Raw genomic sequence first — 57150 nt, 5'->3', positions numbered from 1 at the left:
CACGCCGAGCGCTCCGGCCAGGTTGGCGCCGGTATTGCTGATCGTCACCACCGCGTCGAGCGCCGCAATTTGGGCGGCAAAGCGGTCCATGTCCGTCAACTGGTCGACGGTAGCGTCATGGATGATGCGCCCCGGCGCGTGGCGCTCGAACTCGGAGAGGGCCGGCCCGACATCGCCATATTGCAAGCTGACGAGGCGCCCCGGCAGGCTGCTGAACAGCGTCCGCCAATCGTCCAGGGCCGGCAGATCCTTGCTCTTGTTGAGGCTTCCCCAGGCAAATCCGATCAGGGGACCTGGGCCGCCATCGAGATAGGTGCCGCGCAGCTCGGCAACCAGTCGGCGGTCCGGCTCCAGCGGAACGAAGGGCGCGCGTGCCGCCGGGTCGTCCGGCCAGAAATGCTTTGCGAGTGTCTCGAAACCGGCAACGACATCGGCGTCCACCGCCGCCATGTCCTCTTCCCCTTCAATCCTGACATCGAGCGCAGGATATGTTCTGCGATAAAGCGGTGCCAGTCGCGGCTCGACGAAGACGATGCATCGACCCGCAGCCGCAGCTGCTGGACCAAGCAAAGACGCGAACTGGAAAAAGATCGCCAGGTCGCCTTCGCGACGATCGACGAGAAGCGTGCGACCCGCAAGATCACTGCCATCCCAATCGGGCCTGCCGCGCAGCTGCTTGCTCGCCGCCATCAACTGCCAGATGCGATTTCCTCCGTCGAGACGCCTCAGTCCACGCCCCGCTTTCTTGATCAGGCCGAGATCGCCAAGCTGCTCGCCAAGCACGCCAAGCGCCAGTGCATGGTCGCGAGCAGTTTGCCAATCACCACGCTGCACGCTTTCCTCCATCAGCCTCATATGCCGTTCGGCGCTTTCGTCGGCGTGGCGCGAGGGACGTCTAAGAAGTTCCTTTGCCCGCTCGAGGACCTTCTGCAGCCGCTTGCCGACGGCGCCTTGCGGGCGCAGATCGGCGGTTTTTGCCTTCTGAAGGATGGTTCGTCTGTTCTGCACGGCGATGTTCTATCGTCCTCGGGGAGCGTCGGAAAGCGTCGTCAGGATCGACGAGAGCCGCCGGCCGGCCTCGTCGAGCACCAGCGACCAAGGGCGCCCCTCCTTGCGAATGACAATGCCCTTCGGATACCAAGGTGTCCGGTCGCCGGTCACCGGCCATGCCGTCTGAAAATTATCGTCGATGAGGAAAACAGTCGGCACGCCAATGGCTCCGGCAAGATGGGCCGCCGTATTGCTGATCGTCACGACAGCATCGAGTGCGGCGACCTGTGCGGCGAAACGATCCATGTCGACCATCTGGTCGACGCTGTCGTCAAAGATCAGACGCGCGTCGTTGCCGTTGCGAAGGCGCCGCAACGCCGGCTTGATCTGCCCGTACTGGAGCGAAACGAATGTCGCTGGCGTCTGGGCGATGAACCGTGCCCATTCAGGAAAATCAGGCACGTCCTTGGTATGGGACTTGCTGCCCCAGGAGAGGCCGACCAGCGGCAGATCCGTCATCGAGCGATAGCGCTTGCGGAATGTCTCGACGAGTTCAGGATCTGCCCGCAGCGGTACGAAGTCGGCAGCAAGCTTTTCGGCGTCGCGTCCGAACACCCAGGCGAGATCTTCGAAAGTCGCGTGTTTGTCGCCGACCACATCCCGCTGCGCCGGGACCACGGTCGCCTTCGGGAACGTTCGCTGCAGAATTGATACCAGGCGCGGCTCGACCCGAATTGTTGCGCTTTGGGCATAGGCAGCGGCAGCGCCGGCCAGTCGCGCGTGGCGGATAACCCGGCCAAGGCTGCGCGGGTCATCCTCCACAAGATCGATCAGCAGTGTATCCGATCCGAGATTCTCGCCGGTCCACTCGTTGGCGCTTTTCCCTTTCCGCAGCCGGCGAGCGGAAAGCCGAAGCTCAGCTGCCCGCGCAAAGTTGCCAAGGCGTTCGAACGCCTGGCCCGCCTTCTGCATCAGCTCCGGGTCGCGATTATGATCGGCCGTGACAGCCATCTCGTTGGTACCGGCTTCAAGGCCTTTCCAGTCCCTGCGCACGATCAGGGCCTCAACCTTGGCCTGCAGCTCAAGAATGGAACGAGGCTGCTTGGGACTGAAAAACAACCTGCGCACCGCCTTTTTGTACCGGCGCACCTGAAGGCCCAGTCCACCAATCACATACCGGACATAGGAACCGTGATAAAAGCTGGTCATCGGCCTTCAGCGCAATACGCTCTGCCGCAGCTTTTTGCCGCTTTCGACCATCGGATCGGGCGTCTCCAGGTGGAATATCGAACGATATATCTCGCTGTGCTTGGCAAGCTGGTCATGCGTTCCAGCATCGACAAGCTGTCCGGCGTCAAACACGAGAATACGATCGGCCGCCTTGATTGTAGACAGCCTGTGCGCAATGCAGATCACCGTGCGCTGAAATGTGTTGTCGAAGGCTGCCTCCATAACCGCCCGTTCGTTTTCACCGTCAAGCGCCGATGTCGCTTCGTCATAGACGATTACCGCAGCATTCTTGAGCAGGGCGCGCGCGATGGCAACGCGTTGTTTCTGGCCGCCGGACAGGTTGGTGCCGCTTGGCCCGACAAGCGTGTCGAGCCCGTTTTCGAGCGCCGAAGCAAAGCTGGTGACCCGGGCGAGGTTCGCAGCGGACTCGATTTCCTGATCCGTGGCATTCGGGCGGCCGTCGCGAATGTTGTCGCGGATCGAGCCTTCGAACAGGAAGACGTCCTGGGATACCAGTGCGATGTTATCGCGAACGTCGGCCAGGCTGATCTTCGAAATGTCCTTTCCGTCGATCAGGATCCTGCCCTTGTCCGGCTCCATCAGGCGCAGGATCAGATTAACGATGGTGGTCTTGCCGGCGCCGGAGCGGCCGACGATCGCCAGCTTCTCACGAGGTCGCACGTCGAAGGAAACACCCTCGAGCGCGGGGCTGTTGCCGTCATAGGAAAAGGCCACATCTTCAAAGCGGATACCACCATCGACGTCGGTCAGACGCTCGCCCGCGATCGCGAGTCGCCGCTGCTCGGGCGTGTCGATCAAATCATACATCTGCTCGACGGCGACCATTTGCTTCTGGATGTCGACATTGACCCGGGCCAACCTCTTGGCAGGCTCATAGGCAAGCAGGAACGCGGTAATGAAGGCCATGAATTCGCCGGGCGTCTTGCCGTTGCCGAGCGTCTGCCAGCTGGCGTACATAACGAAAAGCCCGATGATCACGCCGCCGCCGGTCTCCATCAATGGGCTCATCAATGCTGACGTCCGATTGATCTGGATGCCACGTCTTTCCATCTTGCGGACGGCCTTTGCAAAGCTGGCGACGGCCTTGTCCTCGAGCTGGAAGGACTTGATGGTGCGGATGCCTTCGACGGCTTCCGTGCCGATCGACTGGACTTGTGCGGCCAATTCCGTCTCGCCCCTCGCCAGCGCCTTGAGCTTCCTTGTTATCGCGCCGACTGACAGGAACAGCATCGGCAGAACCGCCACGGATATCAGCGACATCACCGGGTCCTGCTTGACCATGACGCTGGCCAAGGCAATCAGGGTCAGCAGATCAGAGACGGCGCTGCTCGTGAGGGTGAGAATAACGGTCGCCCCGGCGCGCGCGTTGAACATGATTTTGGAGATGAATTTTGCCGGATGCTGGTTCGCGAAACGGCTGATGTCGAAATACACCATTCGGGAAAATTGCCGGTTTTGCAGGTCCGAAACGATAGCCCGGCGAATCTTTCCCGTCGTGATGGTCTGGCAGTAGGCAGCTATGCCCTTGACCAGGAAAATGCCGATGATGACGGCGCTGATACCCGATACAGCGGCAGCGTCTCGCTCGACATAGATGGTGTTGATCATGACTTTCATGATCCAGGCCGCCGCGCCGGTCGCCGCAGCAGCGGCGATCGAGCACAGCAAACCTGTCACATACAGCATCTTGTGCGGCGGCAGATTTTCGCCAATCAGACGCTTGATCAGCGGATATGCTGGGGCCGTTGACACTCGTTTCTTTGTAATCATCTCGTCGCCGCCCGTTGCGATCCCGTCCGGTCTTCGCGTTATCTTGAAGCGCGAGACGGTTTCGATCACCTGTCTGTGGCTTCGTTCCCGAGCGCAGTCAATGCCGAACCGGATCCTTGCACGTCATCGGCTTATGACCGTCGGTTCCTCGCATGCGAGCATAGCGGACCCCAGCCACGCGGCTCTTGCGCCATTCGTCGTCGGCCGCGCTATGCCTGGTCAGTGTTTCGCGAGGACCATGAGATGGCTTCCAAGAGGCGATGTGTGATTGCTTTTGATTGAAAAGCCCACATCCGAAAGCACCGCGATCATCTCGTTATCCTTGCCAGGAGGGACGCGGGCAACGATCGTTTGAGCACGCCCGGCGATGTCGCACAGCACGCGTCGCGCCTTGTCCGCGCCGAGGCTCCACTGCATGTGATGGTAGACCGCCAGCAGCATGACAATGTCGTACTGCGGTTGGAGAACATTTTGCAGCTTCCGGCTGCCAAGATCGAGACAATCGAACCGGCTTTGGACCGGACAACCCAGGAAGATCATCCTGGCCGTCTCGATATGCGGCTTGAGAATGTCGATCCCATGGATCGCACTCGGTCCTAGCTTGGATATCTCATAGGCGACAACACCCATGTTGCAGCCAACATCGAGAATGGATTTCCCGGCGTAGTCGACCTCTGCTGAGAATAGGCCGTCCAGTCTGTCGTCCCACGTTCCCTTGAATCTCTTTTGCTTATTTGACCACCACAAATCATTGTTCTCCAAAAACGGCGCCGAACTAGTTTTCCTTGACGGAGGGGGACCGTGCGCCCGGCCTAACTCGGTCCAGTTGCTGGCGCGCAAACGACACTGTCCTGAGCGTCCTGTAAACGCAACCGCGGGAGAAAGGAACTCCTGATCACAGCATCCTGCGAAGACGTTTCGGTAAGTTGACGAACACCCGGCCCCGACAAATCGACATACTGGTTGGAAATGGCAACGTCGCTTGGCGCCCCCTACCCGTGCCTGCCCTCGAGTTCCTGAAACGCACGATAGCCCGGGCCGGCACACGCAGGGACATAAGTAATGGCCCGTCGGCAAGGCAAGCCATATTTGTTCTTGCTTTGTGCCGGCAGCTATGCTACTAATTTGCCTATGGTGCTGATTTGCACCAACGACCGTCTTGCCACGACATGCGGTTTTTCAGCCAGGCTCGATCAAAGCCCGCATCGCCGGGCTTTTTGGCCAATCAAGGTCGAGCGCCGGCCTTTTCGGCAGCTTCCGAGAATGGAAATCGGAAAAGCAGCTTCCGGTTCTCGTCGCAGATTTCGAAGGAAAGGCCTGTCAGGACTGGGCCGCCGCTGAGCAGACCCTCGGCCAGGATTTCCTTGGCCGAAGCCATTGCGTTATCCTGAGCCGCGGACAAACCGTCCAACTCCTGACCTTCGAAATCTTCCGTCAAGCGGCCCTCATTGTTTCGGAAATGGAAAAAATATCTCGGCATGGCTGCTCCGGTCGGTCGGTTTCTCTAATGCATGTCGCGCAAAACTGTGCAGCGGTTTAGCGGCAACGACATGCACAAAAACAAGCACTTAAAGCGCGTCGCATGAGGCCGATCGACGCGATGCGCATTAGTGGCGAGCGCCTCAGGAACAGCGTCGGATTTGTGCACGACAGCACCGTGCGATTTTGGCGTTCGGATTCATGGCGTTTAGGCCTTCATGCGTCAGGTTGATCGAACAGCACCCCCAGCCCGTGTTCGAACGCACATGCCGCAATCATGTCGTCCAGGGCTTTTCCGGAGACCGGGCAATTCGGCATGACAGCCCTGATCGCGATCTCAGCCGCTGCGGTGGAAACCGCATCGTGGCGCCTCTTCCTGGTCTCCATGTATTGCTCGAGCAGAATTTTCAGGCGCCGCGCGGCAATCTCGTCAACGACCATCGTTCTCCCTCGATTCGGCACAATGTCCGTCTTCCGGGTCTGTCCTCCGGATGAAGGTCCGCTGCCATTGGGTAGCAGCGGACCACTCGGCTGGGTGAGCCAATGACCCGAGGCGGGGTGTCTCGGACCGCCACCACAATAGCTTCGGCAGGCCACTCATTCCACAGAACGCTGTCGTTGGTAATTTTCGTACACTGAGCATTGGCACAGACAGTCTGCGACCGTGGGATTTTTGCGCTATGCCCGTACCTGATAACCGGATCAGCTTCGGCTTCGATCGACATAGCTGTAGATGCCCGCGCCGATCGCGACCGCTCCTAGAGTGATCAGAATCGATGGCACACCCATCGACGTGGCGATGATTCCCCAGACAATGGCGACGGCAATTGCGCCGGCCGTTCCCAGCACCAGTCTAAGCCGTTTCGACATTTTCCATTCCCCCAAAAGTGCATCTTTGGCCTTTTCCGGTCGAAATACCGCAATGCGGCACCATTGTCTGCGCTTCGTCCAACTTTTTATGCCGCCCCTGAGCCCCGACCGCTGAGGCGTAAGCGATCCGTATGCGGGCTTGTCGCAAACACCCACTCGACAACGAGGACGCTTGGGCGTGAGCCCGAGAAGCGAGGCGTCAGAAAGCGAGGTATCTATGCAAATTTTCGGAATTTACTCCGGTTCACAATCATGGCCATGGCAGCCACGACAACCGCACTAGTCATCACGGGCCTTACCCCCGTGACAACCGAAGCGACTTTGATTTGCCATGGGTCGGTCTGCCAGAAGGCGAGCAATGAAGGCAGTGCCTTCGGCACCAAATATCAGCGCAAGTGCACCTGCGAAAATGTAAACGAGGGCGCTAACAACCATCCCTCCCCACGCAACGTCAACAAGAGGCCCATCGGCGGCTCAAGCAGCGGCGGATCGAGCGGCGCCAGCAGCTCAAGCGGCACTACTGGATAGTGCCGGAATACCGGTGTGAGTTTTACGCCCCCTACTGGGCAGCGCTCTACGACACCTTGCCGGCGTTGCTCGTCGGTCGCCGATCGGGTGCTCCGGCTGAATGCCATCCTTGCTCGGACGATCTGCGGCAGTCGGTGCTATCGCCTCAAGGCGTGATCGCGATGCCGATCCTCGCCGCTCATCGGTAACGGCCGATCGCCCTCGAGCAGGCGGGTGATCCGGGCGAAGCCGGCAAAAGCCTTTCGCGCTTCCTCGGCCGACATCCGGCCGGCCATGGCCGCAGCGCAGCAATTCACGGCGCACTGGTAAACCGGCCCGCGCCGCCCGGCCGGCCATTTTCGCAAGAATGCCATTGCTTCGGCAACGCTGTCGATCTCCTCCACGGGCTGTCCCTGTCCGCGCAAAATCCGCACGGGCGAAAAGAATTGCAAGCGGTCCATCATTTCCTCCCCGTCGACCGGATGCGTGCGATCGAACCCCACTAAACTCGCGAACCCGACTTTGGTTCCCGGCAAAAGAGGGCTTGGCCTGAAAAATGTTGGCTGGACGAGACGAGCAGCGGTGGAAGCGCCCGGCAGCTTCAATTGGGTGACATCTTGCCCCAATTGGGTGACATCTTGCCATTGTACGGGAACGTTAGCGCGGCTGATGCATTTCGATGCCACGAGCAGTCTTTTTGAGGGAAATGCCAAAACATGAGAATAGCCCATGTGGCGCCGCTCCATGAATCCGTGCCACCCCGGTTCTATGGAGGGACGGAGCGCATCGTCTCCTATCTGACCGAAGGATTGCTCGAGCTTGGCCATGACGTGACCCTGTTCGCCAGCGGCGATACCAAGACGTCGGCGAAATTGGTGGCGTGTCGCGAGCGCGCGCTCCGTCTCGATCCACGCCCGCACAAATCCGAAACCGCGGCGCATCTCTCGATGCTCGCCGAGGTGAGGAGCCGTGCGCAACAGTTCGACATCATCCATTTCCATCTCAGCCACTTCCTGCATTTTCCTTTCTTCGAACACATGCCCGACCGGACGGTGACGACACCGCATGGCAGGCTCGACTATGTCGACCTGGCCCCGGCCTACGAACATTTTCCGCGCTTTCCGATGATCTCGATTTCGCGCAGCCAGAGAACCGGGCTACCCAGGGCCAATTGGCTGGCGACCATCCATCACGGGCTACCGATCAATATGTACAAGCCGACTTTCGAGACGGAGGTGGACGAGCCGTATCTGGCCTTTCTCGGCCGGCTGTCGCGCGACAAGCGCCCAGAGCGTGCCATTGAGATCGCCTTGCGCTCCGGGCTGAAACTGAAGCTTGCGGCAAAGATCGGCGACGACGACCGCGCTTTTTTCCACGACACGGTCGAGCCGCTGATCGACGGCGACCGTGTCGACTATATCGGCGAGATCGAAGAGGACAGAAAAGCGGAATTCCTCGGCAAGGCGGCCGGCCTGCTGTTTCCGATCGATTGGCCGGAGCCGTTCGGTCTTGCCGCGATAGAGGCTATGGCCTGTGGCACGCCGGTAATCGCCTGGAAATGCGGTGCCCTGCCGGAGATCATCGACCACGGCGTGACCGGTTTCCTTGTCGATACGGTCGATGCCGCGGTCACCTCGATACCGGAATTGCTGCGCCTCGACAGGCGACAGGTGAGAGCCGTGTTCGAAAACCGTTTTTCTGCCACGAGAATGGCCCACGACTATGTGGCTGCCTATGCGCGCCTGATCGGTACTCCCGGTGAAGCGAGAGCGTCCTGATCGGCGTCATTGTGGACGTTGGAACGAAACGACAGAGCTTGTGACGTATGAATCAACTCGACGAGCGTAAGCTTGATCCCGCCGTAGCCCTTGCCTCCCTCGACGAGGTTGCGCCCCGGGAGCCGCACCGGCTGTTCGCCCTCAAGCAAGCCGACTGCTTCGCGGTGGCCGACGCCTATGGCGACATCCGCGGCGCCGGCGATGGCTTTTTCCGAGACGACACGCGTGTGCTTTCGGAATTCCGGCTGACGGTCGGTGGCCGGCAAATGTCGTTGCTCGGCGCCTCGCTCAGCCAGGATAATGTGCTTTTCACCTCGAACCTGACCAATCTGCCGATCCAGAGTGTCGGTGGTCGCGACATTCCGCAGGGCGCGATCCACATAGAACGCGTCAGGCTGCTTTGGCAGGACCGGCTGTTCGAGCGCATCACCCTTTCCAACTACAGCCAGGAATCGTCGGCCATTCGGGTTTCCTTGCATTTCGCAGCAGATTTCCGCGACATGTTCGAGGTGCGCGGTTCGACCCGGCTCAAGCGCGGAATAGCCCACGCCGCCGAGACCAGTCCGACATCCGTGGTGCTTCGATATGACGGGCTGGACCAGCTCGTGCGCCTGTCAGCGATCTCGTTCTCGCAGGCGCCGGACAATTTGACCGCCAGCCGCGCGGATTTCCTGGTTGCGGTGACGAAGCGCAGCAGCGAGGTCCTCTATATCGAGGTCGGCCCGGAAGTGGCGGAGACACCCGACCGCGACCGTTTTCGGGCTGCCGCCGCCCGCGCTCGCTTCGGCATGCGCGCCAAACGCCGCCACGGCGCGACGGTGCACAGCTCCGGCCGCGTCTTCAACGACTGGATCGAACGCGCGCGCGCGGACGTGGCGTTGCTGACCACCGAGCTTTCAACCGGACCCTACCCCTATGCCGGCATACCCTGGTTCTCGACGGCATTTGGCCGCGACGGGGTGATTTCCGCATTGCAGATGCTGTGGTTGAATCCAGGGCTGGCGCGCGGCGTACTCGCCTTTCTCGCCCAGCATCAGGCGACCGAAACGTCGCCGTTCAGCGATTCGCAGCCGGGCAAGATCATGCACGAGACCCGCAAGGGCGAGATGGCGGCACTGCGGGAGCTCCCGTTCGGCCGCTATTACGGCGGCGTCGATACCACGCCGCTCTACATTCATCTCGCTTGCGCCTATGCGGATCGTACCGGCGACATGGCGTTCGTCGACAGCCTGTGGCCATCGCTCTGTGCAGCGGCCGAATGGACGGAGGAGACAAGCCGCGCGACCGGCTTCGTTACCTACCAGCGCGGCGCCGAGACCGGCCTTGCCAACCAGGGCTGGAAGGACAGTTTCGATTCCGTCTTCCATGCCGATGGCCGCATGCCCAAGGGGCCGATCGCCCTGGTCGAGGTGCAAGGCTACGTCTTTGCCGCGTTCCGTGGGCTGGCGGCGCTCGCCCGCCGCCGCGGCGAGGACGACAAGGCCGATCATTGGGAGGAACGCGCCGAAACCATGCGCGCCGCGGTGGAACGCCATTTCTGGATGGACGATCTCAATTTCTATGCACTGGCGATCGATGGTGCAGGCGAGCTCTGCAAGGTACGGACGTCGAATGCCGGCCATCTTCTCTTTGTCGGGCTGCCCGAGCCGGAACGGGCGCAGATGGTCGCCGATCAGCTGCTCTCTGCGTCGTTCCACTCTGGTTGGGGAGTGAGGACGCTGGCCGACGATGCGATATTCTTCAATCCGATGTCCTACCACAATGGTTCGATCTGGCCGCACGACACCGCCATGTGCGGTGCCGGCCTGGCACGTTATGGCGTGCGCGACAGTGTGGTCCGGCTGATGAGCGGCACGTTCGAATCGGCTGTCCATTTCAACATGCGGCTGCCGGAACTGTTCTGCGGCTTTACCCGGTCGCCGGGCGAAGCGCCCATCGCCTATCCCGTCGCGTGCCTGCCGCAGGCCTGGTCGGCGGGATCGGCCTTCATGCTGATGCAGGCCTGCCTTGGGCTCGAAATCGACGGCTGGAACAGCGAAATCCGGGTCACCCGCCCAAGGCTGCCGATCGGCATCGACACGCTGACATTGCGGCATCTAGGTGTCGGCTCGACAGTGGTCGACCTCACATTCCAGCGTGTCGGCGACCGGGTCGTTGCCTTTCTCGCCGATCGGTATGAGGGGATGGTGCCGCTCATCGTGCGCACTTGATGCCGCCGCGCTGCGGCGCATTGAAAATGACGTGCGGCATTGCAATCGTCCCGGAACCGATAGCCTCTTTGTGCGTTGCAAAAATGGGCGGGGCGGGGATGGTGTTGCTGTCATATGGCGGCGAACCAGAAAACAAATAAAAAACGGCTATCGGCCGGCCGGAGGCGAGATCACATTCCATGTCAGATTATACTGTAAACCTGCTCTGGGTTTTGCTGATTGCAAGTTTTGGCTTTTCTGCTTTTGCCATTCTCCTGTCGATATCCCGCCAGCGTCGCGGCCGCGCAACGGCGGCCGCATACACGCCGAGCGAGGATGTCGCGTCGGAAGCGGCACGCAAGGTGCTGCGCGAGTTCGAAAAGAACGGCCAGTCGGCCGATGCGGCACTGGTCACATGGTCGCCCGACACGTTGCGCAAGATCCTGGCCGACGACCTGCCGGACGCACAGGTCATCGTGGTGTCCAACCGCGAACCCTACATCCACAACATCAAGGACGACGGGGTCCAACTTTTGGTGCCGGCCAGCGGGCTGGTTTCGGCACTCGAGCCCATCACCCGCGCCTGTGCCGGCACCTGGATCGCCTATGGCGGCGGCACGGCAGACCGCCTCACCGTCGACAAGGACGACCGGGTGCAGGTGCCGCCAGGCAATCCGTCCTACACGCTGCGCAGGGTCTGGCTGACGGAGGAGGAATATCAGGGCTATTATCTGGGCTTCGCTAATGAGGGCCTATGGCCGCTTTGCCATATCGCCTTCACCCGCCCCGTGTTTCGCGCCTCGGACTGGGACGCCTACGAGGCCGTCAACCGCAAATTCGCCGATACGGTGGTTGCCGAAGCCCGCAACGAACGGCCGATCGTGCTGGTGCAGGACTACCATTTCGCGCTGCTGCCGCGCATGATCCGCCAGCGCCTGCCGGACGCGATAGTCATCACCTTCTGGCATATCCCTTGGCCCAATTCGGAAGTATTCAGCATCTGTCCGTGGCGTGAGCGGATCCTGGAAGGACTGCTCGGCAGTTCGATCATCGGCTTTCATACCCAATTCCATGCCAACAACTTCACCGAAAGTGTCGACCGCTTTCTGGAGAGCCGGATCGAACGGGCAGACGCGGCAATCTCCTATGGTGGGCAGACCACATTGGTCCACGCCTATCCCATTTCCATAGAATGGCCGGCCCAATTGCTGGCAAAACTGCCGTCTGTGGAGGAGTGCCGCGCCAGCGTGCGCGACAGATTCGGCCTGTCTGCGGATACCAAACTATGCGTTGGCGTCGAGCGCCTCGACTACACGAAAGGCATTCTCGATCGCTTCCATGCCTTGGACGAATTGTTCACGAGATATCCCGAATGGATAGGCAAGGTGGTTTTCCTGCAGATCGCCGCGCCGAGCCGGGGGACATTGCCCGCCTACCAGCAACTCCACGACGAATGCCGCCGCTGTGCCGAGGAGCTCAACCGGCGCTATGGCAGCGAGACATACAGCCCTATCCTGATGGTCGCCGAACATCATCGGCAGGAGCAGGTCTACGAGGTCTATCGCGCCGCCGACATCTGTATGGTCACCAGTCTGCATGACGGCATGAACCTTGTCGCCAAGGAATTCGTCGCAGCGCGCGACGACGAACAGGGCGTGCTTTTGCTCAGCACCTTCGCCGGTGCCTCGCGCGAACTGCTGGAAGCACTGATCGTCAACCCCTACGATGCGGCCATGATGAGCGAGGCGCTGTTGCAGGCGCTGACGATGACGCCGGAAGAGCAGCGCGAACGTTTGCGGCCGATGCGCGAGATGGTCCGCGACAACAATGTCTACCGCTGGGCCGGCAGTATGCTGCTGGACGCCGCGCGCCTGCGAAAACGCGGCGATCTCGACAGGGTGACCGGAACCGGCGAGCGCCCGCCATCGAACACCAACAACGTCATCTCGATGTTCGAGCGGGCTCGGAAGGCAGCGTCGTGAAAAGCTTTGAACAACCGCCGGCGTTGAACCTGTCGGAAGGGCAATGGGCGCTGTTCCTCGATATCGACGGAACCCTGCTGGAACACGCTGCCCATCCCGACGCGGTGTTCGTCGGCGAGGAATTGCGCAATCTGCTCGAACGCATCGAGCGGCGGCTGGATGGTGCGGTCGCCTTCATCACCGGCCGATCGATTCCCGCCGTGGACAAACTGTTCCATCCGCTGAAGCTGCGGATCGCCGGACTGTATGGGCTGGAGCACCGGCTGACGCCGAGCGGTCCGATCGATGCCGCCGACGCGCCGGCCGACATCGCCGCCCTTGCGGACGAGATCGAGGCCGAACTGGGCAGCGGCAAGGTCTATGTCGAGCGCAAGGGGCCGGTCCTTGCCGTTCATACAAGAGCAGCACCGCAACTGCTTGCACCCGCAATCCAGCTCGTCGAACAGGCATTGGCCCGGCTTCCGAAGGGTTATCGGGTGCTTCCGGGAAACGCCGGCGTCGAGCTCATGCCTTTGGAAGCCGTCAAAGGTGCTGCCATCCGGCGTTTCATGGACATTCCGCCCTTTGTCGGCGGGCGGCCGATATTCCTCGGAGACGATACATCGGACGAACACGGTTTCGAGGCGATCAATAAAATTGGCGGCATCTCCATCCGCGTGAAGCCGAACGGACCGACGACCGCAAACTATGCCCTCGACGACGTGACCGGCGCAATAGCCTGGCTCGAGGCCAATTTCGAGGCCTTGCCGGTCTCTTGATCATCTGAATATCAACACGCCTTATTCGATCTTGCCGTCCACGATGTGAATGCGGCGATCCATGCGCGCCGCCATGTCGAGATCGTGCGTAACCGCCACGACGGTCTTGCCGCGCTCGCGCACCAGATTCTGCAGGATCGTGAAGACCTGCTCGGAGCTCTTGCTGTCGAGGCTCCCCGTCGGCTCATCGGCGAGGATAAGCGGCGGGTCGTTGGCGAGCGAACGTGCCACCGCGACGCGCTGACGCTGGCCGCCGGAGAGCTGGTCAGGCCGCTTGTCGAGATGCTCGCCGAGTCCAAGGGATGACAGCAACTCGCCCGCCCGTTCGCGCATCACGGGTCGGGCCAGCCGACCAAGCTTGCGCATCGGGATTTCGACATTTTCGCGCGCCGTGAATTCCGGCAGAAGGAAATGAAACTGGAAGACGAAGCCCAGCGTCGAAAGCCGTGTCTGCGCGCGCTCCCTTTCATTCATAGGCTCGCTATCGCGTCCGCCTATCCTCAAGGTCCCGCCTGTCGGCCGGTCGAGCAACCCAAGCAGATAGAGCAGCGAGGACTTACCGGAGCCGGAGGGACCGGTCACGGTGACGAATTCGTTGTCGTTGATCGTGAGCGTGATGTCCTTGACCAGCGTAACGGGGACCGTCTCGGGCAAGATGCGGGTCAGTCTCTCGGTCTCGATGAGTGCGCTCATGACGCGCCTCGGATAATCTCGACGGGGTTCAGGCGCGCCGCACGGCGCGCCGGCAGGTAGCCGGCCACTGCCGCCGAGCCCAGCGCGAAAGCCGACGCGATGACGTAGTGCATCAAGCTCCAAGCGATCGGCAGCCGGGTCATCTCCTGGCCAGTCGCGGCGATCTCGAAACGCACCAGCGACAGTGCATAGGTCATGGAGAAGCCAAGCACCCCGCCGAGCACAGAGCCGGCAGCGCCGATCGCCACGCCTTCCAGCAAAAAGAGCCGGCGCATGTCGGACTCCGGGAAGCCAAGCGACTTCATGATGGCGATGTCGCGCGCCTTCTCGTGCGTGATGGTGGAGATGATGTTGTAGATGCCGAAGCCAGCAACCAGCATGATCGCGCCGACGACGGTGTACATGATGACGTTGCGCACGACGAGTGCTTCGAGGATCGATTCATTGGCCTCCTGCCACGCCACGGCCTTGTAGCCCAGTTCGGCCTCTGCACGATGCGCCACCGCCGGAGCGCGGTTGGGGTCGTCGAGCTTGATGCGGATCTCGTTGATGGCGTTTGGCCGCGCTGAGAGAATCTGCGCGTTCTTCAAAAGCACATAAGCTTCGCCTTCGTCGCGCGCGGTGGTGCCGGTGTGGAAAAGGCCGGCGATCTTGAAATTGCGCGTGAGCCCTTCCGAGGAGACCGCCGTTATCGTATCGCCGAACCCGGCACCGAGCCGGCTCGCCATCGTGTTGCCGATCAGCACGTTGTTGCCGCCCGCGGCAAGTTCCGAAAAGCTGCCTTCGACGAACTCTCCGACGATCGGTGAAACGCCGGTCTCGCGCTGCGGATCGACCCCGATGATAGCTGCGCCCACTTCGCGGCTGGAATAGCGGATCACGCCCTGCGTCTTGAGGCTTGCTGCGAACCGGCCGGGAATCCAGCTCTCCAGCCAAGAGGTCGCGGCGGTCGGGTTGATAATGCCGCGTCGATCGTCGCGTGGCCGGAGCCCCGAGATGGCGGCGGTCTCGAAGTAGTCCTCGGCCGGCTGCCGGCGGGCGGTGCGCTGCTCGTCGGTGATGTCGACATGCGGCATCGTGTCGACGAGCTGCCTGACGAAATCGTCCTGCCCGCCCTGCATCAGCGCCGCCATCGCAATTGAGAAGCCGACACCCACCGCGACGCCGACTATGGCGACCAGCGTCTGGCGGCCGCGGCCGGCGATATGCGTTACGGCAATGTCGACGATCAGCGCCATCGTTGCCTATCTCTCCTGCGCGGCGGCGATGCTCACGCGCGCACCGTCGCCGAGGTCAGCGGGATAGGGCGAGACGATGCTGGCCTTCTCGTCGATGCCTGACCGTACCTCGACGCCATTGGTGCCACGAATGCCCGTGCGGATTTCACGGCGCCCGGCCTTGCCGCCCTCGACCATGAACACATTGTTCCCTTCGATCGCGACGGACGGGATCAGCAGCGCGTTTTTCGAGACGCGGATGACGATGTTCACGTCGGTCGACATGCCTATGCGAAGCAGCGTATTGTCCGGCAGGCGGAAGCGGACGCGATAGGTCTTCGTCACCGGATCGCCCTTGGGCGTGATGCTGTCGACCACCGCTTCCAGATTCTGCCGAGGGAACGCGTCGGATTTAAGCAGCGCGCGCTGGCCGATCTCGACCCGTGGAATGTCCTCCTCGTTGACCTCGGCGACCACCAGGAGCGGCTTCGGCTCGCCGACCCAGAACAACACCGTGCCGAGTTCGGCGACCTCACCCACCTCCCCGTCCTGCCTGAGCACGACGCCGGCGCTCGGCGCTCGTAAGACGTAGGTGTCGAGCCGCGCTTTCTGTCCGGCAACCAGCGCTTCGATCTGGCCAAGCTCGCTTTGCGCGCGATCGAGCGCCTGCTGGCTTGCCGCACGCCTTTCGGCAAGCACGGTCAGCCTCCGGAGCTCTTCCTGGGCAAGTGCTTGACGCGCCTCGAGTTCGCCAAGCGCCGCCCGCGCTTCACTGTCGTCGAGCCTGGCGAGTACGTCGCCCTGCCTAACTCGCGACCCCTCGCAATTGCATTGCTCGACGATCCGCTCGCGAACCACGGGAGCCACCTTGGCCCAGGTTCGCGGCTCGACGGAGCCGCTCGCATAGACAATTTCCGCCGCGTCGCCGCGTTGTGGCGTCACGACCGAAACCTTGGCCGGCTGCAACACATACCAAGCGCCGAAAGCAGCAGTCGCCGCGACAAGAACGATGCCGACAGTCCAACGTATCCGTCGCAAGAAGCTCTCCCTCCACCATCGAATGCGAACGTCGGAGCGGTGGCAGACATAGCATTAGACCGACCGTCGGTCTATAAAAGTTGCATAAAGAAACGGTTCGTGCTCCTCTTGCCCCCTGTACTTTTTGAGGTTGATTTTGCCCCGAGTAATAAAGCCGCCGGAGATACGATCCGCCGAGCTCCTCGACTGTGCCCAGCGGCTTTTCTTCGAGCATGGCTACGACAACACGACGGTGAACGACATCATCCGCGAGGCCGGCTTGTCGAAGGGTGCGTTCTATCACTATTTCGCGTCGAAGGAGGCCCTGCTGGAGGCGCTCGCCAGACGTCTCGCACGTGACAGCCTTGCCGAGCTGCAACCCCTCCTCGACGACCCGTCACTCGATGGGATTGGCCGGCTCAATGCGCTCTTTGCCGGCTCGCGACGGCTGAACATCGAGCTTGCCCCGCAATTGCGAAAAACGTTCTTCGTCGTGTTCCGGCCCGAGAACCTTGCCCTCTTCCATCGGGTCGACCAGGCGGCCAGGGAACTGGCCGAGCCGATAATCACAAATCTGCTCAGGAAGGGAAGCGAGGAAGGCATTCTCGACGTGCCCGACCCGCAAGCTTTTGCCGAGATGTTCCTGCAACTCCGGCTGACCTTTCGGGACGTGATGCACCGCGCCCTGCTACAGGCCGAACAGGGTAATATCGACGAAGCAGCGCGGCTGCTCGAGGGCCGATTGCGGTTCTACGGCATCGCAATCGACCGGCTTTTGAAGTTGCCCGATGGAACGATAGAAGCCGTGCAGCCCGGTTTTGCCCGGGCTTTTCTCGAAGCCGGACCGTAAGCCGCTGACAGCGATGGAGGAGAGTTGATGAGTAGGAAATCGCGCGCTTCGACCGATGCCGTTCTCAAGGAACTGCGCGCCTTCGGCCTCACCTATCCGGGCGCCGAGACAAAGAGTCCGTGGCCTGGTCACGACGATCTCGCGGTGAAAGGCAAGACCTTTGCTTATTTGAGCCTGGAAGGCGAACCGTTCAGCATCTCCCTCAAACTCCCCTACAGCGGCGACGAGGCGAGAAAGCTCCACTATGCGTCGCCGGCGGAGTACGGCCTTGGCAAGAGCGGATGGGTGACATTCGAACCAGCACCGGACGAACTGCCACCGATCGGACAACTGAAGTCATGGCTCGATGAGAGTTATCGCGCACAAGCGCCCAAAAAGCTTGCCGCCCTGATCACGTACAAGGTGGACTCGGGAGCTTAGGTCGAGCGATCGGTGTCACCCCCCGAATCGTCGGCGCTAGAAGCTCAACGACGCCACGCCGATAAGCGCGTTTCTCATTGAATGACTTTAAGCCCAACGCCGGCAAATCGTCTGCTTGCCGGTTCCCCTGCGTCAGGCTTAACCTGCGTGCCATGCGTGGAGGCGCGTGCGGTAACAAGGGGAGGACATAGCAATGACCATACAAGACGCATCACCGGACCTGTACAATGAGGATCTCGCACCGGCGAAGGTTCGAAACTGGGGACCGTTCTCGATCTTCAACGTCTGGACGTCGGACGTCCACAGCCTGTGGGGCTACTATCTCGCTGCCAGCCTGTTCCTGTTCTGCGGCGGCTTCGTCAACTTCATCATCGCCATCGGTATCGGCTCGCTGATCATCTATGCGTTAATGAACATGGTCGGCTATGCCGGCGTGAAGACCGGGGTGCCCTACCCTGTCCTGGCGCGTGCCTCCTTCGGCATCTGGGGCGCCAACATACCGGCGCTGGTGCGCGCCATCGTCGCCTGCTTCTGGTACGGCGCGCAGACGGCGGCCGCCTCCGGGGCGATCGTAGCCCTGCTGATCCGCTCGCAATGGTTCGCCGACTTCAACCAGAGCACCCATTTCCTCGGCCACTCCGGGCTCGAGGTGATCTGCTTCGCCGTCATCTGGGCGCTGCAGCTCCTGATCATCCAGAGAGGCATGGAAACGGTGCGCCGCTTCCAGGATTGGGCCGGACCGGCGGTGTGGGTGATGATGCTGATCCTGGCGATCTATCTTTGCATCAAGGCAGGCACTTTCGCTTTCACCAGCGACATCCCGATGGATGTGCTGCTGGAAAAGACAAAGGACGCGGGCGTGCCGGGCACGCCGGGCTCCTGGACCTCGCTGTTTGCGGTGGCCGCAATCTGGGTGACCTATTTCTCCGCGCTCTATCTCAACTTCTGCGATTTCGCGCGCTACGCCCCGGACAAGGCATCGCTGCGCAAGGGCAACATCTGGGGCCTGCCGGTCAATCTTATCCTGTTCTCGCTGGTCGCAGGCGTTACCACGATCACCGCCTTCGACGTCTATGGCGAGGTGCTGCTGCATCCCGACCAGATTTCGGCGAAATTCGACAGCTGGTTCCTGGCGGCGCTCGCAGCCCTGACCTTTGCGGTGGCGACGCTCGGCATCAATGTGGTGGCGAACTTCGTGTCGCCGGCCTTCGACTTTTCCAATGTCTTTCCACGCCAGATCGACTTCAAGAAGGGCGGCTACATCGCGGCGCTGATCGCGCTGGTGCTCTATCCATTCGCGCCCTGGGAAGGCAGTGCCGCCTCCTTCGTCAACATCATTGGCGCGACGATGGGGCCGATCTTCGGCGTGATGATGGTCGACTATTACCTGATCCGGAAGGGCGAGGTCGACGTCGAGGCGCTCTACAGGGAGAATGGCGAATTCCGCTTTCAGGGCGGCTGGCATGTCAATGCCTTCATCGCCGCCGGTATCGGCGCGGTCTTCTCCTCGATCCTGCCCAACTTCACCAGCCTGCTGCCGTCCTGGTGGGGCGTCTATGGCTGGTTCTTCGGCGTGGCAATTGCCGGCGTCATCTATTACGTGCTGCGCACGATGGCACTCGGTGCCAGAGCCAGGATAGCCAAGGCCTGACCGGTGTCGGGGCGGCGCGAGCCGCCCCGTTCATTCTGCGATCATTTCGGCCAGGCGGCGCACGGTATTCCAGTTGCGCGAGGTGCCGATGCCGAGACGTTTGTGGCTCACCGCCGCAAGCAGCCGCGAACTCGGCATCTCGCGGGAAAAGACGATCCAGATGTCGCCGCCGACAATCCGCAGCTTCTCGTCCTTGCCGGCATATGCCTCAAGCGCCACGGCGGTCTCGGCGGGAACGGGCGCTCGCATCACGCGCACCGCCACCTGGTCCGCGGTCTCAGCCGATTCAGCTGGGAACGGATTGCCGGCCGCCAGCCTTAGCCAGCCGTCGGCGCGGCGCACGATGATGTCGACGTGGCGGCCGAAAGTCTTTGCGAACGCCGCCTCCAGCCGCTGCTCCAACGTCGCAAGTTCTGTTTCTTGCGCCTCGAAGACCAGATTGCCGGTCGCTACCAGCGTGCGCGGGTTATTCAGACCCAGGCCTTCGGCCATCGCCTTCAGATCGGACATGACGACCCGCTGCCCCTCGCCCAGGACAATGCTGTAGAGCAGCGCGACGTAAGTTTGCATGGGCGGCTAGTCTAGACCAGCCGCGACTGCTCTACCGCCGCCTCGATGAAGCTGGCAAACAGCGGGTGCGGATCGAGCGGCCGGCTTTTCAACTCGGGATGGTACTGCACGCCGATGAACCAGGGGTGGTCGGGATATTCGACCGTTTCCGGTAGCACGCCGTCCGGCGACATGCCGGCAAACACCAAGCCGCAATCCTCGAGCCGCTCCTTGTAGTCGACATTGACCTCGTAGCGGTGGCGATGGCGTTCGGAAATCTGCGTATCGCCATAGATCTCGGCGATCTTCGATCCCTTGGCGAGGTCGGCCTGGTAGGCACCGAGCCGCATGGTACCACCAAGGTCGCCGGTTTCCCTGCGCTTTTCCAGCATGTTGCCCTTCAGCCATTCGGTCATCAAGCCGACGACCGGCTCCTCGGTTGGACCGAACTCGGTCGATGATGCGCGCTCGACGCCAGCCAGCGAACGCGCCGCCTCGATGCAGGCCATCTGCATGCCGAAGCAGATGCCGAAATACGGCACCTTGCGCTCGCGCGCGAACTTCGCCGCCAGGATCTTGCCCTCCGAGCCGCGCTCGCCAAAACCGCCGGGGACGAGAATGCCATGGACCTTCTCCAGCCACGGCGCCGGGTCTTCCTTCTCGAATATCTCGCTTTCGATCCAGTCGAGCTTGACCTTGACCCGGTTGGCGAGGCCGCCATGCGACAGCGCCTCGATCAGCGATTTGTAGGCGTCCTTGAGGCCGGTATATTTGCCGACGACGGCAATGGTCACTTCGCCTTCCGGATTGTGGATGCGGTTGGACACCGCTTGCCACCGTTCCATGCGCGGCTTCGGCGCGGGATCGATGCCGAAGGCCGCCAGCACTTCCGAATCCAGCCCTTCATTGTGATAGGCCATCGGCACGTCGTAGATATGCGGGACGTCGAGCGCCTGGATGACGGCGCTTTCGCGGACATTGCAGAACAGCGACAGCTTTCTGCGCTCTTCCTTGGGGATCGGCCGGTCGGCGCGGACCAGCAGTATGTCGGGTGCAATGCCGATGCCGCGCAACTCCTTGACCGAATGCTGCGTCGGCTTGGTCTTCAGTTCGCCCGCCGTCGGAATGTAAGGCATCAAGGTCAGGTGGACGTAGACGGCGTTGTTGCGCGGCAGGTCGTTGCCGAGCTGGCGGATCGCCTCCAGGAACGGCATCGCTTCGATGTCGCCGACGGTGCCGCCGATCTCGCACAGCACGAAATCGTAGTCGTCATTGCCGTTGAGGACGAAATTCTTGATCTCGTCGGTGACGTGCGGAATGACCTGCACGGTAGCGCCGAGATAGTCGCCGCGCCGCTCGCGCTCGATGATGTTCTTATAGATCCGGCCGGTGGTGATGTTGTCTTGCTGGTTGGCCGAGCGGCCGGTGAAGCGCTCATAATGGCCAAGATCGAGATCGGTCTCGGCCCCGTCATCGGTCACGAAGACTTCGCCGTGCTGATAGGGCGACATCGTGCCGGGATCGACATTGAGATAGGGATCGAGCTTTTTGATGCGTGCGCGATAGCCCCGCGCCTGCAAGAGAGCCCCAAGGGCCGCTGCAGCAATGCCTTTTCCAAGTGAGGAAACCACGCCGCCTGTGATGAATACATATCGCGCCATGGGAGTCATCGCTTAACGCGGCCGAATTGATTCCGCCAGAGAAAAAACCGCCGCGAAGGCTTTTTCCCAAGAAGGCGCTCTGGTCGTTGGCGTATCAAAACAAAAGGGCCGGCGAGGCCGGCCCTTTTGGCACGATCTGTCAAAGCGTCAGATAATGACGACTTTGGTGCCTACTTTCACCCGGCGGTAAAGGTCCATGACGTGCTCGTTGATCATGCGGAAGCAGCCATTGGAGGCGCTGGTTCCGATCGACTGCGGCGCGATGGTGCCGTGAATGCGCAGGTGGGTATCTTTCTTGCCGTCGTAAAGATAGATGGCGCGCGCACCGAGCGGATTGTCGCCGCCGCCGGGCATGCCGTCCTTGTACTGGCCATAGTGCTTGGGTTCGCGCTTTTGCATATCCAGCGTCGGAATCCAGCGCGGCCATTCCTGCTTGTCGCCGACGGCAACCGTACCCTTGAACTGCAGGCCTTCCCGGCCGACCGCGATGGCATAACGGCGGGCGGTTGACGATGATTCGACGAGGTAGAGACGACGGGCGCTGGTGTCGATGACGATGGTGCCGGGGTTGTAGCCGGTGAATTCGACCTCCTGCGGCACGAATTCCGCCTTGACCTTGAACTGCCGCTTGGCCTGCTTCCTTTCGAGCGCGGCGTCGAGCGCGCGTGTTTCCGGAAGCAGCGACATCGACGAAGAGGATGTGCCGCCGAACAGTCCCGCGAAAAGCCCGACGCTCTGAGGCTTCTGCCCGACCGGTTCGCTGCGCAACTCGCCATTGTTGCCGGTCAGCGCAACGTTCATGGCCTCGGCCGGGATCGGCTCGGCCGACTGGATCGGCGCAATGGGCGTAATCGGTTCGATGATGTTGACGGTCTTCTTCTTGGCCGGCGTGGCGTCAGCCACCTTGGCCGTTGCGAGCGGCTGGCTCTTCTTGGCAAGGAACGCCTGCCGTTCCGCATCGGCTTTGGCTTTCGCCGCCTCACGCATCGCCAGCTTCCTGGCTTCGAGTGCCTTGGCGCGAGCGGCTTCCTTGTCGGCTGCGATCTTGGCTTCGATCTTGCGGATCTGCGCAAGGTCGTCCGGCGTCGGATCTTTCTTCTTCTTGAGAAGCTTCAATTGCGCTGCATCGCTTTTGGCAGCGACCTTGACGACGTCGGTTGTTGTCGCGGCTTTGTGGGCCGAGTTTGCCGTCGGCATGGCCGCGTAAGCGGGCGCACCTAGGCTGAGCACGGCACAAAGGCCGGCAAAAATGAAGCTGCGAAGCTGCATGGGGAAGATCCGATCGTTCAATGCTTGTTGCCCACGGCGTCGCCCGGCGCCCCCCAAGGACGCCGAGAATGCCGCGTGCAACGTATAATCGATTAGCCGGAAGCGCCTCAAGCGTGAGGCGCAGTCGAATCTTCGTGATCATGCGGCATTTGCCGCGACTGTGTTCAAACGACAACAGATCGCGGCATAAGTTGCCCTATTACTGGTTGGGGACCTGCGGCGTGGCCGGCGCGGTGGCGCCGTTTGTCGCTGGCGGCGTCGCCGGAGCGGTTGCCGGCGGCGTCGTTGCCGCGCCATTGCCGGACGGCGGGGTCGGCGCCGTGGTGCCCGAAGGCGGCGTCGGCGTCGTGGTTCCAGGCAATTGGTTGAGTACGCCCTTGCCTGCTCCGTCCGAGGTCGCCGGCACGCGATCGAGAATGTCGATCGGCTTCTCGCCATAGCGCGCAACGATCGACAGTGTCAGCGAAGTGACGAAGAAAGCGGCAGCCAGGATCGCCGTCGCCCGCGTCAGCGCATTGGCGGCGCCACGCGCGGTCATGAAGCCCGATCCGCCGCCGATGCCGAGGCCGCCGCCTTCGGAGCGCTGCAGCAGCACCACGCCGACAAGCGCGAGCACGACCATGAGGTGGACGACGATCAGTACGGTTTCCATAATTTACCCTGGCAAGGCCTTGTGCGGCCGCTGATTTGGAGGCGGCTCAATACAATGCTTTGACGGCATTTCCAAGCCCGTGGCCGGAATATGGGAAGCAATGCGTCCTTTGCAACGATTTCGGCGCCGGCCGTCCGCTCAAATGCAGCAAGCAGTCCTTGTATCAAGCGATGTTTCGATAGGCTTCCGCGATGCCGAGGAAGTCCGCCGCCTTCAGGCTGGCGCCGCCGACCAGCGCGCCATCGACATTCCTGACGCCGAGCAACTCGACGGCGTTGGACGGCTTGACCGAGCCGCCGTAGAGAATGCGCATCTTGGCCGCCGTATTGCCGAGCTTCCGTGCCAGTTCTTCGCGGATATGCGCATGTGCCTCAGCGACGTCGGCGGCGGTCGGGGTCAAGCCGGTCCCAATCGCCCATATTGGCTCATAGGCAATGACGGTGTTGGAAACCGTGGCGTTTGGCGGGACCGAGCCAGCGACCTGGCGCGACAGCACGTCGAGCGTGGCTCCTGCTTCTCGTTCGGCTCTTGTCTCACCAATGCAGATGATGGCCACCAGCCCGGCGCGCCATGCGGCGGAGGCCTTGGCCTGGACCAAGGCATCGTCCTCCTTGCGATCGGCGCGGCATTCGGAATGGCCGACGATGACATGGCTGGCACCTGCATCCTTCAGCATCTCGGCCGAAATGCAGCCGGTGTAGGCGCCGCTTTCCTCGGTGTGGCAATCCTCTCCGCCGGCCCGCACCGGCGTGCGCGACAGAATCTCGGCGGCGTGCGCAAGCAAGGTCGCCGGCACGCAGACCACCGCTTCGGTCTCGGCGTCGAGCCCACTCATGAAGCCGTTGCCGATCATCCTGAGCTCGTTGAGCGAGGCGCTGGTGCCGTTCATTTTCCAGTTGCCGGCGACGAGCGGGCGGATTCCAGGCGTCATGGGATTTGTTTCTCCGGGCAATTTCCAGCTGGCCCTCACTATCAAAATCAGGCCACAAAGCAATCGACAGTGGGCAGGAAGGGCGCTATTGCGCTTGTTTCAGACTCGGCGCATGCGAAATGCGCAAAAATCGGAAGTACTCATGCTTGGTATGTTGAGAAGCGCGGCGGGGACCTGGGTCGCTAAACTGCTGCTGTCATTGTTGGTGTTGAGCTTCGCCGTCTGGGGCATCTCGGGCCGCCTGATGGGCGGTCTTGCCGGCCATGATGCCGTGATCACGGCCGGAGGCACCAAGGTCTCGATCAACGAATACCGCCTCGCCTACGATCGCCAGCTCAGCGTCATGTCGCAGCAATTCGGCCAGCGCATCAGCCGTGAGCAAGCGACGGCGCTCGGCATCGACAACCAGGTGCTGGCGCAACTCGTGTCGGGCGCCGTCCTCGACGAGCAGGCCCGCAAGCTCGGACTCGGCCTGTCAAAGGACCGGCTCGCCGAACTGACGCGTGAAGACCCGGCGTTCAAAGGGCCTGCCGGAAGCTTCGACAGGAGAACCTTCGAGTACCTGCTTCGGCAGATCGGAATGCGGCCGGAAGACTATTTGAAGAACCGCGCCCAGGTCGCGGTCCGCCAGCAGATCGTCGAGGCGGTTTCGGACGGCCTCAAGGCCCCGGATACTTTCTTCAAGGCGGTCGCGCTCTATCGCGGCGAAGATCGCACCATCGACTACCTGACCTTGCCGAAATCGCTGGTCGAACCGATAGAAGCGCCGTCCGACAGCGCGCTTTCGGCCTATTTCGAGGAAAACAAGAAAACCTACGCCGCGCCCGAATACCGTAAGTTCTCCTATGTCAGGCTCGAACCGGAAGACATCATGGATTTGAGCGCGGTGACCGACCAACAGGTCAGCGACGACTACAATAAGAACAAGGCGCGCTACACCACACCGGAGATGCGCACCATCGAGCAGCTTGTGTTCAAGACACCTGATGCCGCAAAGGCGGCGCTCGATTCGCTCAGGACCGGCGCGACCTTCGACAAGATCGTCGCTGCCGAAGGCAAGACGCCGGCCGACACGCTGCTCGGCACGCTGGCCAAGGACAAGATCGCCGACAAGGCGGTCGCCGACGCTGCCTTCAAACTAAACGTCAATGAGGTCAGCCCGGTCGTACAAGGCGCATTTGGTCCCGTTCTGCTGCGCGTCACCGAGATCAAGCCGGAAGTGGTGAAGCCGCTGGCTGAAGTATCCGAGCAGATCCGCAAGGACCTGGCACTGGGCGAGGCAAGCCGCATCTTGCTGGACGTGCACGACAATTACGAGGATACGCGCGCCTCGGGCAGTTCGCTCGCCGAGGCAGCCGCCAAATTGAAGCTGAAGGTCGTCACCATCGATGCCATCGATCGCACCGGCCAACGGCCGGATGGAAGCATCGTCAAAGACCTGCCGGAATCGCCGGCACTCATCAAGGCGGTGTTCGAATCCGAACCCGGAACCGACAATGAAGGCCTCACCACCGCCGATAACGGCTTCGTCTTCTACGACGTGAGCGCGATCACGCCTGCCCGCGACCGCACATTGGACGAAGTCCGCCAGAAGGTCGTGGCCGACTGGACCGCGGCGGACACCACCAAACGGCTCACCGCAAAAGCACAGGAGCTCGAGAAGCGTCTCAAGGCTGGCGCCACGCTCGAGGTGATCGCCGGTGAGCTCAAGCTCGAAAAGCAGACCAAGCGCGGCGTCAAGCGCGATGCTGACGACGTCGATTTCGGCAAGGAAGGCGCCGCCGCGATGTTCGGCGTCGGCGAAGGCGGCACCGGGCTGATCCCCTCGCCCACGGGCGACGGACAGATCCTGTTCAAGGTTGCCGAGGTATTCGAGCCCGCCGGGGCCGACGCCAGCTCAGTACCCGAGGACGCACAGAAGTCCTTCACATCCGGCATGTCCGACGACCTGCTCGACCAGTTGGTAGCGCAGTTGCAGACGCAATATGACGTCCGCATCGATCAGACGGCCGTAACCCAAGCCCTGGCCAGATGAGCGCGCTGAAGATCCACATCGCCAAGGTCGCCGCCGGCAGCGCTCTTTCCTTCGAGGAGGCGCGCGAGGCCTTCGACATTATCATGTCGGGCGATGCTACCCCCGGCCAGATCGGCGGCTTCTTGATGGCATTGCGCGTGCGCGGTGAGACCGTCAGCGAGATCGCCGGCGCCGTCGCCACCATGCGCGCCAAGATGCTGCGTGTCGAAGCCCCCGAGGGCGCCATCGACATTGTCGGCACCGGCGGCGACAATTCGCACAGCGTCAACATTTCGACCGCATCCGCTTTCGTCATCGCCGGCAGCGGCGTGCCCGTCGCCAAGCACGGCAATCGCGGACTGTCCTCGCTGACCGGCGCCGCCGATGTGCTGATCGCATTGGGCGTCAAGATCGACATCCCTCCGGAGACGATCGGCCGCTGCATTCACGAGGCCGGCGTTGGCTTCATGTTCGCGCCGGCGCATCACCCGGCGATGAAGCATGTCGGCCCGACCCGGGTCGAGCTCGGAACCCGCACCATCTTCAACCTGCTGGGCCCGCTTTCCAATCCGGCGAGTGTCAGACGGCAGATGGTCGGCGTGTTCCTGCCCGAATGGATCATGCCGGTGGCAGAAACGTTGAAGGAACTTGGTGCCGACCATGCCTGGATCGTCCATGGCGACGGCTATGACGAGATCACCACCACCGGCGAGACACTTGTCGCCGAACTGGCCGGCGGCGAGATCCGCAGCTTTACGCTGACCCCGGAAGCCGTCGGACTGAAGCGGCACACCAAGGACGAGTTGCGCGGCGGCGACGCCGCCCACAACGCCCAGGCACTGCGCGACATGCTGGCCGGCGCAGCCGGCGCCTTTCGCGATACGGTGCTGATGAATGCCGGCGCCGGGCTGGTGGTGGCCGGCAAAGCGACGACGCTTGCCGACGGCATGGTAACGGCGGCGCAGGCCATCGACAGCGGCCGCGCGCTGAAAGTGCTCGACAGGCTGATCGAGATTTCGAACGGTTAAAACCATGTCCGACATCCTGCGCAAGATCGAGGCTTACAAGCGCGACGAGATCACGGCGGCCAAGGCACGCGTGTCATTGGCCGAGATCAAGGCACGGGCGACGGATGCCGACGCGCCGCGCGGCTTTCTTTCCGCCCTTGAAGCAACGCGCAAATCCGGCAGGTTCGCGCTGATTGCCGAAATCAAGAAGGCTAGTCCATCCAAAGGCCTGATCCGCGCCGATTTCGATCCGCCGACGCTGGCCTGGGCCTATGCGAAGGGCGGTGCCGCCTGCCTTTCGGTGCTGACCGACGCACCCTCCTTCCAAGGCGCGCCCGAATTCCTCACCACTGCGCGCGCTGCCGTCGAGCTGCCTGCATTGCGCAAGGATTTCCTGTTCGACCCCTATCAGGTCTACGAGGCCAGGGCATGGGGCGCCGATGCCATCCTGATCATCATGGCCAGCGTCGACGACGCGTTGGCAAGAGAACTCGAAGCGACAGCGTTCGGGCTCGGCATGGACGCGCTGGTCGAAGTGCATGACGAGGCTGAAATGGAACGCGCGCTGCAGCTGTCGTCGCGGCTGATCGGAATCAACAACCGCAATCTCCGGACCTTCGAAACCAGCCTACAGACCTCGGAGCGGCTGGTAGCGATGGTGCCGGCCGACCGCCATCTGGTCAGCGAGAGCGGTATCTTTTCGCACGACGATTGCCGCCGGCTGGAGCAGAGCGGCATTGCGACTTTCCTGGTCGGCGAGAGCCTGATGCGCCAGCAGGACGTGGCCGCGGCAACGCGCCTGCTGTTGACGGGCAAGGCGCCGGCAGAGGTCGTTTGAGGATGGCGGCCGCCCTCACCCATCTTGGCGCGCAGGGCGAAGCCAACATGGTCGATGTCGGCGACAAGGCTGAGACGGTGCGCACGGCAGTCGCAGAAGGTTTTGTCGCGATGCGGCCCGAGACGCTGGACATGATCCTCGCCGGCGACGCCAAGAAGGGCGACGTGCTGGGCACCGCGCGCATTGCCGGCATCATGGCGGCCAAGAAGACGCATGAACTGATCCCGCTTTGCCATCCGCTGCTGCTGACCAGGATATCTGTCGATATCGAGGCGGACGCCGCGCTGCCCGGCCTGAAGGTGACAGCATTGACCCGCGTCACCGGCAAGACCGGCGTTGAGATGGAGGCTCTGAGTGCCGTCTCGGTCGCTTGCCTGACCATCTACGACATGGCCAAGGCGGTCGACCGCGCCATGGTCATCTCCGGCATCAGGCTGGTTGAAAAGACCGGCGGCAAATCCGGCGACTACAAGATCACCGGAGACGAGGCCACCGAGGCAGGCGGATAATGGCGCTGGTCCCAGTTGCCGAGGCGCTCGAGCGCCTGCTGGACGGCGCAGCAGCGCTACCGGGTGAACGCGTCGCACTGCTGGATGCCGCAGACCGCGTGTTGGCGGAGCCGGTCGTGGCGCTCCGAACCCAGCCGCCGTTCAATGCCTCCGCCATGGACGGCTATGCCGTGCGGGCGGCCGATATCGCGTCCGTACCGGCAAGGCTTTCGGTGGTCGGCATGGCGCCGGCCGGACGCGGCTTTGCCGGAACGGTGCAGCAGCGGCAGGCCGTGCGCATCTTTACCGGCGCGCCGCTTCCCGAAGGCGCCGACACCATCGTCATCCAGGAGAACGTCCGCGATCTCGGCGGCGGCAGCGTCGAAGTGACGGAACCGACGGTGCAGGGGCGCAACATCCGCCGCCTCGGGCTCGATTTCGCCAAGAGCGATGTCCTGCTGCCCAAAGGCCGCCTGCTCGACCCGGCGGCCTTGTCGCTGGCGGCATCGGCCAATCACCCCGAGGTGCGCGTGGTCAAACGGCCGCTGGTCGCCATCATCGCCACCGGCGACGAATTGCTGCCGCCGGGCAGCGATCTTGGCCCCGACCAGATCATCTCCTCCAACGCCTATGGTGTCGCCGCTGCCGCACAGTCGGTCGGTGCGCGCGCGCTCGACCTTGGCATCGCGCCGGACCGCAGGGAGGCGATCGCTGCGCTGGTTGAAAAGGCCGTGAAGGCTGGCGCGAACGTCATCGTCACGCTGGGCGGTGCCTCGGTCGGTGACCACGACTTCGTCCATGACGTGCTGACCGGGCAAGGCATGACGCTCGATTTCTGGAAGATCGCCATGCGGCCGGGCAAGCCGCTGATGTTCGGGCGGCTGGGAGACATTCGCTGCATCGGCCTGCCCGGCAATCCGGTGGCAAGCCTGGTCTGCACTCAGCTCTTCCTGAAGCCGCTGCTGGCGCGGCTCGGCGGCCGCGCCTTTCAGCAGGATATACGTCGGGCACGGCTCGGTGCTGCCATGCCGGCCAACGATCTCAGGCAAGATTATGTGCGGGCTGTTGTCATAGATGACGCCGGTACGCTCGTGGCGACGCCGTTCGGCATCCAGGACTCCTCGATGCTGAAAATGCTGGCCGATGCCGACGGGCTGATCGTTCGCGCGCCGTTCGCTCCTGCCGCGGCGGCGGGCTCCCCCTGCGACGTACTGATGCTACGCTGAACCCTGCCTCACTCCGAAATCAAGGTCCGGGTCAGCGGGTGATCTGGATCGGCCAAACCGTCGATGATGTTGAAATGATGCCGGTCAGGCTCGACCACCAAGCTGGTCGCGGTACCCAGGCCGATCCAGATGTTGGCCAGCAACGCGCTCTGACGCAGGAATTCGGCGCGCTCGCCGCCGCCGGCCCAGCAGGTCAGGCGGGCCTTGTCCATCGGGCGCAGCAGCACTGGGCTTTCGGCCTGCGCCTCGGCCTCATCGATCGCCAGCGTCTCGTTCATGCCGGTGCGCATGATCGGGCGCAAATCGTGCACCCCCGAGATCGACACCACATGACGAACGCGCCGGACCACTTCGGGCGCCAGCGGCGTCGTCGCCGTAACCATCCGGCTAACAAGATGGCCGCCGGCCGAGTGCCCGGTCAGCATTAGCGGCCCTGCGACCATCGCCGCCGCCTTGCCGATCGCCGCGCCGACTTCCTTGACGATGCCGCCAATGCGTATCTGCGGACAGAGCGTGTAGGACGGCATCGCCACCGCATAGCCGCGATCAACAGAGCCAGTGGCAAGATGCGACCAGAAATTCTTGTTGAATTCCATCCAGTAGCCGCCATGAACGAACACCACGAGTCCCTTGGGCTTGATGGCCGGCAGGAAAAGATCGAGCCGGTTGCGTGGGTTGTCGCCATAGGCCATGTCGAGCCGCGCCCTGCCCTCGGTCGAAAGCACGTCGCGGAAAACCCGCGCGGGCTCGATCCAGGCCGCCGGCCACCGATCGCTGCCGGCTATGTTGGCGCTGTTGGCATAGGCGTTGTCCCAATCGGCAATGTGACGTTCGAACACCCTGCGCCTCCCTGGCAATATGGCCTTGCAACGTAGCCGTGAGCATCGCGCGGCGCGTCGTCGCCAGCCTCACGATTCCAGCTCTCGCATCAATCTCAAGTGACAGCTGCTTTGATGGCGAAGCGCGTATCCTTCCACGCACCGGTGCGCAGGATGTCCTCAAGCACTTTGACGGCCTGCCAGACATCGGCATAGCCGACATAGAGCGGGGTGAAGCCGAAGCGCATGGTCAATGGCGCGCGAAAATCGCCAATCACGCCACGTTCGATCAGCGCGCGCATGACCTGGTAGCCATACTCATGCATGAATGAAATCTGGCTGCCGCGTTTTCCCCATCGCGCGTGCTTTCGAGCGTGAGCCCGTAAGTGCCGCACTTTGCCTCGACAAGCTCGATGAACAGATCCGCCAGCGCGATGCTCTTCTTGCGCACCGCCGTCATGTCGACATCGTTCCAGATGTCGAGCGCGCCCTTCAGCGTGCGCATCGACAGGACCGGCTGCGTGCCGCACAGAAACCGGCGGATGCCGGTGCCGGCCGCATAGCCTGGCTCGAAGGCGAAGGGCCGTGCATGGCCCCACCAGCCGGTGAGCGGCTGCTGGATGTAGGAAAGATGCCGCTCAGCCGCATAGATGAAGGCAGGCGCGCCCGGGCCGCCATTCAGATATTTGTAGGTGCAGCCAACGGCAAAATCGGCGTTTGCCTTGTCGAGCTCGACTGGCATCGCGCCGGGGGTGTGGCAGAGATCCCAGACGATCATCGCCCCGGCTTCCTGAGCCCTGCGCGTCAGCGCCGGCATGTCGCGCAGTTCGCCCGACTTATAGTTGACGTGGTTGACCAGCACCACGGCGGTGCGTTCGTCGATCAGCTCTTCGATGGTCGGCGCGTCGACCCCCGAGAGGCGCAGCAGCGTATCTTTTCGCGTCGAAACCACACCCTCGGCCATGTAGAGGTCCGTCGGAAAACTATCGCCCTCGGCGACGATGACCTGCCGCTCCGGTCGCATGGCCATGGCGGCGTGCAGCAGCTTGTAGATGTTAGCCGATGTCGTGTCGCAGACCACCGTCTGGCCGGCCGCGGCACCGATCAGGCGCCCGAGCTGGTCGCCAAGTTCAAGCGGCATGTTGAACCAGCCGGCCGTGTTCCATGCGCGGATGAGATCATGTGACCATTCTTCGGTCGCGGCCTTGTGCAGTTCATCGAAAGCGGCACGTGAAGCAGCTCCTAGCGAATTGCCGTCGAGATAGATCACTCCTTGCGGCAACACAAAGCGGTCGCGCATCGCGCGCAGCGGATCCGCGGCATCCATCGCCTTTATGGCCACGAGATCGGGAATTCCTGTCATGATTTGTCTGCTCCCCAGGATCCAACGCAACGCCGGACACGCATCGACTGTTCTTCCATTACCTGGTTGCGCGCAGCAAGGCTCCACCGGCGAGAAGCAGCCTGACCAGGCGGTGGAAACCGGGACTTAACCCGAGGTTGGCGTTTTGAGTTCGTTTCGTTCACGGTGCATTGACCAAACCGTACAGTCGATACGGGTTCAATTCCGTGCCTTTTGCCGACCGACGGCCGATGCCAGTGCCGCCTTCTAGGATGCCAGAAGGGCGCAAACGAAAGCAGAATCAAGGCGATGAGGCTCGCGGCGGTGAAAATGCGATACGCCGGTAGGGGACGTCGTTTGTTTCCCGAGCCTTAACGCATTCATTAAACTTTAAACAGTTGCGGAACACAACTGGAACAGATAGTGTTTGTTCTGGGTTTGTTTTTCTGATTCTGTTGGGGGTCGCTATGCTGACACGCAAACAACACGAACTGCTTATGTTCATCCACGAAAGGTTGAAGGAAAGCGGTATCCCGCCTTCCTTCGACGAGATGAAGGAAGCGCTCGACCTGGCTTCCAAATCCGGAATCCACCGGCTGATTACGGCGCTGGAGGAGCGCGGCTTCATTCGCCGTTTGCCCAACCGGGCCCGTGCGCTGGAGGTGCTGCGCCTGCCTGACTCGATCGCCCCCGGCCTCAATGCGGCACGCAAGTTCTCGCCGAGTGTCATCCAGGGCAGTCTTGGGCAAGGCGGTCCTCGGCAAGGCAAGCCGACATCGTCGCGCGTGCCCGCAGCCGGAAATGACGACGATGTCGTCGCCGCCGTTTCGATCCCGGTGATGGGCCGCATCGCCGCCGGTGTGCCGATCGACGCCATCCAGCACCAGACGCATTCGATTTCGGTGCCGCCGGATATGATCATGGGCGGCGAGCATTATGCGCTCGAGGTCAAAGGCGATTCGATGATCGAGGCCGGCATTTTCGACGGCGACACGGTGATCATCCGCAATGCCGATACGGCGAGCCCCGGTGAGATCGTGGTGGCACTGGTCGACGAGGAGGAAGCGACGCTGAAGCGGTTCCGCCGCAAGGGCGCCTCGATCGCCCTGGAAGCCGCCAATCCGGCCTACGAGACGCGCATCTTCGGACCAGACAGGGTCAAGGTGCAGGGCAAGCTCGTCGGACTGATCCGCCGCTACTGAGCCCCGCCCTTGGCGCCGGCTTTGGGGTTGTCGGCCCTGCGGTATGGCGGCAGGCCCCGTGCCGCGCGTGAAAATTTCCGCTGCACGTGCCAGGGCCGGTATGATTTTTCGACCGCGAAACGGATTTCGGCGCGCGTTGCCGCTTGTGGATCGAAGTAGACGGCGGCACTTCCCGCGCGCGCCAGTTGCCGTTTGGTGACGACGAGGACCAGCCGGTCGTAGTAGCAGGGGTTATGGGCGGTGGCGTCGTCGATGACGATCAAGCTGGCAAAGGCGCAGGCTGGCCGCGCAGTATCGCGGTCCTTGGCTTGCGCGATGATCGCGCCGGATGGATGCCTGGCAAGGCAGAGGCCGTCCGTGCAAATGAACGGCATGCCCGGCGGTAGGTCGGCCGGATCGGCAATGTCGAATTGCGGGTCGTTCTGTCCAGGTGTTTCCGGCGCGACGATAGCCTCTGATGTGAGCGCGCGTTTCCAGTTGTCGATGGTGAACTCATTCGGGCGTGCCCGGTTGACCGCGAGTTCACCGCTGCCGATCGGCAGCGCGACCAGCCGTGCGTCCTCCGAGACCAATACGTCGGGTATGCGTGTCTGCGTTGTCGTCAGCAAGCCGGCGAGCGCAAAAGGAAGTGCCGCCAGCCGCAACCAGGTCGTCGCCATGCTGGCAATGACGAGGGCGATCGTCACCAGAAGGACGGATCTCAGCGAAATCAGCCCGACCGCATCGATCGGCGAGCGCTCCGAGATCCACCCGGACAGGGCGATCATCGCCGTCAGCCCCTTGCCCATGACATAGAGGAAAGGGCCATCCGCACCGAACGGCATCGCCAGCGCGCTGAGAACGGCGAAGGGCATGACGACCAGTGACACGATGGGCATGATGGCCAGATTGGCGAACAGGCTGAGCGGCGCCACGCGCTGGAAATGCCATATGGCGAAAAGCGCCGTGGCGCTCCCTGCAATGATCGAGGTCATCGCCAGACCGCACATGCCCAGCAGGACCTTTCGCGTGGCAAAGCGTAGCGGCGACAGCCGCGGCGGCGGCATGGTGGCCCTGCCGGCGCGGTAATCGGACCAGCCTGCATAGGCGCCGACAAGGGCCGCCGTCGCGGCGAAGGACATCTGGAAACTCGGACCGACCACCTCGTGCGGCGACACCAGGATGACCGCGATGGCCGAGATCGCCAGGTTGCGCATGGTGAGCGCGGCCCGGTCGAACAGCACGGCGATAAGCATCACCGCCAGCATGATGAAGCTGCGTTCGGCCGCCACGACAATGCCGGAAAAGACGAGGTAGGCCGCAATCGAAAAAAGCGCGGCGGCCGCGGCATATTTCTTGACCGGCCGTCGCGATGAGAAATCGGGAAACAGCGCGAAGGCACCCCGCAGCAGCGCCATGATGGTGCCGGCGACCAACGCCATATGCAGCCCCGAGATGGAGATGATGTGGTAGATGCCGGTGCGCCGCATCGCTTCGTTGATCTCCTCGGGAATGCCGGCGCGCACGCCGACGATCAGCGCAGCAGCAATCTCGCCCTCGGCACCGCCGATGCGGCTGCGGATATGGTCGGCGATGGATTCGCGCGCGTCTTCGATCGCGGAAGAAAGCTGCGCGGCAAGCGGCATGCTGCCCGACGACACGACTTTCGGATTGCCGAGAAAAAAGCCGCTGCCGCCGATACCGGCGAAATAGCTGTCGAAGGAGAAATCATAGCTGTCGGGCCGCACCGGGCCGGTCGGCGGCAGCAGCCGCACATAGCCCGTGATCTCGGAACCGGCGGTCAGCTCAGCCGGTATCTTCATCGCCGAAACGCGGACCCGTTCCGGCATGTAGCGCAGTGTCGGCCTGGCCGTTGAGATCACATCGATTGTCAGCCTGATGCGGCCGCTCGCCATGGGCTCGTACGATACGACGCGACCCGTCAGCCGCGTCGAGATTTCGGAGCCGAGCATATGCGTTCCGACACGCCATGTCTCGAACTTGGCGGCAAGTACGCCAAGCGCGCAGAGCAGCGCCACCATGAAGCACAGGCGCGTCCTGGGCCATGACCGCGAGACGACGGCACAAAGGGTCGCGAGGAGCGCGATTGCGATCGGCTGTGGAAAGGCCGGCTCCACCGACAGCCCGAAATAAACGACCACCCCGCATGCGAGGAACACCGGCACCAGCAGGAAGGCGATGCCGCGGTCGAGTTCCAGGCCGGCTGCCGTGGTTACGCTGTTGCGGATACGGGACGGTGACGGGAGGCGGAAACGCCTGGGCAGGCGTACGATGGGCTCGCCCGCGGGCACGAGAACCGCTGCTGGGTCGCTGGCCGGCAGCGACGGAGCATCGAAGCGCGGAGCAGGTAGCAATGCCGGTGCCGGCAGGACGGGCGGGGGAGCGGCAAACAGCAAGCGTTCGCTGACGCCGCTGCCAACGTCCTCGCCCTTGCCCGCACCACGGCCTCGCACAGCCATCGGGTCTGCCCCTTGCGCCCTCGACCTCCTATGCTACATGAACGCGCAACGCGCGAAAGTCCGCAAACCCACTTCCTTCGCCCGCCTGAGAGTTCCATGCCCGATAAGGTCGTCACCCGTTTTGCCCCCTCGCCCACCGGCTATCTGCACATTGGCGGCGCGCGCACGGCGCTGTTCAACTGGCTGTACGCCAAGCACACGGGCGGCACGATGCTGCTGCGCATCGAGGATACCGACCGTGAGCGGTCGACGGATGCGGCGACGGCAGCCATTCTCGACGGGCTTTCCTGGCTCGGACTCACCTGGGACGGCGCGCCTGTCTCGCAGTTCGAGCGTGCGCCGCGCCATCGCGAGGTGGCCGAGGAGCTCGTTCGTATGGGCAAGGCCTATTATTGTTATGCGACGCCTGCCGAACTAGAGGCAATGCGCGAGAGCGCACGCGCCAAGGGGCTGCCTCCCCGCTATGATGGACGCTGGCGCGACCGCGACCCGTCGGAGGCGCCGCCCGGCGCCAAGGGGGCGATCCGCATCAAGGCGCCGACAGACGGCGAGACGGTGGTGCATGACCGCGTCCAGGGCGACGTGCGCTTTCCCAACAAGGATCTCGACGATTTCATTATTCTGCGCTCGGACGGCAATCCCACCTACATGCATGCCGTCGTCGTCGACGATCACGACATGGGCATCACCCACATCATCCGCGGCGACGATCATTTGACCAACGCCGCACGCCAGACCGTAATCTATCAGGCCATGGGCTGGAAGGTGCCGTCGATGTCGCATATCCCGCTGATCCACGGTGCCGACGGCGCCAAGCTGTCGAAGCGGCACGGTGCGCTTGGCGTCGAAGCCTATCGCGCCATGGGCTACCTGCCGGAGGCGCTGCTCAACTATCTTGCGAGGCTTGGCTGGAGCCACGGCGACGATGAGATCATGTCGATCGCCGACATGATTGCATGGTTCGACATTGGCGACGTCAACAAGGGCGCCGCCCGTTTCGACTTCGCCAAGCTCGAGGCGCTTAACGGCGTGCATATGCGCCGGATGAACGACGCGGCGCTGCTCGACATCTTCATCGCCACTCTGCCCTATCTTGAAGGCGGCCCGGCAATCGCCGCGCGCCTCGACGACAGACGCAGGGCGCAACTGCTTGCCGCTTTGCCGGGCCTGAAGGAGCGCGCCAAGACGCTGGTCGAACTTGTTGAAGGGGCTGCATTCCTTTTCGTCGAGCGGCCGCTGCCGGTCGACGAGAAGGCGGCGGCGCTGCTCAGCGGTGAGGCGCGCGCGATCCTGCGGGGCGCTCATGCGGCACTAGCCACGGTTTCGGAGTGGTCTGCCGCCTCAGCCGAAGCCGCGATCCGCGACTATGCGCAGGCCGCCAGCCATAAACTCGGCGCCGTGGCCCAACCTTTGCGCGCCGCGCTCACCGGCAAAAGTACCTCGCCAGGTGTCTTTGATGTGCTTGCCGTGCTTGGCCGCGAGGAAAGCCTGGCGCGGATCGCTGATCAAATCGATTAGCAAACTGGCCCAAGAAGATTGGCATTGAAAGGTGTGTTTCGCAGTGCAACATTGGGTCTTGGCCTAATCTGCCGCGCAGATTCAATTGCGGGCGCAAATGTGCGTATTCCGATGCTTTTGACGTGTTGGGTTCAGATATTTTGCCTTTGCCGGCCTGAGGAAACAAAAAGGAGTTTGCTATGACCGAACCTGCGACAAAAATGGAATTTGGCGGCAAAACCCAGGCATCGACGGCCAAGCTGGAACTCGGCGGCAAAACCCATGAATTCAAGATACGAAGTGGTTCGGTAGGACCTGACGTCATCGACATCGGTTCGCTCTACAACACCGCCGGCGTCTTTACCTACGATCCCGGTTTTACGTCGACGGCGAGCTGCGAATCGGAAATCACCTTCATCGATGGCGATGCCGGCATTCTTTTGCACCGCGGCTACCCGATCGACCAATTGGCCGAGCACGGCGACTTCCTCGAAGTCTGCTATCTCTTGCTCTATGGTGAACTCCCGACCAAGGCGCAGAAGGACGATTTCGACTACCGGGTGACGCGCCACACCATGGTGCATGAGCAGATGTCGCGCTTTTTCACCGGCTTCCGCCGTGATGCGCATCCGATGGCGGTGATGTGCGGCGTGGTCGGCGCGCTGTCGGCCTTCTATCACGATTCCACCGATATCTCGGACCCCTATCAACGCATGGTCGCGTCAATGCGGCTGATCGCCAAGATGCCGACGATCGCGGCGATGGCTTATAAATACCACATCGGCCAGCCATTCATTTACCCGAAGAACGAGCTGAATTTCGCAGCCAATTTCCTGCATATGTGCTTCGCCGTGCCTTGCGAGGAATACAAGATCAATCCGGTGCTGGCCCGCGCGATGGAGCGCATCTTCATCCTGCACGCCGATCACGAACAGAACGCCTCGACTTCGACCGTCCGCCTGGCCGGCTCGTCGGGCGCCAATCCTTTTGCCTGTATCGCTGCCGGCATCGCCTGCCTGTGGGGTCCCGCACATGGCGGCGCCAACGAGGCAGCCCTGAACATGCTGGGCGAGATCGGTCATGTCGATCACATCCCGGAATTCATTGCGCGCGCCAAGGATAAGAACGATCCGTTCCGATTGATGGGATTTGGCCACCGCGTTTACAAGAATTACGATCCGCGCGCCAAGATCATGCAGAAGACCGCGCACGAGGTCCTGGGCGAGCTCGGCATCAAGGACGATCCACTGCTCGACATCGCCATGGAGCTGGAAAGGATCGCACTGACCGATTCCTATTTCATCGAGAAGAAGCTCTATCCGAACGTCGATTTCTATTCCGGCATCACGCTGAAGGCGCTGGGCTTTCCCACCACCATGTTCACCGTGCTGTTCGCGGTCGCCCGCACCGTCGGCTGGATCGCGCAGTGGAAGGAGATGATCGAGGATCCGCACCAGAAGATCGGTCGCCCGCGCCAGCTCTATACCGGCGCGCCGGAACGGGACTACGTGCCAATCGCGAAGCGGTGAAGGTGGTGAATGGTGAATGGTGAATGGTGAATGGTGAATGGTGAATGGTGAATGGGAGTAGCGAAGCGTCGCTCCCTGTCCATAGAAACCGCTATTCACAATTCACTATTCACAATTCATAATTCACTCACTTCCTCACCATCCCCATCACCACCCCCGCGGCAATCTCGCCTGACGGCTTGGCGGTTGCCATACGCCCGGCAATGTCGGCAAAACCATGCTTCTGCCAGGTGCGGTAGGCGGTATCGGAGCACAGCGCTTCCAACTGCCGCGCCAGATAATGCGGCCGCACATATTGATTGTAGTGTTCCGGCACAACCGGCCGGTCGGCAATGAGATTGGGCAAGGCTGCGCTCCATACTTTGATCAGCGGCTGCGCCATGCGCATGACCGGATCGAGCCGGTAGCAGGAGATCATTGGCACACCCGCCAGTGCCAGTTCCAGCGATACCGTCCCCGACGCGATCAGCGCCGCATCCGCCTTGCCGAAGGCCTGCCATTTGCGTTCGGCATCAAGGATGATCTCCGGCTTCTCGTCCCAGCTCGCGACCGAGGTCCTGACCAGGTCGGCGACGTGCGGCACCGTCGGCAACAGCAGGCGCAAGCGGTGCCCGCGCGCCCGCAGGATCGACAGCGTTTCGCCGAACGGCCCAACCAGGCGCCGCACCTCGCCGCGACGCGAACCGGGCAATACAAGCAACGTTTTCACACGGTCAGCGGCGAGGTTACGCGGCTGCGCCTGCGCCCTTGCGGCACTGACTATGCCCGGATCGTGTGTAAGGCGATGCCCGACATAGGTGCCGGGCGGCCCGCCCAGGCGAGCGAGTTCCTTCACCTCGAACGGCAGGATGCAAAGAATGTGATCGACATATGGCTTCATCGCCGCCGCCCTGCCCGGCCGCCAAGCCCACACGCTCGGGCAGACATAGTGGACGATCGGGATAGTCGGATCGGCGGCACGCACCTTCTTGGCGACGCGCAGCGAGAAGTCCGGACTGTCGATGGTGATAAGGCAATCGGGCTTTTCACCGGCAATAGCGTTTGCCGTCTGGCCGATCCGCCGTATCAAGCGCGGCAGGTCGCGCAGGATGGCGCTAAGCCCCATCAGTGCGATCTCGCTGCCGTCGAACAATGGCGCCAGGCCGAGCGCCTGCAAATGGCGGCCGCCGATGCCGACAAGCCGAACTTCGCGCCCGGTCATGCGCTTGAGCGCCTGCACAAGGTCGGCGCCAAGCAGGTCGCCGGACTCCTCGCCGGCGACGATGGCTATCTTCAACGGCCGCTCATTCGCCATGCGCCGGCTCCGCAGCAGGCAGGCCGATCACGAACAGGCCGAGCGCATTGGCACGTCCGATGGTGGCGGGACCTTCGAGCACTAGCGAGCGACCGGCTTCGACGGCAATGCCGGCCAGTCCGGCGGCATGCGCGGCCTCGACTGTCAGCGGGCCGATGGAGGGCAGATCGGCACGCAGTTCCTGACCGGGCTTGGCGCATTTGACCAGAACACCGCGGCTCCCGCCGGCCAGCCTGCCGTGCCCGCGCAACTCCCTTGTCCGCTCGAGCAGCCCGTCGGTGCCTTCGACGCCTTCCAACGCAATGGCGCGGCCGCCGACCGCAACAGCCGCTTGGCCGATATCCAGCGCGCCGATGGCTTTTGCCGCCGCGTGCGCCGCCTCGATGTCACGCCAGTCGGATTTGCGTGGCGCCGCCTTGGTCAGCAGGCCTTCGGCGGCGACCAGCTCCGGCACGATCTCGTGAGCGCCGACGACCTTGATGCCGCTGCGCTCGATCCTGCGCACGAACAGTTTCAGCACCGTATCGTCCCCCCGGGTTACACCGACGAAGAGGCTGGGTAGCCACGCGAGCAGGCCCAAATTGAGGCGCATGGCGCTCAGCCTGGGGCGGCGCGTGATATGACCCGCGGTTACGAGATGCGTGACGTGGTGCCGCTTAAGGATCGGCAGCAGCGAGCCGACGTCTTCCAGCCTCAAGGTTGCCTGCTCATAGGGCTCGAAATCGGCTATGCGATCGACCTCGCCGGCCGCCATCACGACGAAGGGCAATTTGCCTTGCCGGGCGAGCGCTCGGGCAATTTCGACCGGGAGACTGCCGCCGCCGGCGATGATGCCGACCTTGGCATCTGGCGCGAGATCAAGGCCTTTTCCGGCAGCCTCAATCTTCGTCATCTGCCCTCAGTCTTCATCATCGGTATCGTCGCCGTCGCTACCCTTGAGGGACGGCACGGCGTAGTGCCGCTTGCCGCGACCGGCGATGAAGTCGACGATCTTCATGGCAGTCGGCGACGAGGCGAATTCCGCCTTGGCAAATTCGATGTTTTCGCCGACGGTCCGGGAGCGATCGAAGATCGTCTTGTAGGCTTTGCGCAGCAAGTGGATCTCCGAACGCGGCAGGCCGGCGCGCTTCAGGCCAATGATGTTGAGGCCGCGAAGGCTGGCACGGTTGCCAACGGCGATGGCGTAAGGAATGACGTCGCCGACGATCGCCGAGCAACCGCCGAGAAAGGCGTTATCGCCGATGCGGACAAACTGATGAACTGCGGTAAGGCCGCCGATGTAGACATTGTCACCGACTTCGCAATGCCCGCCTAACGTCGCTTGATTGGCGAAGGTGGCGTTCTTGCCGACCACGCAGTCATGGGCAATATGGGCATAGGCAAGGAAATTGCCGTTGTCGCCGATCGTCGTCTCGCCGCGGCTGGAATCGGTGCCGACATGCATGGTGACACCTTCGCGGATCGTGCAGTTCTCGCCGATCACCAGCGTGGTACGGCCGCCCTTGTGCTTGGTGTTCTGCGGCGGCCCGCCCAGTATCGCCATCGGATAGACCTTGGTCGATGCACCGATCGTGGTCGCGCCAATCACCGAGACATGGCTGACCAGTTCGACGCGGTCGCCGATCACGGCGTTGGGGCCGACGTGACAGAAGGGCCCGATGCGGGCGCCTTCGCCGATTTGGGCGCCTGCCTCGATGACCGAGGATGGATGGATGACTGTCTGGATTTTCATTAGCATTCGTTTGTCAGCCGCTTGCGACCATCATCGCCGAGATCTCGGCTTCCGCCGCCTTGGCGCCATCGACGAGGGCCTCGCAAGCGAATTTGAGAAGATTGCCGCGTTTCTTGATTTTCTTCACATGAATTTTCAGCTGGTCGCCTGGAACGACCGGCTTGCGGAACTTGGCATTGTCGATGGTCAGGAAATAAACCAGCGACGGCTTTTCCGTACCAAGGCTGCGGATGCAGATCGCGCCGGCCGTCTGCGCCATCGCCTCGATGATCAGCACGCCGGGCATGACCGGCTGGTCGGGGAAATGACCTTGGAAATGCGGCTCGTTTATGGTGACGTTCTTGATGCCGATGGCGGATTCGTCGCCATCTATGTCGACAATACGGTCGATCATCAAGAACGGATAGCGGTGCGGCAGGAGCTTCATCAGCCGCATTATGTCAACCGCTTCGAGCGTCGCCGCTGCGATGTCAGCCATTTCCCCCCTCACCCTGTTTGCGCGTCCGTGCAAGTCTGCGCAAGGCCGCTATCTCGCGCATGGCTTCCGCCATCGGCTGCGCCGGATATCCTCCCCAAATCTCACCGGCAGGCACATTGCTCATAAACCCGCTTCTTGCCGCAAGCTTGGCCCCGGACCCGATGGTCAAATGATCCGCAAGGCCGACACCGCCACCCATGGTGACGTTGTCGCCTACCGTCACGGAACCGGAAATACCCGAAAGCCCGGCTATTATGCAATTGCGGCCGATGCGAACGTTGTGCGCGATCTGCACCAGATTGTCGATCTTGGTGCCCTGGCCGATGATCGTGTCGGACATGGCGCCGCGATCGACGGTCGTATTCGACCCGATCTCGACGTCGTCCTGGATGATGACGCGGCCGATCTGCGGAACCCGCTCCGGACCCTTGGCGCCGGCCACGAAACCGAAGCCATCCTGGCCGATCCTGGCACCGCCATGGATGATGACGCGATTGCCAATCAACGCATATTGCACGCTGGCACTTGGACCGACATAGCCGTCGCGGCCAATCTGCGAAGACGGACCGATGACCGCATGCGGGGCAATGACGGTCCCGCTGCCGATGGCAGCGCGAGGTCCGATGATCGCACCCGCTTCGATGATCGCGCCGGCCTCGACATGGGCGGTCGCATCGATATGGGCGTGCGGCGAGATACCGGTTTCGCCGGTCATCGGTCCAGGCGTTGCAGCCGCCGGAAAAAGCAGACGCCCGACCATTGCGAAGGCCTGCTGCGGGCGCGGATGCACCAGCACCGCGATGCCCGCCGGCGCCTTGCCGGCAAATTCGGCAGGGCAGAGAACCGCCGCCGCCCGCAGTGACTGCATCAGGGCGAAATTGCGCCTGCCATCGACGAAGACAAGGGCGTTCTCGCCGCCTTCGTTGGCGGGCGCCAGAGCCTCGATCGATACGTCGGAGAGACCGGAATCAACAAGCGTCGAGCCGGTCAGATTCGCGACTTCGCCGGCCGTATACCGGCGTGAGGGCGCGAAGAACACCGGATCGGTCATTCCAGAAGCAATATCCAGCTAGCGCATGACCCGAAAATCGGAAATCGACCCTCGGAAAGGATCATGCGCAAATCAAAATGCTACAACGTCCTTTGCGCGTCCGATAGGACGCGCTGCGCTGTAGTGTCGGATCACTGCCATCCGGATCCAAACGAGCCGGAAGCATCATTGCCCGCACATCAGAAGCGGGTCGATATGCCGAAGTTGAATTCCTGCACGTCGTCGGTCTTTTCCTTCTTGACCGGGATCGCATAGTCGATGCGGATCGGGCCGAAAGGCGATGCCCACATCAAACCGACACCGACGGAAGCGCGCCATTCCATGCCGGTTGTCGAAGAATTGACAAGGCCACTTGCGATTTTGCTGCCGTAGAGCGTTGCCGCATCGGCGAACACAGCGCCACGCAAACCGAAGCTTTCGGGGATGACCGGCAGCGGGAACTGAGCTTCCGCCGAGGCATTGAAGTAGGTGGTGCCGCCGAGATGGTCATTGCTGTTGTCCGAAGCAACCGGGCCGATGCCGCCGTATTCGAAACCGCGGATCATACGGTCGCTGCTCTGGAAATGGTCGAAGACGCGCAGATCGCCGTTGCCATAGCCTTGGACATGGCCGGCGCCGCCCGAAATGAGGCCCACCAGGTCCAATTGTTCGGACAGCGTCTGATAAATGCTGCCGCGCGCCGTGACCTTGATGAACTTGGCATCGCCGCCGACGCCAGCCACTTCGGTGCCGACATTGGCATAAATACCGTCATGCGGGTTCTTCATGTCGTCGATGGTATTGTAGATCAGGCCGAGGCTGACCGAGGACTTGAGCCATGGGCTCTCTTCAACGCCGTTTACGATCGCCTGGGAGACGTCGCAGGTGCCACCATTGATAACGGGAACGCAGCCCTCGTCGAACTCGTACTTCTCTTGCGCAATATTATAAGCCAGCTGCGTTGAGATATTGTCGGTGATCGGCAGACCGAAGCGGACGGTCGCGCCTGTCGTGTCGCTGTCGTAATGGTCGTAGTTTCGGCTCTGCTTGTAGATGTCGAAGCCGGCCGCGATCCGGCGGCCGAGGAAATAGGGTTCGGTGAAAGAGAAGCTGTAGTCGCGCGAGTTCTTGCCACCGCCCGCCGCCACCTTGATGAATTGGCCGCGACCGAGGAAGTTGCGCTCACTGACGGAACCTTCGACGGACGGACCTGACGTTTCACCGCCGCTCGAATAACCGGCGCCGACCGTGAACTCACCGGTCGATTTCTCGACCACATCCACCACCAGAACAACCTGGTCCGGCTCAGAACCCGGAACGGTGGAAATTTCGACTTTTTCAAAATAATCGAGCGCTTCCAGCCGCCTCTTCGCGCGCTGGATGAGCACCTGATTGAAAGCATCGCCTTCGCTGACATCGAACTCGCGGCGAATGACGTAGTCGCGCGTCCGATCGTTGCCGCGAATCTCGATGCGCTCGATATAGGCCTTGGTCCCCTGATCGACCGTATAGACGACCGAGATCGTGTGGTTCTCGAAGTTGCGGTCGCCGCGCGGCGTCACCTGGGCGAAGGCATAGCCGGATCCAGCGACCTTTTCGGTCAAGGCGATGATCGTGTCCTCGACGTTCTTGGCGTTGTAGACATCGCCCTTGTGGGTCTCGACCACCGATTCAAGTGACTTGGCGTCGACCTCGGGGATCGTGCTTTCGACGCTGACATCCCCGAACGTATAACGCTCGCCCTCCTGTACCGTGATGGTGACGGTGTATTTGTTGGTGGTGTCGTCGAGTTCGCCGACAGCCGAGACGACCTGGAAGTCGGCATAGCCGTGATTATAATAGAAGCGGCGCAGCAGCTCCTGGTCGGCGCGCAGCTTGTCCTCGTCATAAACGTCGTCGCGCAGCACGAACGACAGGAAGGACGAACGCTTGGTGGAGATGATGTCCGACAGCCGGCGGCTCGAATAGGCGCTGTTGCCGACGAAATTGATCGCTGCGATCTGGGTGCGGCCGCCTTCGTTGATGTTGAAGACCACGTTTACCCGGTTGTCGCCGAGATCCATGATCTGGGTGGTCACGGCGGCATCGTCGCGGCCGATACGCCGGTATGCGGCCTTGACCGCCTCGACATCGGCATCGAGCTGCTGTTGCGAGAAGGTGCCGCGCGGCTTCAATTGCACCGCGGCCTCAAGCGCGTTGTCCTTGAGCTTCTTGTTGCCCTGGAACAGCACCTGGTTGACGACCTGGTATTCGGACACCTTGATGACCAGCGTCGATCCGACCTGGTTGATCTGCACATCCGAAAACAGCCCGGTGCCAAACAGCGCCTTGACCGCATCGTCGATATCCGAACTGGAAAACGCCTTCCCTGGCTTGATCGTCACGTAATTGCGGATGGTGTCCGCGTCGACACGCTGATTGCCGGTGACTTCGACTCTGGAGACGACAGCCGCCTCGGCGGCCGATGTGGCAACGAACTGCACTGCGAGCGCGCCTGGTACAACCAGAGCGGCGGACATAGCCACCGCGGACGCGGCGCTCAGAAACTTGGATGCTGCCTTCATCGGGCTTTTGTACCTTTTCTCGAAGTCCCCACGGCGAGAAAACCGGACGTGCGGTAATTTCCCCTACCGTATTAACCGGATTTTCCCTACACGCAAGGCTTCTGGTTAATTTGTATTTACTTAACCCTGCGGCGTGGCTTTCGCGTCACGCATATCCCCACGCATGGTAAACGGCGTCTCAACATTGCTCGTGCCGAAGCCAAATTCCTTCATGATTTCAGCACCCAAACAGATCGTTCCAGAAAACAAAGCCCATGAACCCGAGCACCAATATGAGGCCGCTTCGGTAAGCCATTTCCATCATGCGTTCGGACACCGGCCGCCGGATGACAGCCTCCACGCCGTAGAACAGAAGATGCCCTCCGTCGAGGGGGGGAATCGGCAAAAGGTTGAGAATCCCTATCCCGACTGACAGGAATGCAACAAGCTGCACGAGCCATTCAAAGCCGAGCTTTGCCGCCTGACCCGACATCTTGGCGATCTTGATGGGGCCGCCCAGCTGGCACTTGTCCTCGCGACCGACAACGAAACGTTGCAGGAACTGGCCGGTACGCTGGATGACGTGTCCGGTTTCCTGGACCGCTGCCCCGACCGCCCCGGCCGGACTATAGGTGATCAGCCGTGGCTGGCCGAGTTCCTTGTTGTTGACGACGCCGATCACGGCCACCTGGACCTTGTTGCCCAGTGCGTCTTGTTGTTCCATCAAGCGCGGCGTCGCCGTGACGGTGATTTCCTTGCCGCCGCGTAGCATGACGAAGGTGATGCTGTCGCCGGCGCGGCCAGAGACCAGACGCTGGACGTCGGCAAAGGTCTCGACCTTGCTGCCGTCGACGCTGACGAATCGGTCGCCGGGCATAATGCCGGCCGCGGCGGCCGGACTGCCGACGGTGACCTCAGCCACCATCGGCTCCAGCACGGGCCGGCCGTGGACGGAAAACAGCACGGCAAAGACGGCGATCGTCAGCAGGAAGTTGAACAGCGGCCCCGCCACGACGGTCGCCGCCCGCTTCCAGATCGGCTGCGTGTGGAAGGCAACCTTGCGTTCTTCGTCGCTCAGCGCCTCGATCTCCTCCGAGCTGGGCTGGCTCGACGTCGCGTTCATGTCGCCGACGAACTTGACGTAGCCGCCGAGCGGTATGGCGCAAAGCTTCCAGCGCGTGCCGCGGCTATCGTTGAAGCCGATGATCTCTGGGCCGAAACCGATCGAAAAGGCTTTTGCGCCGATACCGCACCAGCGCCCGACGAGGTAATGGCCCATTTCGTGGACAAAAACGACCACGGTCAGCACGAACAGGAAAGGCACCAGCGTGCCGAGGACAAAGCCCTCTGTGCTGAAAACCGCGTGAAAAATCTCGTTCAATTCATGCCCTCAAATTCATCCACGGCACAGATCACGCCGCGACTGTGACATCAATCCAGGCGAATCCATGACGCAGCCCCGCGCCGGCCCACTGACGATGCCGTTCAAACCGGAAACAGCCCCTGTGCCGGATGGTCGGCGGTAGCGGAAATCCAGGCGATGACGTATAGGGCGAAAGCCGCCGCAACAAGCCCATCTACCCGATCCATGATGCCGCCATGGCCGGGTATCAGCGTGCCGGAATCTTTACGGCCGTGGCATCGCTTGACCCATGATTCGAACAGGTCGCCGGCCTGCGCGACAATCGAAAGCACCAGTGCGACCACGCCAAGCACGACGAGGTTGCCCGTTCCGGCTACGGCGGCCAGAAGCAGCCCGGCCACTACGCCGCCGACCACCCCACCGAGCGCCCCGCTCCGCGTCTTGCCCGGCGAGATCGACGGCGCCAGCCTTGGACCACCGATGGAGCGGCCGACGAAATAGGCAAAGATATCGGTCGCCCAAACCACGGCGAATAGGAACAGAATGGCCAGCAGCCCTGAATGGTCGCCGTCACGCAAGAAGGCCAGCGACAAGCCGGACACGGCCGCATAGGCAAGGCCGGATGCTTCCCACGGTCCTGCCCTGCGCATGGAAGAAGCGACGGCAGTGACAGCAACCAGAGCCGCGACGAGCGGCAGCAGCAAAGACGCAGGCAGGCCGGCGACGAGGGCACCAATAAAGACCACGATCAGCGCCTCGGGCAGAAAGCCGAGACCTGCCGTAGCACCAGCACCTGCCGGGGCAACGGGGCGGCTCATCCGCGTCCACTCGTAGAAGATCACCGCCGCCATGGCGGCGCAAAGCAACCGGAAGGACAGTCCGCCGAGCCAGGTCAGGGCAAGCGTGACGATGGCAAGCACGACGGCCGAAATGACCCGGAGTTGGAGGTTGCTCATTCCTCAGCCTGAGGCGACATCTTGGGCGGCAAGTCCGCCGAAGCGGCGCTCGCGGCCGGCGAAATCGCGCAGTGCATCGGACAGGTGCTCGCGACTGAAGTCGGGCCAGTAGCAAGGCAGGAAAACGAGTTCGCTATAGGCGGCCTGCCATAACAGGAAGTTGGACAGCCGAAGCTCGCCGCTGGTGCGGATGACCAGTTCCGGGTCCGGAATGCCCTCTGTATCGAGCGAGCTGGCAAAGGAATCGGCCGTGATCGCCTCGCTCTCGATCTCACCGCGCGCCACCGCCGCTGCGAGCTTGCGCGCGGTGCGCACGATCTCGTCGCGCCCGCCGTAATTGAAGGCAATGACCAGTGTCAGCGCCTCGTTGCCGAGAGTGAGCGTTTCGGCTTCCTCGAGCAGCCCCCTTATGTCGGGCTGCAGCCCTGCCCTGTCACCGATGACCCTGATCCGCACCCCACTCTGGTGCAGCTCGGCGAGGTCACGTCGGATGAAAAGTTTAAGCAGGCCCATGAGGTCGCTGACTTCGGATTTCGGCCGTGACCAGTTTTCCGACGAAAAAGCGTAGACGGTCAGGAAGGAGATGCCGAGGCGGGGGGCGGCGCGCACTGTCTTGCGCAGCGCCTCGACGCCGGCGCGGTGACCGGCCAGCCGCGGTAAGCCGCGCGCCTTGGCCCAGCGTCCGTTTCCGTCCATGATGATCGCGACATGCGCGGGCGTTGCCATATTCTCGCTTCCGGGCCAGGCGTGGCCAGACCCTAGACCTGCATGATTTCCGCTTCCTTGTCGGAAAGCAGGTGGTCGATGGTGCTGATTGTCTCGTCGGTCAGTTTCTGAACCTGGTCGGCCCGTTTGCGGTGGTCGTCCTCACTGATGTCGCCGTCCTTTTCCGCCTTTTTCAGAAAGTCCATGCCGTCCCGGCGAACGTGGCGTGCGGCGACGCGGGCATTCTCGGCATAACCGTGCGAGATCTTGACCAGTTCCTTGCGGCGCTGTTCGTTGAGCTCGGGCAGCGGAATCCTGAGATTGGTACCGTCGACGATAGGATTGAAGCCGAGATTGGCTTCACGGATGGCGCGGTCGACTGCGCTGACCATCGACTTGTCCCAGACCGAAACCGAAATCATGCGCGGTTCCGGCACCGACACTGTTGCCACCTGGTTGATCGGCATGGTGGTGCCATAGGCCTGCACCTGGACGGCATCGAGCAGGTTGCTCGACGCGCGGCCGGTGCGCAGCGAAGCCAGATCATGCTTGAACGCGGCGATCGCCCCGTCCATGCGCCGTTTGAGATCGTCGTACTCGCCACTCATCATCGTCTCCTCGACCCGTTAACCCGGGTTCACTGCTTAGGCCCTGTTCGAGCCTCATCCGCAACCGGTCCCTTTCGGGTTCATGGTCCGGTCAATCGTCTGCGACAACCGTGCAACGGCCGCCGCCCCTCAGGATATCGCCGAAGCCACCCTTCTCGTGGATCGAATAGACGATTATCGGAATGTTGTTTTCGCGCGCAAGTGCAATCGCCGCCGTATCCATGATCGAAAGCCCGCGTTTGATGACTTCGTCATGGCTGATCCGCTCGAAACGTGTCGCATGCGGGTCCTTCTTGGGATCAGCCGAATAGACACCATCGACCTGGGTGCCCTTGAACAGAGCATCGGCGCCGATCTCGGCGGCGCGAAGGGCTGCAGCCGAATCGGTGGTGAAGAACGGATTGCCGGTGCCGCCGGCGAAGATGACGACCTTGCCCTGGTTCATGTAGGCGGTCGCCTGACGCTGCGAAAAACTTTCGCAAAGCTCGGGCATGGCGATCGCCGACAGCACCACGGCGTCGACGCCGATCTTGTTGAGCGAGGTGCGCAGCGCGAGCGAATTGATAACCGTGGCGAGCATGCCCATATGGTCGCCGGTGACGCGGTCTCCGCCTTTTGACGCAACCGCGACGCCACGGAAGATGTTGCCGCCGCCTATGACGACACCGACTTCGATGCCCAATGCGCGGGCCTCGGCGATGTCGGCGGCGATGCGGTCGACCACCGATACGTCGATGCCGAAATGCTGCTCGCCCATCAACGCTTCGCCCGACGCTTTCAGCAAGACACGTCGGTAGAGGGGCTTCACCGTCATCTGGTCCTCGTCATCGTGCGTGTGACGCGTTTCGGTGCGCCCCGAAACTCTGGGCGTTCCCATCCACTCCTCTCCCCCCTATTTCACGCGGCTCCCGAGCCGGAAAGTTGAGATCGTGGACCGGGATAGCCGTCAGCTCACGCCGGCAAAAGTGCCTCGCATGAGCAGATCCGGCAGATAGCTTGCCGGCTTACCGCCAACCGCCTGCCCACCGGTCAGGCGGCCTTGTATTTCAGGGCCGAAGAATGAATACGGAAAGGGCGTGACCGGCCGGCTCACCGCATCGAGCCGTGCCCGAAGATCTTCGGGAATGTCGAAATCAAGCGCGCCGAGATTGTCCTTGAGCTGGTCAAGCCTGGTGGCGCCGACGATGACGGACGCAATGCCTGGCCTGTTTGCCGTCCAGTTCAGGGCGACCTGGGCCATGCTGCGGCCGAGCTGGCCGGCAACCCTCTCCAGTTCGGCGACGATTTGCCAGTTGCGATCGGTGAATTTCTGGAAACCGGGGTTGGTCGAACCACGCATTGTCTCCAGCCGGCCACCATCCTCGACGATTGTATCGAAACGGTATTTTCCGCTGAGCAGGCCGCTGGCCAATGGACTCCAGACCATGATTCCGGCGCCATAGCGCGTGCCGAACGGCACGAACTCGTGCTCGATGTTGCGCTCGGCCAGCGAATATTCGAGCTGAAGCGCCGAAACCGGTTCATAGCCGCGATGCTCGGCGACGGCCTGCGCCCGGCTTGCGTACCAGGCCGGCACGTCGGATAGACCGACATGCCGGATCTTTCCGGCGCGCACCAGATCGTCCAGCGTCCGCATCACCTCCTCCGGCGGCGTCAGCCTGTCCCAGGTATGGAGGATGTAGAGGTCGATGTAGTCGGTGCCGAGCCGCTTCAGCGAACCGTCTACTGCTCGCAGGATGTTCTTGCGGCCGTTGCCCCCGGCGTTCGGGTTGCCCGGTTCGGCGTTGTAGGTGAATTTGGTACTGATCACCGCCTTGTCGCGCAGCCCACGCTCGGCGATGAATTCGCCGAGCCAGGTTTCGGCCGTGCCACCGGTATAGAGATCGGCGGTATCGAAGAAATTGCCACCGGCTTCGACATAGGCATCAACCAAGGCGCGCGCGGTTTCCTTCTCCGCGCCCCAGCCCCATTCCGTGCCGAACGTCATGGTGCCGAGCGCCAGGCGGGTGACACGCAGCCCGCTGTTGCCGAGCGTGTAGTAGGACATGGTCATGGATTTCTCCTGAAGTTTGAAAAGCGGGATTGAGGTCTTGCCTGGGATACGCAGTCAGGCCTTGGCCAGCGCATCGACCACCACCTGGAAGCGGCGCGGATCGAAATAATCGTGGTAGGCGCTGATCAGACCGCTCTTGAAGTGGAAAATCGCGATATTGCTGTTGGTGTATTCAGTGCCGCCGATCAGCACCGCGCGGTTCTTGTACTCGACGACGATCGCGTCCGAATCCGCTGCCGGATAGATGGCTGTCAGCTGCGAATCGAAGGATTCGAAATTACCGAAGAGGCCTCGGAAGGCCGCCAGGATCGCGGCCTTACCATCGATGCTGTTTCCAAATCCTGCCGGCGGGTAGAAGACAAGTATCCGGCCATCTTCAGCCCAAAGGTCGCCCCATGCCTCAATGTCCTTGCGGTGCATCAGATCAAAGAATTTACGCACGGTCTCGAGATTACGGGTTCGTTCGGAATCGAGGTCGGTCATTAGACGTCTCCTTGGCTGCTCGGCGATTGCCGTGTGATGCAGCCAAAGATGCGACCTCCTTTCCCCACCGATAAGATTGCATTATCCGAATGGACTATGCGATATCATGCATGAATGGACCGCGATCTGCTTAGCCACCTACCTATAATCGTTGCCGTCGCGCGGCGTGGCGGCTTCGCGCCGGCAGCCGCCGAGCTCGGCATGAGCCCGTCAGCGGTCAGCCATGCGGTTCGGCTGGTAGAGGAGCGAATCGGCCAGCCGTTGTTTGCCCGCACCACGCGCAGCGTCTCGCTGACCGAGGCTGGCACCGCGCTTGTCGCTGCGGCGGAGCCGGCGCTGGAAGACATTGCCGACCGGATCGAACGTATCCGGTCTGTCAAAGGCCGGGCAAGCGGACTGCTCAGGATCAACGCGCCGCGTTTGGCGCTGCCTCTGGCGCTCATGCCCATCCTGACGGCGATGGCGGAACGTTACCCTGACGTGACGGTGGAGATCGTCACCGACGAACGTCTGAGCGATATCGTCGGCGAGGGTTTCGACGCCGGCATCCGGCTGGGCGAGATGATCGCCGAGGATATGGTGACGGTGCGACTGACAGGGCCTTTCCGCAGCATCATCGTTGCCTCGCCGGCCTATGTCGGCCGGCGCGGGCGGCCATGGGCGTTGGCCGATCTCGCCGCGCACAACTGCATCGGCTATCGGCTGTTGCGATCACGTGCGCTCTATCGCTGGGATCTATCCGATCAGGGCAAGGATATCAGCGTCGAGACACGCGGCAGCGTGGTCGTCAGCGATCCGCTGTCGGCAAGGGAAATGGCGCTTGCCGGCATCGGCCTCGCCTATCTGTTCGAGCCGCTTGTCAAGCCTGACATCGAGGCAGGCCGGCTGGTCGAAGTCCTTGGCGAGGCATCGATCGAGGAACCGGGACTGTTCCTCTATTTCCCGCGCCGCGCCGCGATGGCCCCGAAGCTCCGCGCCTTCATCGACACCGCGCAAGAAATCGGCCGGGCATCCTCGCGGATACCCGGCCGAAAAAAGCCTTTCAAACGAATAGTTACTTCTTGACCGCTGCCGCGACTTCCGCCGCGAAATCGGTCTCTTCCTTCTCGATACCCTCACCGAGCGCGAAGCGCAGATAGGCAGCGATTTTGGCTGGCGCGCCTATTTCGCTCTCGGCATCCTTCAGCGCCTTCTCGACGGTAATGTCGGGATTGAGCACGAAAGCCTGCTTGAGCAGCACGACCTCTTCATAGAACTTGCGCAAACGGCCTTCGACCATCTTCTCGATGATCGCTTCCGGCTTGCCGGACTGGCGCGCCTGGTCGGCGAAGATCGCCTTCTCGCGTTCCACTGCGGCCGGATCGAGCTCTTCGGTGGTCAGGGCCATCGGATTGGTGGCAGCGACATGCATGGCAACCTGACGGGCGAAGGCGTTGGCGGCATGCGCGTTGCCCGTCGTCTCGATGGCCACCAGCACGCCGAGCTTGCCAAGGCCGTCGGCGACCGCATTGTGAACGTAGGTTGCGACAGCGCCGTGCTCGACCGTGAGCTTGGCCGAGCGGCGGAAGCCCAGATTCTCACCGATGGTGCCGACAGCGTCCTTGATGGTCTCGGCGACCGATTTGCCCGAGCCCGGATAGGGAGCGGCGGCAACGGCCTCGGTCTTGCCGCCATAGGCAAGCGCGACCTTCGCGACATTGGCGACGATCTCCTGGAACGCAGCATTGCGGGCAACGAAGTCCGTCTCGGAATTGACCTCGACGATCGCTGCCTCGCGGACGCCGGAATCTACGCCGATCAGGCCTTCGGCAGCGGTACGGCCAGCCTTCTTGTCGGCCTTGGAAATGCCCTTCTTGCGCAGCCAGTCGATGGCTTCTTCCATATTGCCGTTGGTCTCGTTTAACGCCGCCTTGCAGTCCATCATGCCCGCGCCGGTCAAGTCGCGGAGTTCTTTGACCTGTGCAGCCGAAATGCTCATTGTCGCCTCTTTGTCTAAATGCACTGACGCACCATCGATTTTCGATGATGCGCCTGGTGCTGGTAGCGCTTACCGCGCCAACATATTGGAAAGATGAAGGCCGCAGCCGGCCTTCGCTACTATGCTTCCGGGGTCTGGGCTACCGGGCTCTCGGCGGCCGGGGTCTGATCGAGCGCCGGCTCGACCGGAGCCTCGACCGATGCGCCGATATCGACACCGAGCGCGCCCTGCTGACGGGCGATGCCGTCGATAGCTGCCTTGGCGATCAAATCGCAATACAGCTGGATGGCGCGGGCCGCGTCGTCATTGCCGGGGATCGGGAAGTCGATCTTGTCCGGGTCGCAGTTGGAATCGATGATGGCAACGACCGGGATGCCGAGACGCTTGGCCTCGAGAATGGCGATCGCTTCCTTGTTGGTGTCGATCACGAACATCAAATCGGGCGTCGAACCCATATCCTTGATGCCGCCCAGCGCCTTGTCGAGCTTCTCACGCTCGCGGTCGAGGTTGAGGCGCTCCTTCTTGGTCAGGCCCTGAGCCTCGCCGGCCAGCATTTCGTCGAGCTTGCGCAGGCGCTGGATGGAATTCGAGATCGTCTTCCAGTTGGTCAGCATGCCGCCGAGCCAGCGCGAGTTGACATAGTACTGGGCCGAGCGCTGCGCGGCATCGGCGACGATGTCGGAGGCCTGGCGCTTGGTGCCGACGAACAGCACGCGGCCGCCCTTGGCAACAGTGTCGGAAACCTGCTTCAGCGCCTGGTGCAGCAAAGGCACCGTCTGCGAGAGGTCGATGATGTGTATGTTGTTGCGGGCGCCGTAGATATAGGGCGCCATTTTCGGGTTCCAGCGGTGGGTCTGGTGGCCGAAGTGAATACCAGCTTCCAATAGCTGGCGCATGCTGAAATCAGGCAGAGCCATTCTTATTTCCTTTCCGGTTAGCCTCCACGGACACAGGCATTTTTGGACTTTGTCCTCGAACGCCACCGGAGGTTTCAGCCGGATTTCTCCCGGGCAGACACCAAAGTCCGTGTGTGGAATGAGCGCGCATATAGAGGGGAAGCGCGACAAACGCAAGCGTTGTGGCGTCTTGTGTTTCAGCGTGCGGCGATCAGCGCACCGGTGTCATCGCCGCATCTTCCCCTTCGGCACCCGCACACGCCGGAAAACAGCGATGATCTCCTCGCGGGTGCATTCGATGGCGCCTAGCCGCACTGCGCGGTCGCGCTCGAACCCGGTTATGTCATAATGCGGTGCCGATGTCTTCGGCGGTCCTTGGTAGGACGCGCGCTTGATGCCGAGCTGCCCGGCAAAGCGATGCAGCTCGTCGGTGTCGTCTGCCAGCAGATGACACCAGCGGTGGCCGACCCATTTCCAGATCGCCGCATCGACATAGACCGCCATGAGGCTTGCCGCACTCCTTCATCTTGCGCCGACCAACACATCGCTAACGATGATAGAAGGGATTGGCATAGAAAATGAAGCCGCCGCCGGCCTCGAGTTGCGTCATCGTCCTGGTGACGGTCTCCTGCATCCGGTCGTGCAGTTCGGCGAGTGCCTCCTCGACGGAGCCTTGATAGGCGTGCAAACCTAGCGGCTCCGGTACCCGGACATAGGCGCGGCGTGGGCCTGCCGGCTGCGGCACGAAACGGTTGATCGTATCGCGCAGCGTACCCTTGCAATAATCGTTGCGGATCCGCTTCAAATGTTCGGCGATCTCCTCCTGCGTGGTGCGCGGGTTGGCTGAAGCCCACGGCCCGACACGCTGCACGCGCTGGATTGTATCCGCCAGCATTCGGACCTGCTTCTGGCTTCCACTGCCATCCGTGTCTTCCCGCAGCCAGCGCCGCGAACGGCGCAAAAGGTCGGCATTGTCGAGCGTGCCGGCGTCGACCGAGACAAGTTCGGCAAGGCGACGGCCGAGTTGGGTCAGCAGGTCCTTTTGACGTGCGTCATACGAAGCCCGCTCATCGGACCGCAGGCCATATGCAGCCTCATCGCGCGACAGCAACGTCGCATAGATATGATGGATGCGCTCCGGCAGCGAATCGGCGGCACAGCGTTCGATCTTCAAGCTGTGCTCGACATAGGCGCATTCCCTTGCCAGCGCTGCCTCGACATTCCCCGTGAAAGCAAGCTTCCAGATCACGGGCGCGATCCAAACCTTGAAATCCGGATCCGTCAGGCGGCCGCGCTTCAGCGCCTCGAACCCCATTTCGACCGCGCCCGGCAGCAGCGGGGCAATGATGTTGGCATGCCAGCCGACACCGCCTTCGGGATGCAGGAGCACGCCGTGCCCCTTCAGCGCCCAGGCCACCGAATGTTCCTTGGCGGCCGCGCTGTTGCCCGGGATTTGCGCGATCAGATTGTTGGCCAACCAGAATTTCTGCATCAGCCGGCCAAGCCCGTTGACGACGCCGTGCGTGGCCCAGGATGCCGCCAGCGGGCTCACCCGCGAGACGACCTCCTTGTCGATCATCCAGTCGGTAAAGAATTCGGGATGGTTGGGCGTGATGAACGTCGCCTTGCCCGCGCCGCAACAAGCCTTCAGCCTTTGCCGGTCATCCTCTGGAAAATCGATGTGGCGGACGTTGGCGACGCCGCGCAAACCGGCCAGACGGTTGAATGGCAACAGGTCGCGAAAGCCTGGAATGCCGTGCAGCATGACAATCCGGTTGACGAATGTCATGGCGTTGATCAGCGTCGCATTGGGCCGCGGCGCCACAAAAACGTCGATCCTGCTCAACCTGCTCCCCCGCGGCGCATACCGTCATAAGACGTTGATAGGCAATTGCGGCATGCTCAAGTCGATGCGACTTGCCGCGCAAGATTAAGCGCTACTATCCCGGATAGCGGCCGGCGGCTTGCCGTTCACTCGAGCTTATTTAGACGGGCAGGTCTTTGGCTGATCGAACAGTGACAGATTGACCAATTTGCCGGTCATCGAGAACTCGCCATAGTCCATGACGAGATCGCGCGTGATGCCGTTCTTGTGCAGCTTGAAGCTGATCCGGTATTCCGGCACCT

The 57150-nt window shown here is 62.2% G+C and carries 52 protein-coding genes and 1 pseudogene (2 of these 53 running past the window's edge); 16 read left to right on the top strand and 37 right to left on the bottom strand.

The genetic code is table 11. The features are described from left to right. From NKJ20_RS04245 to NKJ20_RS04210, 8 genes are all read right to left on the bottom strand, one after another. Positions 1–1008, bottom strand: the 5' portion of a protein-coding gene (locus NKJ20_RS04245; RefSeq protein ID WP_352742741.1) for a glycosyltransferase family 9 protein. 180 nt of this gene lie to the left of the window's left edge; 1008 of the gene's 1188 nt are visible here — the first part of the coding sequence; its start codon is at positions 1006–1008; the stop codon falls past the left edge of the window. A 9-nt stretch (positions 1009–1017) separates the two neighbouring features. After that, positions 1018–2199, bottom strand: a complete 1182-nt coding sequence (locus tag NKJ20_RS04240; protein WP_352742739.1) for a glycosyltransferase family 9 protein — start codon at positions 2197–2199, stop codon at positions 1018–1020. Positions 2200–2205: 6 nt separating this feature from the next. Beyond that, on the bottom strand, positions 2206–3993 hold the full coding sequence (locus tag NKJ20_RS04235; protein WP_198023529.1) for an ABC transporter ATP-binding protein: 1788 nt from the start codon (positions 3991–3993) through the stop codon (positions 2206–2208). 237 nt (positions 3994–4230) lie between these two features. Beyond that, a complete protein-coding gene (locus NKJ20_RS04230) occupies positions 4231–4773 on the bottom strand; it encodes a class I SAM-dependent methyltransferase (RefSeq protein ID WP_352742737.1) in 543 nt (180 codons plus the stop codon). Between the two features lie 463 nt (positions 4774–5236). Next, positions 5237–5491: a DUF6894 family protein gene (locus tag NKJ20_RS34130; RefSeq protein WP_502893791.1), complete on the bottom strand. Its 255-nt coding sequence runs from the start codon at positions 5489–5491 to the stop codon at positions 5237–5239. 215 nt (positions 5492–5706) lie between these two features. Beyond that, positions 5707–5931, bottom strand: a complete 225-nt coding sequence (locus NKJ20_RS04220) for a hypothetical protein (RefSeq protein ID WP_352742735.1) — start codon at positions 5929–5931, stop codon at positions 5707–5709. 261 nt (positions 5932–6192) lie between these two features. Beyond that, positions 6193–6360: a hypothetical protein gene (locus tag NKJ20_RS04215; protein ID WP_352448851.1), complete on the bottom strand. Its 168-nt coding sequence runs from the start codon at positions 6358–6360 to the stop codon at positions 6193–6195. A gap of 665 nt (positions 6361–7025) precedes the next feature. Continuing rightward, entirely contained in the window at positions 7026–7328 is a 303-nt protein-coding gene (locus NKJ20_RS04210; RefSeq protein ID WP_352474284.1) for a DUF982 domain-containing protein, read from the bottom strand. A 255-nt stretch (positions 7329–7583) separates the two neighbouring features. Here NKJ20_RS04210 and NKJ20_RS04205 point away from each other — a divergent pair, with 255 nt between their 5' ends. The 4 genes from NKJ20_RS04205 (at position 7584) to otsB (ending at position 13574) form a co-directional block, all read left to right on the top strand. Continuing rightward, positions 7584–8645: a glycosyltransferase family 4 protein gene (locus NKJ20_RS04205; RefSeq protein ID WP_352742733.1), complete on the top strand. Its 1062-nt coding sequence runs from the start codon at positions 7584–7586 to the stop codon at positions 8643–8645. 47 nt (positions 8646–8692) lie between these two features. After that, on the top strand, positions 8693–10855 hold the full coding sequence (locus NKJ20_RS04200) for an amylo-alpha-1,6-glucosidase (RefSeq protein ID WP_023674970.1): 2163 nt from the start codon (positions 8693–8695) through the stop codon (positions 10853–10855). A 179-nt stretch (positions 10856–11034) separates the two neighbouring features. Further along, the gene (locus NKJ20_RS04195) at positions 11035–12816 is read left to right on the top strand and encodes an alpha,alpha-trehalose-phosphate synthase (UDP-forming) (RefSeq protein ID WP_023674969.1); all 1782 of its coding nucleotides are present in this window, start codon (positions 11035–11037) and stop codon (positions 12814–12816) included. Beyond that, entirely contained in the window at positions 12813–13574 is a 762-nt protein-coding gene (gene otsB / locus NKJ20_RS04190) for a trehalose-phosphatase (RefSeq protein ID WP_352448846.1), read from the top strand. Before NKJ20_RS04195 ends, otsB begins: the two co-directional genes overlap by 4 nt. Positions 13575–13595: 21 nt before the next feature. Here otsB and NKJ20_RS04185 read toward each other — a convergent pair whose 3' ends face one another. The 3 genes from NKJ20_RS04185 to NKJ20_RS04175 are packed head-to-tail and all read right to left on the bottom strand — an operon-like array spanning position 13596 to position 16522. Beyond that, positions 13596–14267, bottom strand: coding sequence for an ABC transporter ATP-binding protein (locus tag NKJ20_RS04185; RefSeq protein WP_352742731.1), 672 nt, complete (start codon positions 14265–14267; stop codon positions 13596–13598). Continuing rightward, positions 14264–15505: an ABC transporter permease gene (locus tag NKJ20_RS04180; protein WP_352448844.1), complete on the bottom strand. Its 1242-nt coding sequence runs from the start codon at positions 15503–15505 to the stop codon at positions 14264–14266. Before NKJ20_RS04180 ends, NKJ20_RS04185 begins: the two co-directional genes overlap by 4 nt. A 6-nt stretch (positions 15506–15511) precedes the next feature. Beyond that, positions 15512–16522 carry an efflux RND transporter periplasmic adaptor subunit gene (locus NKJ20_RS04175; protein WP_502894916.1) on the bottom strand — a complete coding sequence of 337 codons (1011 nt, stop codon included), beginning with the start codon at positions 16520–16522 and terminating at the stop codon, positions 15512–15514. A gap of 136 nt (positions 16523–16658) precedes the next feature. On the opposite strand from NKJ20_RS04175, the gene NKJ20_RS04170 reads away from it, so the two are divergent. From NKJ20_RS04170 to NKJ20_RS04160, 3 genes are all read left to right on the top strand, one after another. Beyond that, positions 16659–17351, top strand: a complete 693-nt coding sequence (locus NKJ20_RS04170; protein ID WP_352742729.1) for a TetR/AcrR family transcriptional regulator — start codon at positions 16659–16661, stop codon at positions 17349–17351. 27 nt (positions 17352–17378) lie between these two features. Further along, entirely contained in the window at positions 17379–17771 is a 393-nt protein-coding gene (locus NKJ20_RS04165; RefSeq protein WP_352705647.1) for an MmcQ/YjbR family DNA-binding protein, read from the top strand. 193 nt (positions 17772–17964) lie between these two features. Next, the gene (locus tag NKJ20_RS04160; RefSeq protein ID WP_352742727.1) at positions 17965–19422 is read left to right on the top strand and encodes an NCS1 family nucleobase:cation symporter-1; all 1458 of its coding nucleotides are present in this window, start codon (positions 17965–17967) and stop codon (positions 19420–19422) included. Between the two features lie 30 nt (positions 19423–19452). On the opposite strand, the gene NKJ20_RS04155 is transcribed toward NKJ20_RS04160, so the two are convergent. From NKJ20_RS04155 to tpiA, 5 genes are all read right to left on the bottom strand, one after another. Continuing rightward, complete coding sequence (locus NKJ20_RS04155; protein WP_352705649.1) at positions 19453–19992, bottom strand: DUF1697 domain-containing protein; 540 nt, start codon at positions 19990–19992, stop codon at positions 19453–19455. 11 nt (positions 19993–20003) lie between these two features. Next, positions 20004–21632, bottom strand: a complete 1629-nt coding sequence (gene pyrG, locus NKJ20_RS04150) for a CTP synthase (protein ID WP_023674960.1) — start codon at positions 21630–21632, stop codon at positions 20004–20006. Between the two features lie 147 nt (positions 21633–21779). Beyond that, positions 21780–22901 (bottom strand): L,D-transpeptidase, encoded by a 1122-nt coding sequence (locus NKJ20_RS04145; RefSeq protein WP_352448838.1) that lies wholly within the window; start codon positions 22899–22901, stop codon positions 21780–21782. 199 nt (positions 22902–23100) lie between these two features. Further along, on the bottom strand, positions 23101–23553 hold the full coding sequence (secG, locus tag NKJ20_RS04140) for a preprotein translocase subunit SecG (protein ID WP_254817294.1): 453 nt from the start codon (positions 23551–23553) through the stop codon (positions 23101–23103). A 163-nt stretch (positions 23554–23716) separates the two neighbouring features. Then, positions 23717–24484 (bottom strand): triose-phosphate isomerase, encoded by a 768-nt coding sequence (gene tpiA, locus NKJ20_RS04135; protein WP_352742726.1) that lies wholly within the window; start codon positions 24482–24484, stop codon positions 23717–23719. Positions 24485–24626: 142 nt separating this feature from the next. On the opposite strand from tpiA, the gene NKJ20_RS04130 reads away from it, so the two are divergent. From NKJ20_RS04130 to NKJ20_RS04110, 5 genes are read left to right on the top strand one after another with little or no spacing between them, the layout of a single operon-like run. Then, complete coding sequence (locus NKJ20_RS04130; RefSeq protein WP_352742724.1) at positions 24627–26519, top strand: SurA N-terminal domain-containing protein; 1893 nt, start codon at positions 24627–24629, stop codon at positions 26517–26519. Continuing rightward, positions 26516–27526, top strand: a complete 1011-nt coding sequence (gene trpD, locus NKJ20_RS04125) for an anthranilate phosphoribosyltransferase (RefSeq protein ID WP_352742722.1) — start codon at positions 26516–26518, stop codon at positions 27524–27526. The genes NKJ20_RS04130 and trpD overlap by 4 nt, the downstream gene beginning before the upstream one ends. A 4-nt stretch (positions 27527–27530) precedes the next feature. Continuing rightward, entirely contained in the window at positions 27531–28343 is an 813-nt protein-coding gene (gene trpC, locus NKJ20_RS04120; RefSeq protein ID WP_352742720.1) for an indole-3-glycerol phosphate synthase TrpC, read from the top strand. A 2-nt stretch (positions 28344–28345) separates the two neighbouring features. After that, entirely contained in the window at positions 28346–28852 is a 507-nt protein-coding gene (moaC, locus tag NKJ20_RS04115) for a cyclic pyranopterin monophosphate synthase MoaC (protein ID WP_352742719.1), read from the top strand. Beyond that, complete coding sequence (locus NKJ20_RS04110) at positions 28852–30057, top strand: molybdopterin molybdotransferase MoeA (protein WP_352742717.1); 1206 nt, start codon at positions 28852–28854, stop codon at positions 30055–30057. Before moaC ends, NKJ20_RS04110 begins: the two co-directional genes overlap by 1 nt. Positions 30058–30065: 8 nt before the next feature. Here NKJ20_RS04110 and NKJ20_RS04105 read toward each other — a convergent pair whose 3' ends face one another. Continuing rightward, positions 30066–30896, bottom strand: a complete 831-nt coding sequence (locus tag NKJ20_RS04105; protein ID WP_352742715.1) for a hormone-sensitive lipase — start codon at positions 30894–30896, stop codon at positions 30066–30068. 95 nt (positions 30897–30991) lie between these two features. After that, positions 30992–32238: pseudogene (gene kynU, locus NKJ20_RS04100) on the bottom strand (kynureninase). A 446-nt stretch (positions 32239–32684) separates the two neighbouring features. On the opposite strand from kynU, the gene lexA reads away from it, so the two are divergent. Beyond that, the gene (gene lexA, locus NKJ20_RS04095; protein ID WP_352448829.1) at positions 32685–33419 is read left to right on the top strand and encodes a transcriptional repressor LexA; all 735 of its coding nucleotides are present in this window, start codon (positions 32685–32687) and stop codon (positions 33417–33419) included. Here the strand turns inward: lexA and NKJ20_RS04090 are convergent. After that, positions 33413–35878 carry a ComEC/Rec2 family competence protein gene (locus tag NKJ20_RS04090; protein WP_352742713.1) on the bottom strand — a complete coding sequence of 822 codons (2466 nt, stop codon included), beginning with the start codon at positions 35876–35878 and terminating at the stop codon, positions 33413–33415. The genes lexA and NKJ20_RS04090 overlap by 7 nt on opposite strands. 96 nt (positions 35879–35974) lie before the next feature. Between NKJ20_RS04090 and gltX the strand changes: the two genes are divergently transcribed. Both gltX and gltA read left to right on the top strand, forming a co-directional pair. Then, the gene (gltX, locus tag NKJ20_RS04085) at positions 35975–37396 is read left to right on the top strand and encodes a glutamate--tRNA ligase (RefSeq protein ID WP_352742711.1); all 1422 of its coding nucleotides are present in this window, start codon (positions 35975–35977) and stop codon (positions 37394–37396) included. Between the two features lie 179 nt (positions 37397–37575). Further along, a complete protein-coding gene (gltA, locus tag NKJ20_RS04080) occupies positions 37576–38904 on the top strand; it encodes a citrate synthase (RefSeq protein ID WP_023674946.1) in 1329 nt (442 codons plus the stop codon). A 127-nt stretch (positions 38905–39031) separates the two neighbouring features. On the opposite strand, the gene lpxB is transcribed toward gltA, so the two are convergent. The 13 genes from lpxB to NKJ20_RS04015 form a co-directional block, all read right to left on the bottom strand. Further along, positions 39032–40198, bottom strand: coding sequence for a lipid-A-disaccharide synthase (gene lpxB, locus NKJ20_RS04075; protein WP_352742709.1), 1167 nt, complete (start codon positions 40196–40198; stop codon positions 39032–39034). Then, a complete protein-coding gene (locus NKJ20_RS04070) occupies positions 40188–41090 on the bottom strand; it encodes an LpxI family protein (protein ID WP_352448825.1) in 903 nt (300 codons plus the stop codon). Before NKJ20_RS04070 ends, lpxB begins: the two co-directional genes overlap by 11 nt. A gap of 6 nt (positions 41091–41096) precedes the next feature. Beyond that, positions 41097–41930 (bottom strand): acyl-ACP--UDP-N-acetylglucosamine O-acyltransferase, encoded by an 834-nt coding sequence (gene lpxA, locus NKJ20_RS04065; protein ID WP_352742707.1) that lies wholly within the window; start codon positions 41928–41930, stop codon positions 41097–41099. Positions 41931–41943: 13 nt separating this feature from the next. Next, complete coding sequence (gene fabZ / locus NKJ20_RS04060) at positions 41944–42408, bottom strand: 3-hydroxyacyl-ACP dehydratase FabZ (RefSeq protein WP_023674942.1); 465 nt, start codon at positions 42406–42408, stop codon at positions 41944–41946. Next, a complete protein-coding gene (gene lpxD, locus NKJ20_RS04055) occupies positions 42401–43459 on the bottom strand; it encodes a UDP-3-O-(3-hydroxymyristoyl)glucosamine N-acyltransferase (protein WP_352742705.1) in 1059 nt (352 codons plus the stop codon). The genes fabZ and lpxD overlap by 8 nt, the downstream gene beginning before the upstream one ends. A gap of 179 nt (positions 43460–43638) precedes the next feature. Further along, on the bottom strand, positions 43639–46002 hold the full coding sequence (gene bamA, locus NKJ20_RS04050; protein ID WP_352474279.1) for an outer membrane protein assembly factor BamA: 2364 nt from the start codon (positions 46000–46002) through the stop codon (positions 43639–43641). A gap of 217 nt (positions 46003–46219) precedes the next feature. Continuing rightward, a complete protein-coding gene (gene rseP / locus NKJ20_RS04045; protein WP_352448821.1) occupies positions 46220–47362 on the bottom strand; it encodes an RIP metalloprotease RseP in 1143 nt (380 codons plus the stop codon). A 104-nt stretch (positions 47363–47466) separates the two neighbouring features. Then, positions 47467–48300, bottom strand: a complete 834-nt coding sequence (locus NKJ20_RS04040) for a phosphatidate cytidylyltransferase (protein WP_352742702.1) — start codon at positions 48298–48300, stop codon at positions 47467–47469. 3 nt (positions 48301–48303) lie between these two features. Then, a complete protein-coding gene (locus NKJ20_RS04035) occupies positions 48304–49026 on the bottom strand; it encodes an isoprenyl transferase (protein ID WP_352742700.1) in 723 nt (240 codons plus the stop codon). A 32-nt stretch (positions 49027–49058) separates the two neighbouring features. Further along, complete coding sequence (gene frr / locus NKJ20_RS04030; RefSeq protein WP_084640965.1) at positions 49059–49613, bottom strand: ribosome recycling factor; 555 nt, start codon at positions 49611–49613, stop codon at positions 49059–49061. Positions 49614–49704: 91 nt separating this feature from the next. Further along, complete coding sequence (pyrH, locus tag NKJ20_RS04025; protein WP_023674934.1) at positions 49705–50427, bottom strand: UMP kinase; 723 nt, start codon at positions 50425–50427, stop codon at positions 49705–49707. A 132-nt stretch (positions 50428–50559) separates the two neighbouring features. After that, the gene (locus NKJ20_RS04020) at positions 50560–51666 is read right to left on the bottom strand and encodes an aldo/keto reductase (RefSeq protein ID WP_352742698.1); all 1107 of its coding nucleotides are present in this window, start codon (positions 51664–51666) and stop codon (positions 50560–50562) included. A 54-nt stretch (positions 51667–51720) separates the two neighbouring features. Then, complete coding sequence (locus NKJ20_RS04015) at positions 51721–52149, bottom strand: nuclear transport factor 2 family protein (RefSeq protein ID WP_352624878.1); 429 nt, start codon at positions 52147–52149, stop codon at positions 51721–51723. Between the two features lie 114 nt (positions 52150–52263). On the opposite strand from NKJ20_RS04015, the gene NKJ20_RS04010 reads away from it, so the two are divergent. Next, entirely contained in the window at positions 52264–53214 is a 951-nt protein-coding gene (locus tag NKJ20_RS04010) for a LysR family transcriptional regulator (RefSeq protein ID WP_352742696.1), read from the top strand. On the opposite strand, the gene tsf is transcribed toward NKJ20_RS04010, so the two are convergent. The 5 genes from tsf to NKJ20_RS03985 all read right to left on the bottom strand — a co-directional run. Next, on the bottom strand, positions 53204–54127 hold the full coding sequence (gene tsf, locus NKJ20_RS04005) for a translation elongation factor Ts (RefSeq protein ID WP_352471655.1): 924 nt from the start codon (positions 54125–54127) through the stop codon (positions 53204–53206). The genes NKJ20_RS04010 and tsf overlap by 11 nt on opposite strands. 119 nt (positions 54128–54246) lie before the next feature. After that, positions 54247–55044 carry a 30S ribosomal protein S2 gene (rpsB, locus tag NKJ20_RS04000; protein WP_352742695.1) on the bottom strand — a complete coding sequence of 266 codons (798 nt, stop codon included), beginning with the start codon at positions 55042–55044 and terminating at the stop codon, positions 54247–54249. Positions 55045–55248: 204 nt separating this feature from the next. After that, positions 55249–55527, bottom strand: a complete 279-nt coding sequence (locus NKJ20_RS03995) for a DUF4031 domain-containing protein (protein WP_352742693.1) — start codon at positions 55525–55527, stop codon at positions 55249–55251. A gap of 43 nt (positions 55528–55570) precedes the next feature. Beyond that, a complete protein-coding gene (locus NKJ20_RS03990) occupies positions 55571–56869 on the bottom strand; it encodes a lysophospholipid acyltransferase family protein (protein ID WP_352742691.1) in 1299 nt (432 codons plus the stop codon). A gap of 135 nt (positions 56870–57004) precedes the next feature. Continuing rightward, on the bottom strand, positions 57005–57150 hold the end of the coding sequence (locus tag NKJ20_RS03985; RefSeq protein WP_023674927.1) for a cell envelope integrity EipB family protein. The gene runs 682 nt beyond the window's last position; only the last 146 of its 828 coding nucleotides appear in the window; its start codon lies off the right edge, out of view; the stop codon is at positions 57005–57007.

Source organism: Mesorhizobium sp. M0185, from assembly GCF_040322175.1.
In the GTDB taxonomy this organism is placed as follows: domain Bacteria; phylum Pseudomonadota; class Alphaproteobacteria; order Rhizobiales; family Rhizobiaceae; genus Mesorhizobium.
Note: the sequence above shows the minus strand (reverse complement) of the source record. Positions and strands in the feature narration are given on the sequence as shown.

Bases quoted from the DNA above. Each gene is read 5' to 3' on its own strand.
- NKJ20_RS04015 (WP_352624878.1), bottom strand. From the start codon at position 52,149: ATGACCGACCTCGATTCCGAACGAACCCGTAATCTCGAGACCGTGCGT.
- NKJ20_RS04110 (WP_352742717.1), top strand. From the start codon at position 28,852: ATGGCGCTGGTCCCAGTTGCCGAGGCGCTCGAGCGCCTGCTGGACGGC.
- NKJ20_RS04020 (WP_352742698.1), bottom strand. From the start codon at position 51,666: ATGACCATGTCCTACTACACGCTCGGCAACAGCGGGCTGCGTGTCACC.
- trpC (WP_352742720.1), top strand. From the start codon at position 27,531: ATGTCCGACATCCTGCGCAAGATCGAGGCTTACAAGCGCGACGAGATC.
- tpiA (WP_352742726.1), bottom strand. From the start codon at position 24,484: ATGACGCCTGGAATCCGCCCGCTCGTCGCCGGCAACTGGAAAATGAAC.
- NKJ20_RS04165 (WP_352705647.1), top strand. From the start codon at position 17,379: ATGAGTAGGAAATCGCGCGCTTCGACCGATGCCGTTCTCAAGGAACTG.
- trpD (WP_352742722.1), top strand. From the start codon at position 26,516: ATGAGCGCGCTGAAGATCCACATCGCCAAGGTCGCCGCCGGCAGCGCT.
- NKJ20_RS04215 (WP_352448851.1), bottom strand. From the start codon at position 6,360: ATGTCGAAACGGCTTAGACTGGTGCTGGGAACGGCCGGCGCAATTGCC.
- bamA (WP_352474279.1), bottom strand. From the start codon at position 46,002: ATGAAGGCAGCATCCAAGTTTCTGAGCGCCGCGTCCGCGGTGGCTATG.
- NKJ20_RS04155 (WP_352705649.1), bottom strand. From the start codon at position 19,992: ATGCAAACTTACGTCGCGCTGCTCTACAGCATTGTCCTGGGCGAGGGG.
- lpxA (WP_352742707.1), bottom strand. From the start codon at position 41,930: ATGAAAATCCAGACAGTCATCCATCCATCCTCGGTCATCGAGGCAGGC.
- NKJ20_RS03995 (WP_352742693.1), bottom strand. From the start codon at position 55,527: ATGGCGGTCTATGTCGATGCGGCGATCTGGAAATGGGTCGGCCACCGC.
- NKJ20_RS04040 (WP_352742702.1), bottom strand. From the start codon at position 48,300: ATGAGCAACCTCCAACTCCGGGTCATTTCGGCCGTCGTGCTTGCCATC.
- NKJ20_RS04130 (WP_352742724.1), top strand. From the start codon at position 24,627: ATGCTTGGTATGTTGAGAAGCGCGGCGGGGACCTGGGTCGCTAAACTG.
- NKJ20_RS04180 (WP_352448844.1), bottom strand. From the start codon at position 15,505: ATGGCGCTGATCGTCGACATTGCCGTAACGCATATCGCCGGCCGCGGC.
- NKJ20_RS04090 (WP_352742713.1), bottom strand. From the start codon at position 35,878: ATGGCTGTGCGAGGCCGTGGTGCGGGCAAGGGCGAGGACGTTGGCAGC.
- NKJ20_RS04145 (WP_352448838.1), bottom strand. From the start codon at position 22,901: ATGCAGCTTCGCAGCTTCATTTTTGCCGGCCTTTGTGCCGTGCTCAGC.
- NKJ20_RS04200 (WP_023674970.1), top strand. From the start codon at position 8,693: ATGAATCAACTCGACGAGCGTAAGCTTGATCCCGCCGTAGCCCTTGCC.
- lpxB (WP_352742709.1), bottom strand. From the start codon at position 40,198: ATGGCGAATGAGCGGCCGTTGAAGATAGCCATCGTCGCCGGCGAGGAG.
- gltA (WP_023674946.1), top strand. From the start codon at position 37,576: ATGACCGAACCTGCGACAAAAATGGAATTTGGCGGCAAAACCCAGGCA.
- frr (WP_084640965.1), bottom strand. From the start codon at position 49,613: ATGAGTGGCGAGTACGACGATCTCAAACGGCGCATGGACGGGGCGATC.
- NKJ20_RS04205 (WP_352742733.1), top strand. From the start codon at position 7,584: ATGAGAATAGCCCATGTGGCGCCGCTCCATGAATCCGTGCCACCCCGG.
- pyrG (WP_023674960.1), bottom strand. From the start codon at position 21,632: ATGGCGCGATATGTATTCATCACAGGCGGCGTGGTTTCCTCACTTGGA.
- NKJ20_RS04010 (WP_352742696.1), top strand. From the start codon at position 52,264: ATGGACCGCGATCTGCTTAGCCACCTACCTATAATCGTTGCCGTCGCG.
- fabZ (WP_023674942.1), bottom strand. From the start codon at position 42,408: ATGGCTGACATCGCAGCGGCGACGCTCGAAGCGGTTGACATAATGCGG.
- NKJ20_RS04070 (WP_352448825.1), bottom strand. From the start codon at position 41,090: ATGACGAAGATTGAGGCTGCCGGAAAAGGCCTTGATCTCGCGCCAGAT.
- rpsB (WP_352742695.1), bottom strand. From the start codon at position 55,044: ATGGCTCTGCCTGATTTCAGCATGCGCCAGCTATTGGAAGCTGGTATT.
- NKJ20_RS04160 (WP_352742727.1), top strand. From the start codon at position 17,965: ATGACCATACAAGACGCATCACCGGACCTGTACAATGAGGATCTCGCA.
- NKJ20_RS34130 (WP_502893791.1), bottom strand. From the start codon at position 5,491: ATGCCGAGATATTTTTTCCATTTCCGAAACAATGAGGGCCGCTTGACG.
- NKJ20_RS04220 (WP_352742735.1), bottom strand. From the start codon at position 5,931: ATGGTCGTTGACGAGATTGCCGCGCGGCGCCTGAAAATTCTGCTCGAG.
- NKJ20_RS04185 (WP_352742731.1), bottom strand. From the start codon at position 14,267: ATGAGCGCACTCATCGAGACCGAGAGACTGACCCGCATCTTGCCCGAG.
- gltX (WP_352742711.1), top strand. From the start codon at position 35,975: ATGCCCGATAAGGTCGTCACCCGTTTTGCCCCCTCGCCCACCGGCTAT.
- NKJ20_RS04240 (WP_352742739.1), bottom strand. From the start codon at position 2,199: ATGACCAGCTTTTATCACGGTTCCTATGTCCGGTATGTGATTGGTGGA.
- secG (WP_254817294.1), bottom strand. From the start codon at position 23,553: ATGGAAACCGTACTGATCGTCGTCCACCTCATGGTCGTGCTCGCGCTT.
- NKJ20_RS04195 (WP_023674969.1), top strand. From the start codon at position 11,035: ATGTCAGATTATACTGTAAACCTGCTCTGGGTTTTGCTGATTGCAAGT.
- pyrH (WP_023674934.1), bottom strand. From the start codon at position 50,427: ATGACGGTGAAGCCCCTCTACCGACGTGTCTTGCTGAAAGCGTCGGGC.
- NKJ20_RS04035 (WP_352742700.1), bottom strand. From the start codon at position 49,026: ATGGCAACGCCCGCGCATGTCGCGATCATCATGGACGGAAACGGACGC.
- lpxD (WP_352742705.1), bottom strand. From the start codon at position 43,459: ATGACCGATCCGGTGTTCTTCGCGCCCTCACGCCGGTATACGGCCGGC.
- tsf (WP_352471655.1), bottom strand. From the start codon at position 54,127: ATGAGCATTTCGGCTGCACAGGTCAAAGAACTCCGCGACTTGACCGGC.
- moaC (WP_352742719.1), top strand. From the start codon at position 28,346: ATGGCGGCCGCCCTCACCCATCTTGGCGCGCAGGGCGAAGCCAACATG.
- NKJ20_RS04210 (WP_352474284.1), bottom strand. From the start codon at position 7,328: ATGGACCGCTTGCAATTCTTTTCGCCCGTGCGGATTTTGCGCGGACAG.
- lexA (WP_352448829.1), top strand. From the start codon at position 32,685: ATGCTGACACGCAAACAACACGAACTGCTTATGTTCATCCACGAAAGG.